52 protein-coding genes and 3 tRNA genes (2 of these 55 cut by a window edge) are annotated in these 56652 nt (G+C 69.3%); 26 read left to right on the top strand and 29 right to left on the bottom strand.

The genetic code is table 11. The annotated features are described in order from the left end of the window. Together DEJ01_RS02515 and DEJ01_RS02510 are read left to right on the top strand one after the other, a co-directional pair. Nucleotides 1-217, top strand: partial view of a PLP-dependent aminotransferase family protein gene (locus DEJ01_RS02515; protein ID WP_071404124.1) — the 3' portion only. Its footprint begins 1088 nt before the window's first position; the window shows 217 of its 1305 coding nt (coding positions 1089-1305); its start codon lies off the left edge, out of view; the stop codon is at nt 215-217. A gap of 60 nt (nt 218-277) precedes the next feature. Then, entirely contained in the window at nt 278-1240 is a 963-nt protein-coding gene (locus DEJ01_RS02510) for a D-alanine--D-alanine ligase (RefSeq protein ID WP_071404125.1), read from the top strand. 625 nt (nt 1241-1865) lie between these two features. Here DEJ01_RS02510 and DEJ01_RS02505 read toward each other — a convergent pair. The 8 genes from DEJ01_RS02505 to rpmH form a co-directional block, all read right to left on the bottom strand. Beyond that, nucleotides 1866-2834 carry a ParB/RepB/Spo0J family partition protein gene (locus DEJ01_RS02505; RefSeq protein ID WP_111092123.1) on the bottom strand — a complete coding sequence of 323 codons (969 nt, stop codon included), beginning with the start codon at nt 2832-2834 and terminating at the stop codon, nt 1866-1868. Next, nucleotides 2834-3727 carry a ParA family protein gene (locus DEJ01_RS02500; RefSeq protein ID WP_269149421.1) on the bottom strand — a complete coding sequence of 298 codons (894 nt, stop codon included), beginning with the start codon at nt 3725-3727 and terminating at the stop codon, nt 2834-2836. The genes DEJ01_RS02505 and DEJ01_RS02500 overlap by 1 nt, the downstream gene beginning before the upstream one ends. Before the next feature lie 81 nt (nt 3728-3808). Beyond that, on the bottom strand, nt 3809-4468 hold the full coding sequence (rsmG, locus tag DEJ01_RS02495) for a 16S rRNA (guanine(527)-N(7))-methyltransferase RsmG (protein WP_111092122.1): 660 nt from the start codon (nt 4466-4468) through the stop codon (nt 3809-3811). Beyond that, nucleotides 4465-4965 carry a R3H domain-containing nucleic acid-binding protein gene (locus DEJ01_RS02490; RefSeq protein WP_110863687.1) on the bottom strand — a complete coding sequence of 167 codons (501 nt, stop codon included), beginning with the start codon at nt 4963-4965 and terminating at the stop codon, nt 4465-4467. Before DEJ01_RS02490 ends, rsmG begins: the two co-directional genes overlap by 4 nt. Continuing rightward, on the bottom strand, nt 4966-5934 hold the full coding sequence (gene yidC / locus DEJ01_RS02485) for a membrane protein insertase YidC (RefSeq protein ID WP_111045691.1): 969 nt from the start codon (nt 5932-5934) through the stop codon (nt 4966-4968). Between the two features lie 8 nt (nt 5935-5942). Beyond that, nucleotides 5943-6323 (bottom strand): membrane protein insertion efficiency factor YidD, encoded by a 381-nt coding sequence (yidD, locus tag DEJ01_RS02480; RefSeq protein ID WP_017887819.1) that lies wholly within the window; start codon nt 6321-6323, stop codon nt 5943-5945. After that, nucleotides 6320-6670 (bottom strand): ribonuclease P protein component, encoded by a 351-nt coding sequence (gene rnpA / locus DEJ01_RS02475; RefSeq protein WP_111092121.1) that lies wholly within the window; start codon nt 6668-6670, stop codon nt 6320-6322. Before rnpA ends, yidD begins: the two co-directional genes overlap by 4 nt. Before the next feature lie 47 nt (nt 6671-6717). Beyond that, complete coding sequence (rpmH, locus tag DEJ01_RS02470) at nt 6718-6855, bottom strand: 50S ribosomal protein L34 (protein ID WP_022889115.1); 138 nt, start codon at nt 6853-6855, stop codon at nt 6718-6720. Between the two features lie 514 nt (nt 6856-7369). Here rpmH and dnaA point away from each other — a divergent pair. From dnaA to DEJ01_RS02420, 10 genes are all read left to right on the top strand, one after another. Further along, a complete protein-coding gene (dnaA, locus tag DEJ01_RS02465) occupies nt 7370-8824 on the top strand; it encodes a chromosomal replication initiator protein DnaA (RefSeq protein ID WP_111092250.1) in 1455 nt (484 codons plus the stop codon). A gap of 407 nt (nt 8825-9231) precedes the next feature. After that, nucleotides 9232-10377: a DNA polymerase III subunit beta gene (dnaN, locus tag DEJ01_RS02460; RefSeq protein WP_027466916.1), complete on the top strand. Its 1146-nt coding sequence runs from the start codon at nt 9232-9234 to the stop codon at nt 10375-10377. A 71-nt stretch (nt 10378-10448) separates the two neighbouring features. Further along, nucleotides 10449-11336 carry a phosphogluconate dehydrogenase (NAD(+)-dependent, decarboxylating) gene (gene gnd, locus DEJ01_RS02455; RefSeq protein ID WP_071404132.1) on the top strand — a complete coding sequence of 296 codons (888 nt, stop codon included), beginning with the start codon at nt 10449-10451 and terminating at the stop codon, nt 11334-11336. 31 nt (nt 11337-11367) lie between these two features. Then, on the top strand, nt 11368-12654 hold the full coding sequence (recF, locus tag DEJ01_RS02450; RefSeq protein ID WP_111092120.1) for a DNA replication/repair protein RecF: 1287 nt from the start codon (nt 11368-11370) through the stop codon (nt 12652-12654). Beyond that, nucleotides 12654-13154: a DUF721 domain-containing protein gene (locus DEJ01_RS02445; protein ID WP_027466919.1), complete on the top strand. Its 501-nt coding sequence runs from the start codon at nt 12654-12656 to the stop codon at nt 13152-13154. The genes recF and DEJ01_RS02445 overlap by 1 nt, the downstream gene beginning before the upstream one ends. A gap of 133 nt (nt 13155-13287) precedes the next feature. Further along, the gene (gene gyrB, locus DEJ01_RS02440) at nt 13288-15291 is read left to right on the top strand and encodes a DNA topoisomerase (ATP-hydrolyzing) subunit B (RefSeq protein ID WP_071404134.1); all 2004 of its coding nucleotides are present in this window, start codon (nt 13288-13290) and stop codon (nt 15289-15291) included. 114 nt (nt 15292-15405) lie between these two features. Then, the gene (gyrA, locus tag DEJ01_RS02435) at nt 15406-18063 is read left to right on the top strand and encodes a DNA gyrase subunit A (protein WP_111092119.1); all 2658 of its coding nucleotides are present in this window, start codon (nt 15406-15408) and stop codon (nt 18061-18063) included. Beyond that, a complete protein-coding gene (locus tag DEJ01_RS02430) occupies nt 18056-18463 on the top strand; it encodes a DUF3566 domain-containing protein (RefSeq protein ID WP_027466922.1) in 408 nt (135 codons plus the stop codon). The genes gyrA and DEJ01_RS02430 overlap by 8 nt, the downstream gene beginning before the upstream one ends. A 75-nt stretch (nt 18464-18538) precedes the next feature. Beyond that, nucleotides 18539-18615, top strand: a tRNA-Ile gene (locus DEJ01_RS02425). A 56-nt stretch (nt 18616-18671) separates the two neighbouring features. Next, nucleotides 18672-18744: transfer RNA gene (locus DEJ01_RS02420), tRNA-Ala, on the top strand. A 456-nt stretch (nt 18745-19200) separates the two neighbouring features. On the opposite strand, the gene DEJ01_RS02415 is transcribed toward DEJ01_RS02420, so the two are convergent. After that, nucleotides 19201-19776, bottom strand: a complete 576-nt coding sequence (locus tag DEJ01_RS02415) for a hypothetical protein (RefSeq protein ID WP_051597033.1) — start codon at nt 19774-19776, stop codon at nt 19201-19203. A 115-nt stretch (nt 19777-19891) separates the two neighbouring features. On the opposite strand from DEJ01_RS02415, the gene DEJ01_RS02410 reads away from it, so the two are divergent. Both DEJ01_RS02410 and DEJ01_RS02405 read left to right on the top strand, forming a co-directional pair. Continuing rightward, complete coding sequence (locus tag DEJ01_RS02410) at nt 19892-20431, top strand: peptidylprolyl isomerase (RefSeq protein ID WP_027466924.1); 540 nt, start codon at nt 19892-19894, stop codon at nt 20429-20431. A 7-nt stretch (nt 20432-20438) separates the two neighbouring features. Then, entirely contained in the window at nt 20439-21293 is an 855-nt protein-coding gene (locus DEJ01_RS02405) for a rhomboid family intramembrane serine protease (protein WP_111028834.1), read from the top strand. 349 nt (nt 21294-21642) lie between these two features. Here the strand turns inward: DEJ01_RS02405 and DEJ01_RS02400 are convergent, their stop codons facing one another. Further along, nucleotides 21643-21897, bottom strand: a complete 255-nt coding sequence (locus DEJ01_RS02400; RefSeq protein ID WP_071404137.1) for a cell division protein CrgA — start codon at nt 21895-21897, stop codon at nt 21643-21645. 81 nt (nt 21898-21978) lie between these two features. Between DEJ01_RS02400 and DEJ01_RS02395 the strand changes: the two genes are divergently transcribed. Then, the gene (locus DEJ01_RS02395) at nt 21979-22623 is read left to right on the top strand and encodes an aminodeoxychorismate/anthranilate synthase component II (RefSeq protein WP_111022494.1); all 645 of its coding nucleotides are present in this window, start codon (nt 21979-21981) and stop codon (nt 22621-22623) included. A gap of 270 nt (nt 22624-22893) precedes the next feature. Here DEJ01_RS02395 and pknB read toward each other — a convergent pair whose 3' ends face one another. The 7 genes from pknB to DEJ01_RS02360 all read right to left on the bottom strand — a co-directional run bounded on the left by pknB (nt 22894) and on the right by DEJ01_RS02360 (nt 32079). Continuing rightward, entirely contained in the window at nt 22894-24714 is a 1821-nt protein-coding gene (pknB, locus tag DEJ01_RS02390) for a Stk1 family PASTA domain-containing Ser/Thr kinase (RefSeq protein ID WP_258375625.1), read from the bottom strand. Nucleotides 24715-24835: 121 nt separating this feature from the next. Further along, nucleotides 24836-26602 (bottom strand): serine/threonine-protein kinase, encoded by a 1767-nt coding sequence (locus tag DEJ01_RS02385; RefSeq protein WP_111092117.1) that lies wholly within the window; start codon nt 26600-26602, stop codon nt 24836-24838. Continuing rightward, nucleotides 26599-28053: a penicillin-binding protein 2 gene (locus DEJ01_RS02380; RefSeq protein WP_071404141.1), complete on the bottom strand. Its 1455-nt coding sequence runs from the start codon at nt 28051-28053 to the stop codon at nt 26599-26601. Before DEJ01_RS02380 ends, DEJ01_RS02385 begins: the two co-directional genes overlap by 4 nt. Next, nucleotides 28050-29495, bottom strand: a complete 1446-nt coding sequence (locus DEJ01_RS02375; RefSeq protein WP_071404142.1) for an FtsW/RodA/SpoVE family cell cycle protein — start codon at nt 29493-29495, stop codon at nt 28050-28052. The genes DEJ01_RS02380 and DEJ01_RS02375 overlap by 4 nt, the downstream gene beginning before the upstream one ends. Next, the gene (locus tag DEJ01_RS02370) at nt 29492-30844 is read right to left on the bottom strand and encodes a Stp1/IreP family PP2C-type Ser/Thr phosphatase (protein ID WP_071404143.1); all 1353 of its coding nucleotides are present in this window, start codon (nt 30842-30844) and stop codon (nt 29492-29494) included. The genes DEJ01_RS02375 and DEJ01_RS02370 overlap by 4 nt, the downstream gene beginning before the upstream one ends. 6 nt (nt 30845-30850) lie before the next feature. Beyond that, entirely contained in the window at nt 30851-31402 is a 552-nt protein-coding gene (locus tag DEJ01_RS02365) for an FHA domain-containing protein (protein WP_111022491.1), read from the bottom strand. Next, nucleotides 31399-32079, bottom strand: a complete 681-nt coding sequence (locus DEJ01_RS02360; protein WP_110863674.1) for a DUF3662 and FHA domain-containing protein — start codon at nt 32077-32079, stop codon at nt 31399-31401. Before DEJ01_RS02360 ends, DEJ01_RS02365 begins: the two co-directional genes overlap by 4 nt. Before the next feature lie 86 nt (nt 32080-32165). Here DEJ01_RS02360 and DEJ01_RS02355 point away from each other — a divergent pair. Next, a tRNA-Leu gene (locus tag DEJ01_RS02355) sits at nt 32166-32252 on the top strand. An 86-nt stretch (nt 32253-32338) separates the two neighbouring features. Here the strand turns inward: DEJ01_RS02355 and DEJ01_RS02350 are convergent. Continuing rightward, nucleotides 32339-32818, bottom strand: a complete 480-nt coding sequence (locus DEJ01_RS02350) for a hypothetical protein (RefSeq protein ID WP_146247542.1) — start codon at nt 32816-32818, stop codon at nt 32339-32341. A 90-nt stretch (nt 32819-32908) separates the two neighbouring features. Here DEJ01_RS02350 and DEJ01_RS02345 point away from each other — a divergent pair, with 90 nt between their 5' ends. Next, the gene (locus DEJ01_RS02345) at nt 32909-33610 is read left to right on the top strand and encodes an NUDIX domain-containing protein (protein ID WP_111092249.1); all 702 of its coding nucleotides are present in this window, start codon (nt 32909-32911) and stop codon (nt 33608-33610) included. Here DEJ01_RS02345 and DEJ01_RS02340 read toward each other — a convergent pair. Then, nucleotides 33593-34210 carry a TetR/AcrR family transcriptional regulator gene (locus DEJ01_RS02340; protein WP_111092115.1) on the bottom strand — a complete coding sequence of 206 codons (618 nt, stop codon included), beginning with the start codon at nt 34208-34210 and terminating at the stop codon, nt 33593-33595. The genes DEJ01_RS02345 and DEJ01_RS02340 overlap by 18 nt on opposite strands. 20 nt (nt 34211-34230) lie before the next feature. Then, nucleotides 34231-35766: a PucR family transcriptional regulator gene (locus DEJ01_RS02335; RefSeq protein ID WP_111092114.1), complete on the bottom strand. Its 1536-nt coding sequence runs from the start codon at nt 35764-35766 to the stop codon at nt 34231-34233. Nucleotides 35767-35858: 92 nt separating this feature from the next. Here DEJ01_RS02335 and gabT point away from each other — a divergent pair, with 92 nt between their 5' ends. The 4 genes from gabT (at nt 35859) to DEJ01_RS18035 (ending at nt 40362) form a co-directional block, all read left to right on the top strand. Beyond that, nucleotides 35859-37220, top strand: coding sequence for a 4-aminobutyrate--2-oxoglutarate transaminase (gene gabT, locus DEJ01_RS02330; protein WP_111045681.1), 1362 nt, complete (start codon nt 35859-35861; stop codon nt 37218-37220). A 68-nt stretch (nt 37221-37288) separates the two neighbouring features. Beyond that, entirely contained in the window at nt 37289-38776 is a 1488-nt protein-coding gene (locus DEJ01_RS02325) for an NAD-dependent succinate-semialdehyde dehydrogenase (protein WP_111088842.1), read from the top strand. Beyond that, on the top strand, nt 38773-40143 hold the full coding sequence (locus tag DEJ01_RS02320; protein WP_111092113.1) for an NAD(P)/FAD-dependent oxidoreductase: 1371 nt from the start codon (nt 38773-38775) through the stop codon (nt 40141-40143). Before DEJ01_RS02325 ends, DEJ01_RS02320 begins: the two co-directional genes overlap by 4 nt. Nucleotides 40144-40203: 60 nt before the next feature. Further along, nucleotides 40204-40362, top strand: a complete 159-nt coding sequence (locus DEJ01_RS18035) for a hypothetical protein (protein WP_155896911.1) — start codon at nt 40204-40206, stop codon at nt 40360-40362. Nucleotides 40363-40699: 337 nt separating this feature from the next. On the opposite strand, the gene DEJ01_RS02315 is transcribed toward DEJ01_RS18035, so the two are convergent. The 9 genes from DEJ01_RS02315 to DEJ01_RS02275 all read right to left on the bottom strand — a co-directional run bounded on the left by DEJ01_RS02315 (nt 40700) and on the right by DEJ01_RS02275 (nt 51466). Continuing rightward, nucleotides 40700-42064, bottom strand: coding sequence for an NAD-dependent succinate-semialdehyde dehydrogenase (locus DEJ01_RS02315; protein WP_111092112.1), 1365 nt, complete (start codon nt 42062-42064; stop codon nt 40700-40702). 21 nt (nt 42065-42085) lie between these two features. Further along, complete coding sequence (locus DEJ01_RS02310; RefSeq protein WP_111028824.1) at nt 42086-43498, bottom strand: APC family permease; 1413 nt, start codon at nt 43496-43498, stop codon at nt 42086-42088. Between the two features lie 133 nt (nt 43499-43631). Further along, nucleotides 43632-44642 (bottom strand): agmatine/peptidylarginine deiminase, encoded by a 1011-nt coding sequence (locus tag DEJ01_RS02305; protein ID WP_111092111.1) that lies wholly within the window; start codon nt 44640-44642, stop codon nt 43632-43634. Continuing rightward, entirely contained in the window at nt 44639-45673 is a 1035-nt protein-coding gene (locus DEJ01_RS02300) for a nitrilase-related carbon-nitrogen hydrolase (RefSeq protein WP_111092110.1), read from the bottom strand. The genes DEJ01_RS02305 and DEJ01_RS02300 overlap by 4 nt, the downstream gene beginning before the upstream one ends. Nucleotides 45674-46122: 449 nt before the next feature. Continuing rightward, the gene (locus DEJ01_RS02295) at nt 46123-46776 is read right to left on the bottom strand and encodes a DUF1345 domain-containing protein (protein ID WP_111092109.1); all 654 of its coding nucleotides are present in this window, start codon (nt 46774-46776) and stop codon (nt 46123-46125) included. Nucleotides 46777-46819: 43 nt separating this feature from the next. Further along, nucleotides 46820-48163 (bottom strand): NAD(P)/FAD-dependent oxidoreductase, encoded by a 1344-nt coding sequence (locus tag DEJ01_RS02290; protein ID WP_111092108.1) that lies wholly within the window; start codon nt 48161-48163, stop codon nt 46820-46822. After that, the gene (locus DEJ01_RS02285; RefSeq protein ID WP_111092107.1) at nt 48163-49527 is read right to left on the bottom strand and encodes an FAD-binding oxidoreductase; all 1365 of its coding nucleotides are present in this window, start codon (nt 49525-49527) and stop codon (nt 48163-48165) included. The genes DEJ01_RS02290 and DEJ01_RS02285 overlap by 1 nt, the downstream gene beginning before the upstream one ends. A gap of 2 nt (nt 49528-49529) precedes the next feature. Beyond that, the gene (locus tag DEJ01_RS02280; protein ID WP_084740608.1) at nt 49530-50987 is read right to left on the bottom strand and encodes an aspartate aminotransferase family protein; all 1458 of its coding nucleotides are present in this window, start codon (nt 50985-50987) and stop codon (nt 49530-49532) included. Further along, the gene (locus DEJ01_RS02275; protein ID WP_035809531.1) at nt 50984-51466 is read right to left on the bottom strand and encodes an Lrp/AsnC family transcriptional regulator; all 483 of its coding nucleotides are present in this window, start codon (nt 51464-51466) and stop codon (nt 50984-50986) included. Before DEJ01_RS02275 ends, DEJ01_RS02280 begins: the two co-directional genes overlap by 4 nt. A gap of 133 nt (nt 51467-51599) precedes the next feature. Here DEJ01_RS02275 and DEJ01_RS02270 point away from each other — a divergent pair, with 133 nt between their 5' ends. The 5 genes from DEJ01_RS02270 to DEJ01_RS02250 form a co-directional block, all read left to right on the top strand. Beyond that, entirely contained in the window at nt 51600-53054 is a 1455-nt protein-coding gene (locus DEJ01_RS02270; RefSeq protein ID WP_111092106.1) for a gamma-aminobutyraldehyde dehydrogenase, read from the top strand. A gap of 30 nt (nt 53055-53084) precedes the next feature. Continuing rightward, nucleotides 53085-54266, top strand: a complete 1182-nt coding sequence (locus DEJ01_RS02265) for an ABC transporter ATP-binding protein (RefSeq protein ID WP_027466951.1) — start codon at nt 53085-53087, stop codon at nt 54264-54266. Then, nucleotides 54263-55483 (top strand): PotD/PotF family extracellular solute-binding protein, encoded by a 1221-nt coding sequence (locus DEJ01_RS02260; RefSeq protein ID WP_220038661.1) that lies wholly within the window; start codon nt 54263-54265, stop codon nt 55481-55483. The genes DEJ01_RS02265 and DEJ01_RS02260 overlap by 4 nt, the downstream gene beginning before the upstream one ends. A gap of 92 nt (nt 55484-55575) precedes the next feature. After that, nucleotides 55576-56448, top strand: coding sequence for an ABC transporter permease (locus DEJ01_RS02255; RefSeq protein ID WP_111092105.1), 873 nt, complete (start codon nt 55576-55578; stop codon nt 56446-56448). Next, nucleotides 56445-56652: the 5' end (the start) of an ABC transporter permease gene (locus DEJ01_RS02250; protein WP_111032498.1), read on the top strand. 671 nt of this gene lie beyond the right edge of the window; 208 of the gene's 879 nt are visible here — the first part of the coding sequence; its start codon is at nt 56445-56447; its stop codon lies off the right edge, out of view. The genes DEJ01_RS02255 and DEJ01_RS02250 overlap by 4 nt, the downstream gene beginning before the upstream one ends.

The raw sequence follows: 56652 nt of genomic DNA, 5'->3' as shown, positions 1-56652 counted from the left end.
CGGCACGGCCTTCTACGCGGACGGACGCGGTGGCGGACACATCCGCCTGTCGTTCTGCTACCCGACGCCGGAGCAGATCCGGGTGGGCGTCAAGCGTCTCGCCAACGTCGTCAACGACGAACTCGAACTCATCGAGACGTTCGGCCCGACGACCCGCCCGAACACCGTGGTCCGCGAGACGTCCTCCGTCAGCGCACCGCCCCCGAACATCTCCTGATCAGCGCTTTTCCTCAGTGCTGATCGCACAGCACCGCAGTTCCACACCGGAGGACCCCGCATGGCCGAGCTCACCCGTCGTCACGTCGTCGTCGTCGCCGGAGGCATCTCGCACGAACGCGATGTCTCCCTCCGCTCCGGTCGTCGGGTCGCCGACTCACTGACCGGCTACGGCTGGCAGGTCGACCTGCGCGACGCCGACGCGATGCTCCTGCCGGCTCTCACCGAATCACGCCCGGACGTCGTGTGGCCGGCCCTGCACGGCGCCTCCGGCGAGGACGGTGCCCTGCGGGGCATCCTGGAGGCCGTGGACATCCCGTTCGTCGGCTCACGTTCGACGTCGGCCCGGTTGGCATGGGACAAGCCCACGGCGTCAGCACTGGTCGCCCGCGCCGGCGTCCGTACCCCTCGTTCGGTGACGCTCTCCCACGACGTGTTCCGCGAGCTCGGCGCTGTCGGTGTCCTCGAGGCCATCGCGACCGAGCACCCGGTACCGCTCGCCGTGAAGCCGGCGCGCGGCGGAAGTGCGCAGGGCGTGACCCTCGTCGATGACGTCAAGGACCTGCCCCGGGCCATGGTGACGGCGTACACGTACTGCGACGACGTCGTGGTCGAGCAGCTCATCCGTGGCACCGAGGTCGCCGTGGGGATCATCGACACCGGCGACGGCCCCGTGGCGCTCTCCGCCGTGGAGATCGTGCCGCGCAACGGTATCTACGGCTTCGAAGCGCGCTACAACGCGGGGGAGACGACCTTCTACACCCCCGCACGACTGTCCGATGAGTTCGCCGGAGCAGCCGCGGAGGCTGCGGTGGCCGCGCACGTAGCTCTGGGACTCCGGCATCTGTCCCGCGTCGACCTGATCATCGACGGGGCCGGCACACCCTGGTTCCTTGAGGCGAACGTGCTCCCCGGGCTCACCGAGACGTCACTGCTGCCGCAGGCGCTGTCCGCGTCCGGGTTCGACCTCGGCTGGACCTACGCCGAGCTCGCCGAGCAGGCCATCCGGGACCACCGCGCCTGACCCTGCAGCCGATGTTCCACGTGGAACACCGGCACGTGCTCTTTACCTGCCCCTCGAACGGGCCGGGATGTTCCACGTGGAACGACGGCATTGAGTGACTTCCCTGCTTCGCGAGGCGAGGTGTTTCACGTGGAACATCTCGCCATGAGGATCCTCACTCAGCGCCGGTGTTGGCGCCCGGCGCGTTCGGCGGGCCCGGAGGCGCCCGAACCGCGTGAACAAACGATCGGAGAGGCCTTGACGTCAATCTCCACGTTTCGCTACCGCACGCCCTTGTTCGCAAGCATCGAAGCTTCGACTCCCTCAACTGGCAATCCGACGTAGCGCGTCGGATCGTCCGCTCTGCGGTAGCGGCTGGCGGAACGCGATCCCTCGAGAGCGAACTCACGGAACCTCGGGTCGACCGCTCGGAAGAACGTCCCTCGGATCGCTGGTATGAAGGGCGAGCCGATGGTGGTCACGTCGCCACCATCTCACCTGAGGACAACCACCCCCACTGCTGGAGCAGCCGCGTCGGTCACGCTGTGTTGCCACCAGAGCTGCCGGATTGAGTCGCAGGTGCGCCCACCCCAGCCCGACCGTCGCAGGGGCTCACAGCGCCGCACAACGCCGCGCACAGGCTGGTTCAGCCCTCGAGGTCCTCTACCCCGAGCTCACCGAGGATCCGGTTGAGGTCGTCGCCGTTCGCAAAGTCGATCGTGACGGAGCTCTTGCGAGCACCGACTGCGATCTTCACCCGCGTGTTCAAGCGATCACCGAGCCGTTCAGCGAGATCGTTGAAGTGTGCCTGGCGCTTGGACGGCTCGGTCTTCGGCTTCGCCGGCGGCGTCTTCGCGGAGAGTTGCTGCGCGATCGCCTCAGCAGCACGGACGGACAGGTCCTCGTTGACGATCTTCTCGGCCAGGTACTCCATCGCCTCGGCGTCCGGAGCGGCGAGGATGGCGCGAGCATGTCCGGCAGAGAGCACGCCTGCGGCCACTCGCCGCTGCACGGGGGAGGGGAGCCGCAGGAGTCGGATCGTGTTCGTGATCTGCGGGCGCGATCGACCGATGCGCTGTCCGAGCTGTTCCTGGGTGATCCCGAAGTCCGCGAGGAGCTGCTGGTACGCCGATGCCTCTTCCAAGGGGTTGAGCTGCGCCCGGTGGAGGTTCTCCAGCAGCGCGTCGCGCAGCATCGCGTCGTCGGGGGTGTCCTTCACGATCGCCGGGATCGTGCTCAGGCCGAGTTCCTTCGTGGCCCGCAGACGACGCTCACCCATGATGAGCTCGTACTGGGGCTCGGTCCCCGTCGCGCCGGGGATCGGCCGGACGACGATGGGCTGCAGGACCCCGATCTCGCGGATCGAGTGCACGAGTTCCTGGAGCTCCTCCTCGCGGAACTCCTTCCGCGGCTGTTGCGCGTTCGGGATCACGTCCAGCGGATTGAGGTTTACGAGTCGGGCTCCCGGCACGGCCACCAGCTCGTCTGCCGTCGGAGCGGATGCCGGTGATCCACCGGTCGGGAAGAACACGTCGACGGGACGGTCCTGCTGATCGGTCGCCGTCGGGATCAGGGCGCCGATGCCTCGGCCGAGTCCGGTTCGCTTCGGTGCCATCAGTGCTTCGCTCCTCGTGCTGCGATCTCGGCGGCCGCTTCCAGGTAGGACAGCGACCCGGTGGAGTTCACGTCATACGCGACGACGCTCTGGCCGTAGCTCGGTGCTTCGCTCACGCGGACGGAGCGGGGGATCATCGCCTTGAGGACCTGGTCACCGAAATGCTCCCGGACGTCGTTCGCCACCTGGTTCGCCAGGTTCGTGCGGCCGTCGTACATGGTCAGCAGGATCGTGGAGACCCGGAGGTTCGGGTTCAGGTGTCGCTCGATCAACTCGATGTTCCGCAGCAGCTGGCTCAGTCCTTCGAGCGCGTAGTACTCGCACTGGATCGGGATGAGTACCTCTTGTGCGGCAACGAAGGCGTTGATCGTCAACAGGCCCAGCGACGGCGGGCAGTCGATGAAGACGTAGTGGTACGGCTCGTCCAGCGACTGCAGGTACATGTCGAGCGCGGTCCGGAGACGCTGCTCACGTGCCACCAGTGACACGAGCTCGATCTCGGCGCCGGCGAGGTGAATGGTGGCCGGCACACACCACAGGGTGTCCGACTCGGGGGAAGCCTGCACGGTGTCGGCCATCGGTGCCTCATCGACGATCACGTCGTAGATGCTCGCGACCTCCGCCTGGTGATCGACGCCAAGCGCGGTTGACGCGTTGCCCTGCGGATCCAGGTCGATGACCAGGACACGAGCGCCGCCATGGGCGAGGCCCGCTGCCAGGTTGACGGTCGTCGTCGTCTTGCCGACGCCACCCTTCTGGTTCGAGACGGTGATGATCCGTGTCTCAGAAGGGAGCGGGAACTGCTGCGTGGCGATCGCGCGGCGGCGACGGTTCAGGTCGGCGATCTCGCGAGCGAGCGGTGTCGACGCGTCGTAGTCGGTCGATGAACTCAACGAGTGCCTCTTCCCCGGTTCGATGTTTCACGTGGAACGCGGAGCCACTGGCGGCCGGATGACCCGGCCCGAGCCGCAGCGTCAGTCAACTGTAGCCCGGAAGACGCGGGTGGTCTCGTCGACCACACCTTCTCCGAGCTCGAGCACCTCGACATCAGAGAGGCGCTTCCGAAGGATGACCTTGCGGGCCTTCTCGATCTCTTCGTCGACCCGCGCACCCTTCATCAGGATGAGCTGGCCGCCGGAGCGAACCAGCGGCACGGTGAGAGGGATGAGCTTCGACAGGGCGCTGACGGCGCGTGCGGTGACCTGGTCGACCACGACGTCGTCCGCTACGTCCTCAGCACGGCCACGGAGCACCGTGACGTTCTGCAGGCCGAGCCGATCGGACTCACTGCGAAGCCAATCCGTCCGGCGCTCCATCGGCTCGATGAGGACGAACTCGACGTCCGGACGGGCGATCGCGAGCACGAGACCCGGCAATCCTGCTCCTGAACCGACGTCGGCAACGCGACCCCGGGCCTCCAGGAGGGGTGCGAGCAACGCCGAATTGAGGATGTGTCGCGTCCACAGGCGGGGCAGCTCGAGCGGTCCGATCAGGCCCAGCTCCTCACCCCGCCGCGCGAGCTCGTTGGTGAACGAGCGCGCAACCTCGATCTGGTCACCGAAGAGTGCTGCAGCCGCCGCGGGCTCAGCATCGAGCACCGGTGCTGCGTCGTTCGGGACGGGTGCGTCCGTCATCGGGTGACGACCGTGTGGCGGTCCCGACCCTCACCCTCGGACTCCGAGTGGAAGCCCTTCTCAGCGACCAGGTCGTGGACGAGCTTGCGCTCGTACGACGACATCGGGGGGAGCGCAGCCGACGACGACCCGGCTTCGATGCGCTCGACAGCGGTGTCCACGAGCCGCTGCAGCTCGTCAGCACGGGCATCCCGCGAGCCACCGACGTCGAGGATGAGCCGGCTGAACTCGCCGGTCTCCGCCTGCACAGCGATCCGGGTGAGCTCCTGCAGCGCCGTCACGGTGTCGGGCTTCGACAGCACGCGGAGTGCCTCGCCGTCATCGGTGACGGACAGGTACACCCGACCGGCGCGTTCCTCGATCTCGATGTCGCCGTCGAGGTCGCAGATGTCGAGGAGTTCCTCGATGTAGTCCGCTGCGATGTCCGCTTCGTCGCGGGCGTCCTCGGTCTCGGTCTCCGTCGTCTCGACGGCGCCTGCGGTGTCCTGCTCGGTCACTTACTTCTTCCCGTTCTTCTTCTGGCGCTGCTTGCCGACCGGCTGCTGACGCTGGGTGGTGACGCGCACGGGCTCGATCTCCGTCGCACCGGCGCCGGCACCGGCCTCGGCCAGGACCGGGGTGGCGGTCCCGCGACGCTGTGCCTTCTTGGCCAGGCGGGCTTCACGAGCCAGAGCGGCTTCGGAACCGGGGGTCGGCATGCTGCGGATGACGAAGTACTGCTGCGCCATCGTCCAGAGGTTCGAGGCCAGCCAGTAGAACATGACGCCGAGGGGGAAGCTCAGACCCGAGATCACGAAGACCAGCGGGAGGATGTACAGCATCATCTTCTGCTGGCGGTACATCGGAGACTCCTTGGTCTCCGGCGACATGTTCTTGGCGACGAGCTGCAGCTGCGTGATGAACTGCGACGCCGTCATCACGACGATCATGAAGCCCGCGATCGCACGGACCTCCCACCCGGAGGCGTTCGTGAAGGTCTCGTGCAGCGGAGCACCGAACAGAGCCGCGTTGCCGAACGACCCCGCGAGGTCGTTCGTCAGCAGGCCGATGCCCGTCTTGTTGATCTGGGCCTCGTGGAGCACCGAGTACAGCGAGAAGAAGATCGGCATCTGCAGCAGCAGGGGCAGGCAGGAGCTGAGCGGGTTGGTCCCGGTCTCCTTGTAGAGCGCCATCGTCTCGCGGCTCATGGCCTCACGCGAGAACTGGTCCTTCTTGCCCTTGTACTTGTCCTGGATCTTCTTGAGCTGCGGCGCGACCTCGAGCATGCGGCGCTGCGACTTGATCTGCCGGACGAAGATCGGGATCAGCGCTGCGCGCACCACGAACGTCAGGAAGATGATCGAGAGCACCCATGTGATGCCCTCGTTCGGGTCCATGCCGATGCTCTCGAAGATCCAGTGGAAGCCGACGAGGATGGCCGAGACCACCCATTTGAGCGGCCAGAGGACGAATCCGATGATGTCCATGGGGACGGCTACGCCTTTCGAGTGCGCTGGGGGAGCAGGACCGGCCGGGCCGTTCCGACCGCGGGGTGCGGCTGCTGCGGGATCGGCGCGAGGACGAACCCGAACCGGTTGACGACGAACGGGTGACGGCGTTCCTTGACGTCGTCGATGCCACCAGCAGCCCAGGGGTTGCAACGGGCGATGCGCCAGGCGCCCATGGCGGATCCGCGGACGACCCCGTACTGCTGGATCGCGTCGAGGGCGTACCGGGAGCACGACGGGTGGTAGCGGCAGACGTTGCCGTACAGCGGGGAGATCACCGCACGGTAGGCCCGGAGCACGACGACGCACGCGTTGCGTGGGAGCAACGCGATGACCCAGGCAAGCCGGGTCCACAGAGTGCGGTTCATGCTGCCTTCTCCACCCCGCGCGCGAAGGAGCGCGTGACGTCTTCGAGCAGGGTAGGCCATCCGGCCTGCGATGCGGCTGGCAGTACACGGACCACCACGTCGAAGCCCTGGGGGGTCTCGGCGAGCAGGTCGTGCGCGATCGCCTTGAGCCGCCGCCTGATCAGGTTCCGGATCACGGCGTTCCCCACCGTCTTCGCGACGATGAAGCCGAACCGCGTCGGTCCGTTGCGGTCGACCGGCTGACGGACCACGGACACGACCACGTGCGCCGTGGCGCTCTTGCGACCACGACGCACGACGTTCCGGTAGTCATCCCCGCGCACGATGCGGTTGGCGCTGGCCAACACTGCGACGCCGGGGTCAGACCGAGGACCGGATCAGGCGATGAGCCTGATCAGGCCGAGAGCTCGGTACGGCCCTTGGCGCGACGCGCCGACAGGATGGCGCGGCCGGCACGCGTCCGCATGCGGAGGCGGAAGCCGTGCTTCTTGGCGCGGCGGCGGTTGTTCGGCTGGAAGGTGCGCTTGCTCATGATGTTCTCCACACGGCTGCTCGCGGCGAGCCGTCACGTATGTGTAGCCGTCCGGGTGTCGAACGACGCAGATGGGCGCGACCAAAGGGCCGCAGTCAACTGGTTAACGGTACGTGACAGCGGCGAGCAGGTCAAACCCCGCCCGGACCGCTTGCGTCGGTGCCGTCGGTTCTGCCGTCGCTCGAGCCCATTCTCCACATTGGGGACAACTTCCGTTCGGTGGGACTCGGTCCGGTCCTTTACAGTGGTGTGATCGATCGCCCCGATGGCCGGTACGACAGGGAAGTACTCCTGTCGGACGGCTCGAGGTGGTCGTGGACAACACTGTGGACAACCCTGTGGGAACCTCCGCGGCAACGAGGCGTCGACGAAGCCCCCGGAGCCACCGACGATCCGCCGGCGACGACCTGGTCCCGAGTGCGGTCGCCGAGGACGCCACGGCATGTCCGACCCCGCAGGACGCACCCTCGTCCGGCAGCGAACGCACGACACGACCCCTGGAGACGAGCGCGACATGACGATGCCGGCCGACCCCGTCGAGGACCTCTGGTCATCCGTACTCGGACTCCTCGCCGAGGACCCCCGCATCACGCCGCAGCTCCACGGGTTCCTGAACCTGGTCGAGCCGAAGGGCGTGCTCGCCGGCACCCTGTACCTCGAGGTCCCGAACGACCTGACCCGGGGCATGCTCGAACAGCGCATCCGCATCCCGATCACCGAGGCGGTCGGTCGCATCGGTGACGACTCGGTCGCGAACTTCGCCATCACCGTCAACCCGGACATGGCGTCGGAGCCGCGGGTGGACCCGAACGTCCCCGATTACGCCGAGCCCGTGCAGGAAGCCGTCGAGCAGAGTGCCGCTCCGCGCCAGTACATCGAGGCGCCGTTCGTCCCGAGCCAGATCGACTCTCCCGGCACCAGCGGTCGGCCCGAGTCGCGACTCAACCCGAAGTACAACTTCGACAACTTCGTCATCGGGTCGTCGAACCGGTTCGCCCACGCCGCAGCGGTGGCCGTGGCCGAGGCACCGGCCAAGGCCTACAACCCGCTCTTCATCTACGGGGACTCCGGGCTGGGCAAGACCCACCTGCTCCACGCCATCGGGCACTACGCCGAGAGCCTCTACCCGGGGATCCGCGTCCGGTACGTGTCGAGCGAGGAGTTCACCAATGACTTCATCAACTCGATCGCGAACAACCGCTCGAACCAGTTCCAGCAGCGGTACCGCGACATCGACATCCTGCTGATCGACGACATCCAGTTCCTGCAGGGGAAGGACTCCACGCAGGAGGCCTTCTTCCACACGTTCAACACGCTGCACGACCACAACAAGCAGGTCGTCATCACGTCCGACGTCGCGCCGAAGCACCTGACCGGGTTCGAGGACCGGATGCGATCGCGCTTCGAGTGGGGCCTGATCACCGACGTGCAGGCGCCCGAGCTCGAGACGCGCATCGCGATCCTCCGCAAGAAGGCACAGTCCGACCACCTGCAGGTGCCCGACGACATCCTCGAGTTCATGGCGTCGAAGGTGTCGAGCAACATCCGCGAGCTCGAGGGCACCCTGATCCGGGTCACGGCGTTCGCCAGCCTGAACCGGACGGCCGTGGACATGGCCCTGGTGCAGACGGTCCTCAAGGACCTGATCACCCTCGACGAGGACAACGTCGTCGCGCCGACGGACATCATCAACCACACCGCGGAGTACTTCAAGCTCTCCGTCGACGACCTGTACGGGTCGTCCCGCTCCCAGGCGATCGCCACGGCACGACAGATCGCGATGTACCTGTGCCGCGAGCTGACGAGTCTGTCCCTGCCCAAGATCGGGCAGCTGTTCGGCAACCGCGACCACACCACGGTGATGTACGCGAACAAGAAGATCACCGAGCTGATGAAGGAGCGTCGGTCGATCTACAACCAGGTCACCGAGCTCACCAGCCGCATCAAGCAGGACCGCCGTTACCGCTGAGATCGGCCCGTTCCCGGCCCCATCCACCATCTGAGACGGTTCCATGGGCCGGACTTCTCACAGTGTGGATAGCCTGTGGATAACTGTGGAGGACACGCCGCCCGGTTGTACACAGGTGGGGGGTCACCTGTGGAGACTGGGGATGGAAGTGGATAGATGAGATTCATTCATCCCGTTAACGCTCACACACCGCTCACAAGTCACAAGCGTGTAGTTCCCTACTGCCGAGCGGGATGCACAGGGTTATCCACAGTGTGCACAGGCGTTAACACCATTACTCCTGGTTAACGATCAATCTCTGCGGGACAACCCTGTGGACGGCGGGATGACAAGAAATCCGGCCCTCGTCCGCCTGTGCCAGAATGGGGCGGCCGGACAGTCCAAGCCGATCGACAGGGGTTCCAGCTGTGAAGTTCGAGGTCAACCGGGACGTCTTCTCCGAAGCCGTCTCCTTCGCAGTGAAGCTCCTCCCGCAGCGCACGACCCTCCCGATCCTGTCGGGCGTCCTCATCCACGCCGATGGCGATCGTCTGACGCTCTCCTCGTTCGACTACGAGGTGTCGGCGCAGACGTCCATCTCGGCCCAGATCGACGAGCCGGGCACGGTCCTGGTCTCCGGTCGACTGCTGAACGACATCGCGAGCCGGCTGCCGAACGCCCCGGTGTCGTTCACCACCGAGGACGCCAAGATCTCCGTCTCCTGCGGATCGGCGCACTTCACACTGCTGTCCATGCCGGTCGAGGAGTACCCGACGCTGCCGGAGATCGGCCCGCAGACCGGTGTGATCCCCGGCGACGCGTTCTCCGAAGCGGTGTCCCAGGTCGCCGTCGCCGCCAGCCGCGACGACGTCACCCCCGTCATCACGGGCGTGCAGCTCGAGGTCGGCGACAACGACCTCTCCCTCATCGCGACGGACCGCTACCGCGTCGCCGTCCGCACCATCGCGTGGGACTCCGGCCGAGTCGGCTCGGACCCCCTGCACGCACTGGTCCCGGCCCGCACCCTGCAGGAGGTCGGCCGCACGTTCGGTTCGGCGTCCACGGTGTCGGTGTCGATCAGCGGCAACTCCGACCGCGAGCTCATCGCGTTCCACGCCGACGACAAGACCGTGACGTCGTTGCTCATCAAGGGCAACTACCCGCCGGTCCGCCGGCTCTTCCCCGAGACCGTCAACGACCACGCGGTGATCAACACCGCGGAGCTCGTCGAAGCGGTCCGACGGGTCTCCCTCGTCCTGGAGCGCGAAGCGGCGCTCCGGTTCTCCTTCACGGTCGACGGGCTCACGCTCGAGGCGATCGGATCCGAACAAGCGCAGGCGTCAGAGTCGATCAGTGCGTTGTTGACCGGCGAGGAAACGGTGGTCTCGTTGAAGCCCGCCTTCCTCCTGGACGGACTGAACGCGGTGCACTCCGAGTTCGTCCGCATCTCCTTCACCAAGACGGAGAACCCCAACAAGCCGGGCCCGGTGCTGATCACCGGCCAGACTTCGCAAGAGGCCGCAGCGACCGATGGATACCGGTACCTGCTGCAGCCGAACCTGCTGCTGCGATAGGCGCAACAGGCAACCTGCGCTGGCGCACACCACCGGCAGCATCAGCGCGACGACGAACAGAAGAGGAAATCATGCACATCGGTCTTGTCGGCCTTGGTCGCATGGGCAACAACATGCGTGCCCGTCTCCGCAACGCAGGGATCGAGGTCACCGGGTACGACGCGAACCCCGCCGTCTCGGACGTCGCCGACCTCGGCGCCCTCGCCGCTGCCCTCCCGGAGGGCAAGCGTCTCGTGTGGGTCATGGTCCCGCACGGCAAGATCACCGACGACGTGATCACCGACCTGGCCGGCGTCCTCGGCGAGGGCGACCTGGTCATCGACGGTGGCAACTCGAAGTGGCTGGACGACACCACGCACGCCGAGCAGCTCGCTGCGCGCGGCATCCGCTACATGGACGTCGGCGTCTCCGGTGGCGTCTGGGGCAAGGACAACGGCTACGGCCTCATGGTCGGCGGTGACGCCGCGGACGTCGAGTTCGCGATGCCCGTGTTCGACGCGCTGCGCCCCGAGGGTCCCCGTGAAGAGGGCTTCTCGCACGCCGGCCCGATCGGCGCCGGCCACTACGCGAAGATGGTCCACAACGGCATCGAGTACGCGATCATGCAGGCGTACGGCGAGGGCTACGAGCTCCTCGAAGCCAAGGACCTGATCACCGACGTCCCCGCCGTGTTCGCCGGCTGGCAGCGCGGAACGGTCGTCCGTTCCTGGCTGCTCGACCTGATGGTGCTCGCGCTGAACGAGGACCCGAAGCTCGACGAGCTCGAGGGCTACGTCGAGGACTCGGGCGAGGGCCGCTGGACGCTCGAAGAGGGCATCGAGCTCGCCGTGCCGATGCCGGCGCTCTCGGCGTCGATCTTCGCGCGCTTCGTCTCGCGCCAGGGCAGCGCCTCGCCGACGATGAAGGCCGTCGCGGCGCTCCGCAACCAGTTCGGCGGTCACGCCGTCAAGAAGTCCTAGGACTTCCCGGGGGAACCCGGACTCGGCCCGCGTGCACGTCGACCATCTCCAACTGACCGACTTCCGGAACTACCGGGAGGCGGACGTCGACCTCGCACGCGGGCCGAACCTGTTCGTCGGGCGCAACGGACAGGGCAAGACCAACCTGGTCGAGGCGATCGGGTACCTCTCCACCCTCGGCTCGCACCGCGTCCCCACCGACGCAGCGCTCGTCCGCCAAGGATGCGACGCCGCGATCGTCCGGGCTCGACTCGCGCACGAGGACCGCAGCATCCTCGCCGAGGTGCAGATCAACCGCACCGGTGCGAACCGTGCGCAGGTGAACCGCTCCGCGATCAAACCGCGCGAGCTGCCGCGCTACTGCACGAGCGTGCTCTTCGCCCCGGAGGACCTCGCCCTCGTGCGGGGCGAGCCGGCCGGGCGACGCCGGATGCTCGACGAGCTCCTCGGCCAGATCGCACCGCGGATGCAGGGCGTGCTCGCCGACTACGACCGCACGCTCCGCCAGCGGAACACCCTGCTCAAGTCGGCCCGTGCCACCGGCGCGAAGGCGAACGCCCTGTCGACGCTCGACGTCTGGGACGACCGGCTCGTCGGACTCGGCGCCGAGATCGTCGCGGCGCGTGACCACCTGACCCGGCGGCTCGCACCCTTCGTGGCCGAGGCCTACGCGACCGTCGCCGGCGAGCACCACGACGCCTCGATCACCGGCGTCCTGTCCATCCGCGGTGGCGACCCCGAGTCCGCGACGGCGACCGACCCCGTGCTCGGGACCCCCGACGAGCCCGTCACGGTCGCGTCGGCTGCCGAAGCGTTCGCGGCCGCCCTCGAGCGCCGTCGCCGGGACGAACTCGACCGCGGGCTCACCCTCGTCGGACCGCACCGGGACGACGTTCTGTTCCAACTCAACGGGTTACCGGCCCGCGGGTACGCGAGTCACGGCGAATCCTGGTCCTTCGCGCTGGCCATCCAGCTCGCGAGCGCCTCGATCCTGCGCGCCGAGTCGAACCTGGGCGACCCGATCATCATCCTCGACGACGTCTTCGCCGAACTCGACGAATCGCGGCGGGAACGGTTGGCGAACGCCGTCGCCGACTACGAGCAGGTGCTCATCACGGCCGCGGTCTTCGGTGACGTGCCCGGGAAGCTAGCGGCGCACACCGTGCGGATCGAGGCGGGCACGATCGTGACCGACGAGGCGGACGCGACCCGGGCCTCCAGTCCGGCGACGGACGCGACGGACGGGACCGACGCGATCGACGCGGCGGACGCGACCGTCGCGGACAGCAAGACGGACCCGACCGAAGCCGACGCCTGATGCCGAAGCCCCGCAAGCCCACCGAACCCTCGCAGGTGTACCGCCACCTGCGCGCGGTGTTCGGCGACCCGTCCAAGCGCGGCACCGATGCCCGCCGCCGCCGTGCCCGCGAGTTCGACGCCGACACCGTGCCGTACGGGCGCGGCCGCGAGCCGAAGGGCCTCGCGGACATCGTCGGTTCGCTCGCTCAGGAACTCGGTTGGACCGAACCCCTCGCCCGCTCCGAGCTCTTCGTGGACTGGCCGAGCGTCGTCGGCGAGGAGCTGGCGAAGCACTCCCGACCGGTCACCATCGAGGACGGCGCACTCGTCATCCGGTGCGACTCGACGGCCTGGGCGACCCAGCTCCGACTGATGCGTGCGACGGTCACGACGACCATCGCGGAACGGCACCCCGAAGCCGGGGTCGAGTCGATCAGGGTTTCCGGCCCGGACGCCCCCACGTGGAAACGCGGCCCCAGAACGGTCCAGGGGCGCGGTCCTCGCGACACCTACGGTTGAGGCGACGAAATCATCCTGGAGTGCCAGAAAAGCCCGTCTGCGGGGCAGATGAGCCCTCGAAAGAGGGGGCTCTGCGGTAGACTGGGAGGTGCAGTGCGCGGGCGTTCCGCGCGCAGGCAGGAGCACGCTCGACATGGCAGCAGAATCTGAAGACGACCGGCAGAACCCGCTCGGCGCGGAGACCCCGCAGAGCGAACCGTCCTACGGCGCAGACCAGATTCAGGTGCTCGAGGGGCTCGAGGCCGTCCGCAAGCGCCCGGGTATGTACATCGGTTCGACCGGCCCTCGCGGCCTGCACCACCTGGTCCAGGAGATCGTCGACAACTCCGTCGACGAAGCCCTCGCCGGGTACTGCGACACCATCGACGTGAGCATCCGTGAAGACGGTGGCGTCCGCGTCGTCGACAACGGCCGTGGCATCCCGGTCGACGTCCACGCGGCCGAGGGGGTCTCGACCCTGCAGGTCGTCCTCACCGTCCTGCACGCCGGCGGCAAGTTCGGCGGTGGCGGCTACGCCGTCTCCGGCGGTCTGCACGGCGTCGGTTCGTCGGTCGTGAACGCGCTGAGCTCCGAGCTCGACGTCGAGGTCCGTCGCCAGGGCCACGTCTGGCGCCAGAGCTACACCGACGGTGTCCCCGTCGCGCCCGTCTCCAAGGACGAAGAGACCGACGAGACCGGCACGACGATCACGTTCTGGCCGAACGCCGAGATCTTCGAGTCCGTCGTCTTCGACTACGAGACCCTGCGCACGCGGTTCCAGCAGATGGCCTTCCTGAACAAGGGCCTGCGGATCAACCTCCGCGACGAGCGCGCCCCGGAAGAAGGGGAAGAGGCCCGCAACGACACCTTCATGTACGAGCGTGGTCTCGCCGACTACGTCGAGTACATCAACGCGCAGAAGAAGGCCGACCTCGTCCACCCGGACGTCATCGGCTTCGAGTCCGAGGACCCGGAGCGCAAGATCGCGCTCGAGGTCGCGATGCAGTGGAACACCTCGTACCAGGAGAGCGTCCACACCTTCGCGAACACGATCAACACGCACGAGGGCGGCACCCACGAAGAGGGCTTCCGTGCCGCACTGACGACCCTCGTCAACCGCTACGCGCGCGAGACGAAGATCATCAAGGAGAAGGACGACAACCTCACGGGTGACGACATCCGCGAAGGGCTGACGGCCGTCATCTCCGTGAAGCTCGGCGAGCCGCAGTTCGAGGGGCAGACGAAGACCAAGCTCGGCAACACCGAGGCGAAGTCGTTCGTGCAGCGCGTCGTCGGCACCGAGCTGACCCACTGGTTCGAGAGCAACCCGACGCAGGCACGCGACGTCGTCCGCAAGGCGATCCAGGCGTCGCAGGCGCGGCTCGCCGCCCGCAAGGCGCGCGAGACCACCCGCCGCAAGGGGCTGCTCGAGTCGGGCGGCATGCCCGGCAAGCTCAAGGACTGCCAGTCGAAGGACCCGACGGTGTCGGAGATCTTCATGGTCGAGGGTGACTCCGCCGGCGGTTCCGCCGTGCAGGGCCGCAACCCGATGACCCAGGCGATCCTGCCCCTGCGCGGCAAGATCCTGAACGTCGAGAAGGCCCGGCTCGACCGCGCCCTCGCCAACCAGGAGATCCAGTCGATGATCACGGCGTTCGGTGCCGGCATCGGTGAGGACTTCGACCCGGACAAGGCCCGGTACCACAAGATCGTGCTGATGGCCGATGCCGACGTCGACGGCCAGCACATCACCACACTGCTGCTCACGCTGCTGTTCCGCTACATGCGTCCGCTCATCGAGCACGGCTACGTGTACCTCGCGCAGCCGCCGCTCTACCGCCTGAAGTGGTCGAACTCGGCGCACGAGTACGTGTTCAGCGACCGGGAGCGCGACGCCCTGATGCAGGCCGGCCTCGCAGCCGGCAAGCGGATCCCGAAGGACAACGGGATCCAGCGCTACAAGGGCCTCGGCGAGATGGACTACAAGGAGCTCTGGGACACCACCATGAACCCGGACACCCGCACGCTCCTGCAGGTCACGCTCGAGGACGCGGCTGCGGTGGACAGCACCTTCTCGACGCTGATGGGTGAGGACGTCGACGCGCGTCGCCAGTTCATCCAGCAGAACGCCAAGGACGTCCGCTTCCTCGACATCTAACGGCCAGGAGGCGCGGCGTGAGCCGCGTCGACCAGTCCTGACCACCTGTGGTCGCGCCCGGCGCGACCAACGGAACCACAGCCTCCAGGCTGTCCAGAAAGGGAACGAAGCCACATGGCTGACGACAACGAGAACGGCGCCGACGAGCAGCCCGAGATCGTCCACGGCGACAGCGGGGACATCGTCGTCTCCGGTGACCGCATCTCGCAGGTCGACCTGCAGCTCGAGATGCAGCGCTCGTACCTCGACTACGCGATGTCGGTCATCGTCGGTCGTGCCCTGCCGGAGGTCCGAGACGGCCTCAAGCCGGTGCACCGCCGTGTGATCTACGCGATGTTCGACGGCGGCTACCGCCCGGACCGTGCGTTCTCGAAGTGCTCCCGCGTCGTCGGTGACGTCATGGGCCAGTTCCACCCGCACGGTGACTCGGCGATCTACGACGCCCTCGTCCGCCTGGTGCAGCCGTGGTCGCTCCGGTACCCGCTCGCGCTCGGCCAGGGCAACTTCGGTTCGCCGGGCAACGACGGCGCCGCCGCTCCGCGGTACACCGAGACGAAGATGGCGCCGCTCGCGCTCGAGATGGTCCGCGACATCGACGAGGACACCGTCGACTTCCAGGACAACTACGACGGCCGCACCCAGGAGCCGGCGATCCTGCCGGCCCGGTTCCCGAACCTGCTCGTCAACGGCTCGGTCGGCATCGCGGTCGGCATGGCCACGAACATCCCGCCGCACAACCTGCGCGAGGTCGCCGAGGGCGCCAAGTGGGCGCTCGACAACCCCGACGCCACCCGTGACGAGCTGCTCGCCGCGCTCATGCAGCGCATCAAGGGACCGGACTTCCCGACCGGTGCGCAGGTGCTCGGCACCAAGGGCATCCAGGACGCCTACCGCACCGGCCGTGGCTCGATCACGATGCGTGCCGTGGTGTCGGTGGAGGAGATCCAGGGTCGCACCTGCCTCGTCGTCACCGAGCTGCCGTACCAGGTCAACCCGGACAACCTGGCGATCAAGATCGCCGAGCTGGTCAAGGACGGCAAGCTCGCCGGTGTCGCCGACATCCGTGACGAGACCTCCGGCCGCACCGGGCAGCGCCTGGTCATCGTGCTGAAGCGTGACGCCGTCGCCAAGGTCGTGCTGAACAACCTGTACAAGCACACCCAGCTGCAGGAGAACTTCGGCGCGAACATGCTCGCGATCGTCGACGGGGTGCCCCGCACCCTGCCGCTCGACGGCTTCATCTCGGCGTGGGTCGCCCACCAGGTCGACGTCATCGTCCGCCGCACGCAGTTCCGGCTGCGCGAGGCCGAGAAGCGCGCCCACATCCTGCGTGGCTACCTGGCTGCGCTCGACGCCCTCGACGAGGTCATCGCGCTCATCCGTCGCTCGCCCGACGTCGAAGAGGCCCGCACCGGCCTGATGGACCTGCTGTCCGTCGACGAGATCCAGGCGCGCGCGATCCTCGAGCTGCAGCTCCGTCGTCTCGCCGCCCTCGAGCGTCAGAAGATCCACGACGAGGCCGAAGAGCTCGAGCGCAAGATCGCCGACTTCCAGGACATCCTCGGATCGGAGAGCCGCCAGCGCTCGATCATCCGCGACGAGTTGAGCGAGATCGTCGACCGCTTCGGCGACGACCGCCGTACCGAGATCATGTTCGGCTACGACGGCGACATGTCGATGGAAGACCTGATCCCCGAAGAGGAGATGGTCGTCACCATCACCCGCGGTGGCTACGTCAAGCGCACGCGCAGCGACCAGTACCGCTCGCAGCACCGTGGCGGTCGAGGTGTCCGTGGGGCCCAGCTCCGCGCCGACGACATCGTCGAGCACTTCTTCGTCACGACGACGCACCACTGGCTCCTGTTCCTCACCGACCAGGGCCGGGTCTACCGCGCCAAGGCGTACGAGCTGCAGGAGGCCGGCCGCGACGCGAAGGGCCAGCACGTCGCGAACCTGCTCGCGATGCAGCCCGACGAGCAGATCCAGCAGGTGCTCGACATCCGCGACTACGAGGTCGCGCAGTACCTCGTCCTCGCGACCGAGCACGGTCTGGTCAAGAAGACCGCGCTCACCGAGTACGACACGAACCGCACCGGCGGCATCATCGCGATCAACCTGCGCGACGGTGACAAGCTCCGCCAGGCGCTGCTCGTCGACGAGCACGACGACCTGCTCCTGGTGTCCCGCCAGGGCATGTCGCTCCGGTTCACGGCGACGAACGACACCCTGCGTCCGATGGGTCGCTCGACCTCGGGCGTGAAGGGCATGTCCTTCCGCGACGGCGACTCGCTGCTCGCGGCCCGGGTCGTCTCCGACGACGGCTTCGTCTGGGTGATGACCGAGGGCGGCTACGCCAAGCGCACCGCGGTCGACCAGTACCGGGTGCAGGGCCGCGGTGGTCTGGGCATCAAGGTGGCCAAGTTGGCGCTCGACCGAGGCGATCTTGTGGGCGCTCTCATCGTCGGCGAGGACGACGAGGTGCTCGTCGTGCTGCAATCGGGCAAGGTGGTAAGGTCTGCCGTGGCCGAGGTCCCTGCCAAGGGCCGTGACACGATGGGCGTCGTCTTCGCGAGGTTCGCGGAGAACGACCGGATCATCGCGGTGGCCCGGAACACCGAGCGGAACCTGGACGACCAGGACGACGCCGAGATCGAGCCCGCGGGCCCGGTGGAGACGGTCAGCCCTGCCGAAGCGGCCCCGGATTCCACTGATCCCATCGACACCGAGCCCGTCGCAGACGAGGCCGGAGAGGACCAGTCAAGCAATGAGTAGTGTCGCCGAGAAGCTCCAGAAGAAGGCGAAGCGACCCGTCGGCACCCGCCAGGTGCGGTTGCGACTGGTCTACGTCGACTTCTGGTCGATGGTGAAGCTGAGCTTCCTCATCGCCCTGGCCGGCAGCATCGTGATCGTGGTCGCCACGGCACTGGTGTGGGTCATCCTCAACCAGACGGGTGTGTTCACCCAGGTCGACGCCCTGTTGAAGGACGTCACCGGGCAGAACAGTTACTCGATCATGGACCAGTTCTCGCTGGGCCAGGTCCTCGGGTTCTCCATCGTCGTGGGCATCCTCAACGTGGTCGTCGGCACCGTGCTCGGCGCCATCGTGAGCGTGCTCTACAACCTCAGTGTTCGGATCACGGGCGGTCTGCTCGTGGGCTTCACGAACAACTGACACACCCGGGCCGGATGGGCCCACTGCTCGATTTCGTTCCGGCGGGATCGTACGGTAGGCTTTCATCCGGTCTGAGGGGCTATAGCTCAGGCGGTTAGAGCGCTTCGCTGATAACGAAGAGGTCCAAGGTTCAAGTCCTTGTAGCCCCACCAGTTCTCCGGAACAGCACGACAATTCCATCCCGTCGCCGATCACCTCGGTGGCACTCGGGGCCTTAGCTCAGTTGGTAGAGCGCCTGCTTTGCAAGCAGGATGTCGGGAGTTCGATTCTCCCAGGCTCCACTCGCATCAGCCCCTGGTTGCCGACTCCGTCGTCTGCCCAGGGGCTTCGTTCTGTGCCCATGCGCGTCGCCGCCCCTGCTGCGCGGTCGTCGCGGGCGGCTCGGTCGTCGTGTTGGTCTGCGCGCCTTCGGCGGCGCGCCGCTCCGCGATGGTCGGGTCCGCCAATCTGCCTGCGGCCGGCATCTTCTCGAGTGGTCGCGACATGCCGCGTGTGGTTCGCCGAGGTGGCTGGAACTGTCGTCTGCGCGTCCTCCAGACGACAGGTTGTGACCTTTCGGCGGCGTCCCCGGGGCGTTTCGCGTGAGCGCATGGCGGACGGGAGGCGCGGGGCCAGGCCGGCGCGGGCCTCCAGGTCGGTGGGTGGGTGCGTTCACACGCGGTGCGCAGGTTCATCGCGTGCCCGGGAACGACGAAGGGCCCCGGCAGCTGCCGGGGCCCTTCGTACGAACCGGGAGGTCAGGCGGCGGGCTTCTCCGCCGTGTCAGCGTCGTCGGCGACCCAGAGGTCGTCGTCGGCGCGGAGCGTCTGGTACGCGGCGTACGCAGCACCGGCGACGGCGACGACGCCGACGATGATGAGTGCGACTCCGCCGAAGCCGAGACCCTTCTTCTGCTGCGACGGGACGTACTTCGCGGCAGCCTTCTTCGCGCTCTTGCTCTTCTTCTGCGCGTTCTTCACGATCTTCTTGACCCGGGGGTCCTTCGCGAGGTCGGTCACGCTCAGCACCGAGCCAGCGGTCGAGACGAGTCCGGGGACCACCTCGGACTGGAACTTGTGCGAAGCGCTCTGCGCTGCCGAGGTGGCAGCGTGCACGCCGGTGGCGAACGCGGGACGGATCCCGTTGTCGATCGCGTTCTGCACGCGGGGTGCGATGTCCTTGCGAGCTGCGTCCGCGGCGTTCGACCGGGCCTCAGCCAGGATCGCGTTCGCGTGCTCGAGGACCTTGCGCTGCTCGCCGAGGAGCGAGGCGGTCTGGCCCTTGAGCTTCTTGATCTGCTTCCGACGCTTTCGCGGGATCTCGATCGTCGTCATCTGGTACCTCCATCGGATCGGCGTGACCCCATCCTGCCACCACACTGCCTGACAGGTCACGGAACCGCAGCTGTGCAATCCGTCCGCGGTCAGGAGTACATGCGAGAATCGGAACATGTCTCTGCACACCGCTGTCGCAACGATCCACACCAACAAGGGCGACATCCGCGTCAACCTGTTCGGCAACCACGCACCGAAGACCGTCAAGAACTTCGTCGACCTCGCCACGGGCCAGCAGGAGTGGACCCACCCCGGCACGGGCAAGGTCTCGACCGACAAGCTCTACGACGGCGTGATCTTCCACCGCATCATCAAGGACTTCATGATCCAGGGCGGCGACCCGCTCGGCCAGGGCATCGGTGGCCCCGGGTACCGATTCGACGACGAGATCTCCCCGGAGCTCACGTTCCAGAACCCCTACATCTTCGCCATGGCGAACGCCGGCATCCAGGGCGGCCGCGGCACCAACGGCTCGCAGTTCTTCATCACCACGGTGGCGACGCCGTGGCTGCAGGGCAAGCACACCATCTTCGGTGAGGTCGCCGACGACGAGTCCCGCGCGGTCGTCGACGCGATCGAGGGCGTCCCGACCGACGGTCGTGACAAGCCCGTCGAGGACGTCGTCATCCAGAGCATCGACGTCGAAGGCGTCTGACCAGCACGTGACCGACCAGGCGTACAACCCGAACAACACCTGCTACCGGCATCCGGACCGGCAGAGCTTCGTGCTCTGCCAGCGCTGTGGGCGGACGATCTGCCCGGAGTGCCAGACGCCGGCGGCAGTCGGGGTGCACTGCCCGGAGTGCGTGCGTGAACAGCGCGCACAGTTCGCAGCGAACCGCCGAGCGTCCGGAGCCCCCAGCGGGTTCACGGTCGCTCGGCGGCGCTTCGCCATGCTCGACCAGAAGGGCACGACCGTCATCGTGGCGATCACGGTGGCGATCTGGTTGCTCGACCAGGTCAGCGGGCGGTTCTTCACGAGCTTGCTCGCCTACAACTCGTTCCTGCTGCCGACGCAGCCCTGGCGTGTGGTGACCTCGCTGTTCGTGCACTCGGGCATCTTCCACATCCTGTTCAACATGTGGGCGCTCTGGATCTTCGGTCGGATGCTCGAGAACATGCTCGGCACCTGGCGGTTCGTGGCGCTGTACTTCATCACGGGGATCTTCGGGTCCATGCTCGTCACCTTCCTGGCGCCGGGGACGACCGTGCTGGGCGCTTCGGGTGCCATCTTCGGGCTGTTCGCCGCGTTCTTCGTGCTGCAGCGCAGCCTGGGGAACAACGCGGTGCAGCTCCTCGTGCTCATGGGACTGAACCTGGTCATCGGGTTCCTGCCCGGCGTCAACATCTCGTGGCAGGCGCACGTGGGCGGGATCATCGGCGGCTTCCTGATGGGCTTCGTCTTCGCACAGACGCGCAACATCCGGAAGCGTCCGCTGCAGATCGCGCTGATCATCGGCGCGGCGGTGCTCGGCATCGCGCTCACCGCTGTGGGGTACGCGGTCACGATCGGCTGACACCGCCACAACGCTCCCCGAACGCCCCGTCGCACTGCGGCGGGGCGTTCGTCGTTCCCAGGGCTGCCCGCGTCCTGCTCATCCACAGCTGTCCACAGCAGCACTGGGAGTTATCCACAGGTGTGGAGAAGTCGGTGAGTTACACCAGTGTGATTATCCCCACTGTGGAATCGGTTGTGGATAACTCCGGGGTCGGGGTGTGGATGACGGTGTGGAGAGTGGGGAAAAGTGTGGAGAACGGCGGGATCCTCGAGGATGTGCGTTCCCGGAGCGCTCGAGCTTGTGGAGAACGACGACGCCCGCCGCACCTTGCGGTGCGACGGGCGTCGGGAGAACAGTGGGCTGGGGGTCAGCGCCACCGGGTGGTCATGAGGAAGCCGACGAACATGATGCCGAAGCCGACGACGATGTTCCACGAGCCGAGGCTCGGAACCGGCAGCGTGGCGTTCGAGATGTAGAAGACGATCACCCACACCAGACCGATGAGCATGAAGCCGAACATGACCGGCTTGAACCACACCGGGTTGGGGGCGTCCCCCGCGGTGTCGACCGAGTCAGCTCGGGTCGTCCGGGCGGGCTTGGTGCGGTCCTTGTCCTTGGCCATGGCCGGTATCCTACCGTGACCACGTGTGTGGATCGGCCCGCGGACCGCCGCACACATCCCCCACGAGTACGGTGAACCGCCATGACCAGGATCCTCGTCGTCGACAACTACGACAGCTTCGTCTACACGCTCAACGGGTACGTGCAGCAGCTCGGCGCTGAGACCGACGTCGTGCGCAACGATGCCTTCCCCGAGTCCGAGATCGCCGACCGCATCGCCGAGTACGACGGCGTGCTCCTGTCGCCCGGTCCGGGAACACCGGCGGCTGCCGGCGTCTCGATCCCCACGGTGCACGCGGCCATCGCCGCCGAGACCCCGCTGCTCGGTGTCTGCCTGGGGCACCAGGCCATCGCGGAGGCGCTCGGCGCCACGGTCACGCACGCCGAGGAGCTCATGCACGGCAAGACCTCCGAGGTCGACCACGACGACAGCGCGCTCTTCGCCGGCGTCCCGCACCCCTTCACGGCCACGCGGTACCACTCGCTCGCGATCGTCGACGGCACCGTCCCCGACGAGCTCACCGTGACCGCGCGGACCGAGGGCGGGGTCATCATGGGCGTCCAGCACCGCGCGCACCCCGTGTTCGGCGTGCAGTTCCACCCCGAGTCGGTCCTGACCGAGGGTGGGTACCGCATGGTCGGCAACTGGCTCGAGACCACCGGGCTGTCGGGAGCCGCCGAACGCGCCGCCGACCTCGGGCCGCTCATCGCGACGCACCGCGCCTGACGAACTCCCGCGGCGGCAGACGCCGTCGTGTCATCGAGACGCCGCCGGATCCGGCGGCGTCTCGTGCGTTCCGGGGCGTCGTGCCGACACGACGGCGTCTTCCGGCACTGGACCGAACCGTCTGCGTGACGTGCGGTCGGTTGCGGGCGGGCACCGTGCCTCCAGGCCGTCAGGAGCGGAGGCGACGAGCAGGCGTGCCTGTGGGCACGGAGGACGGACTGGAGGCCCGTCACCCGTCCGTCAGGACGGTCGCGTCACGAGACGGTCGGCTCAGCGGCCGTCGTCACCCTGGTCGTCGCCGCGATCGTTCTTCCCGCTGTCGCCGCTGTCGTTGTTGTTGCTGGACGAGGGTGCCTTCGGCGGCGCCGCAGCTCGTGCGCAGTAGGTGAGCGTGACAGTGCTGCCCTGGGCGACGTCTCCGGCAGGGGTGTCCTGCTGGGTCACGAGTCCGCCGGTGCACGAGTAGGACGGCGCCGGGTTCACGGTGAGCCCGAGCTGCTCGACGGTGGCCTTCGCCGCCGAGTACTGCTGCTGCGTGACGTCGGGCAGCTGCACCTTGCCGTTGGAGATCGTGAGGTTGATCACGATGCCCTTGGTGTGCAGGGAACCCGACTCGGGGTCGGAGCTCAGCACGGTGCCCTCGGGGACGTCGGCCGAGTAGTCGCTCGAGATCGCGCCGAGACGGAATCCGGCGTCGTCGAGGGACTGTTGCGCAGCCGCTTGCGACTGCCCGTTGAGCTCGGGCACGGGGACGCGTTCCGGCCCGAGGGAGACCACGACGTTGACGTTCTGGTTGCGACCGACGTTCACGCCGGAGCCCGGGTCCGTCCGGATGACCGTGCCCTTGTCGACGCTGTCGGAGTTCTCCTCGACCTTGACGGGCTTGAGGTCCTTCTTGTCGAGGGCGCTGGCCGCGGCGCTGTAGGTCGACCCCGCCACGTTGGGCACGCTGACCGAGGAAGACACCGGCGGCTTGCCCGGCTGCAGGTTGGCGACGAAGAACACCACGGCGACGATGACCGCGACGGTGAGCAGGATGCCGACCCAGATCCACGCGACCGGAGGACGGTTCTGCGTGCGCTGCGGTCGGTGCTCGGCGGTGTCGTCGTCGAGTTCGCGGAACGCCGATGCGGCGTTGGTCGTCGTGCGGGGGTCGACGCCGAAGAGCACGGTCGAGGCGTCGTTCGCCGCGTTCTGCTGCTGCTTCTTCGTCGACGCGGGCACCCGGCCGGCTGCGGCCTGCTGCAGGTCCGAGCGGAACTCGGCCGCGTTCTGGAACCGGCGCGTGCGGTCCTTGACCAGGGCGTGGAGAGTCACGGCGTCGAGGGCCGGTGACACGTCGGGCGAGATCGTCGACGGTGCGACCGGCTGCTCGCTGACGTGCTGGTACGCGACCGCCACCGGGGTGTCCCCGAGGAACGGAGCGCGACCGGTGAGGAGCTCGAAGAGCACGACGCCGGTGGAGTAGAGGTCGGTGCGGGCGTCGACGGTCTCGCCGCGGGCCTGCTCCGGTGAGAAGTACGAGGCGGTGCCGAGGATCGACGTGGTCTGCGCGACCGTCGCCGAGGTGTCGGTGATGGCCCGGGCGATGCCGAAGTCCATGACCTTGACCTGGCCGGTGTGGGTGACCATGACGTTGGCGGGCTTGATGTCGCGGTGGACAACGCCCGCACGGTGCGAGTACTCGAGCGCGGTGAGGATGCCCTCGGTGATGCGCACGGCTTCGTCCGGGGCGACGGCGCCCTCCGCGATGATGTCGGAGAGCGGACGGCCCTCGACGTACTCCATGACGATGAAGGGGACCTGCACCTCGGCGCCCGACGGCTCGGAAACCGTCTCTTCGCCGGCGTCGTACACGCGGACGACGGTGGGGTGCGCCATGCGTGCAGCGGCCTGGGCTTCCTGCCGGAACCGCGTGCGGAAGGCCGGGTCGTTGGCGAGGCTCGGCTTGAGGAGCTTCACCGCGACCTTGCGGCCGAGGCGGGTGTCGTTGCCGAGGTGCACGGTCGCCATGCCGCCCCGACCGATGACGTCACCGATCTCGTAGCGATTGGCGAGGAGCGTGATCCCCGCGGTCACACCTTCTGGCACGTACTCCTCCGTCTGTTCGTCCGGGCTAGTGTACGGCAGCACCACCTGGTGAGACGCTGGTCAGGGAGGGGTCGACCGAACCGTTACCGAACGGTGTCGACAGTCCCCGTCCGGGGGTCGTTCACAGGTCGTCTTGCGGGGTCTCGGTCGGGTTGATCCCGTCGTCCGGGTTGGTCGTCTCCTGGTCCGTGGGCTCGGTCCACTCGACCTGGGCGCCCGGCGAGGACGCGGAGACCACCGAGGAATCGGACTGCGGAGACTTGCAGGTCACCTTGTACGACAGGGTCACCTTGCCGTACTGGGCGCCGGCGACGGTCACCGCGGTACCGGAGGTGGAGCCGGAGCTGCTGCCGTTCGAGGGGACGGTGCCGTTGTCGATCGTGTACGTGTAGCTGACGTCCGAGTACCCGGCGGGGCAGCTCGTGTACGCGGGCCAGCTGAAGGTCACGCGACCGGACTCGCTGACGGTCCCGCCGGTGGCACGCTCGGGCGCCGCTGCGGTCAGCACGTCGCCGAACGCCTTGACGGTGACGAGGGTGCCGGGGGCCAGGCTGCCCTCGGGGCTGAGCGACTCGACGGTGCCGACCTGGTCGGACGACGTCGCGTTCGACCCGGCGACGACCTCGGCCTGCAGGCCTCGGGCACGGAGCTGGTTCGCGACCTGCTCCGCGTTCTGCCCCTGGTAGTCCGCCGCCGAGACCGTGACGCGGGTCTCGGTCGGTTCGGGGGACGGGGTCTGCGTGGGCGTGCGGGTCGCCTTCGGCGTGCTCGAGGACTTCGTGGGCTCGGGTTCCGGGGCGTTGTTCGCGTTCAGGGCGTACGCGGCACCGGCGGCGATGGCGAGCACGACGATGATGCCGACGACCCACCAGATCCAGGCGCGCTTCTTCTTCGGTTCCTCGGGCTCGTCGGAGACGGGCGAGCGGGGGGTGCCCGGTCCGCCGGCCATCGCTCCGGACTGGGTACCGAGGAGTGCGGTCGCGGCGTCGTTCCCCTGGCCCTGGGGCGGGTTGAACGCGACGGTGCCGTTCTGCGCGATCGCGGGGACGGCCACGGTGGCCGCGGCGACGTCACCACGACGGAGCGCCTGTGCGGCGCGTGCGAGGTTCGCGGCCGTCGCGGGACGGTCGGCCGGCTTCTTCGCGATGCACGAGATGACCAGGGCCGAGACGGGCTCGGGGATGTCCCCGGGCAGCGGCGGCGGCTGCTCGTTGATGTGCGCCATCGCGATCGCGACCTGCGACTCACCGGTGAACGGACGACGACCCGCCAGGGCCTCGTACGCGACGATGCCGAGCGAGTAGATGTCGGTCGACGGCGAGGCGGGGTGGCCGCTCGCCTGCTCGGGCGACAGGTACTGCACCGTGCCCATCACCTGACCGGTCGCGGTGAGCGGGACCTGGTCGGCGATGCGGGCGATGCCGAAGTCGGTGATCTTGACGCGGCCGTCGGGCGTGATGAGCAGGTTGCCGGGCTTGATGTCGCGGTGCACCAGGCCGACCGCGTGTGCGGCCTGCAGGGCGTTCGCGGTCTGCGCGACGATGTCGAGCACCTTGTCGACCGGGAGCGTGTGCTCGCGCTCGATCATGGTCGACAGGGCTTCGCCGGGGACGAGCTCCATCACGAGGTAGGCGCTGCCGTCCTCCTCGCCGTAGTCGAAGACGTTGGCGATGCCCTCGTGGTTGACGAGGGCGGCGTGCCGGGCCTCGGCGCGGAAGCGCTCGAGGAAGCCGGGGTCACCGAGGTACTCGTCCTTGAGGATCTTGAGTGCGACGGTTCGGCCGATGACGAGGTCGGTCGCCTGCCACACCTCGCCCATGCCGCCGATGGCGACCCGGGAGGAGAGCTGGTACCGCCCACCGAAGGTGAGTCCGCTGGTGGGTCTCATTTGTTCAGCACCGCCTCCATGACTTTCTTCGCGACCGGGGCCGCGACCGTGTTGCCGACTCCGGACTGCCCGAGCCCGCCGCCGTTGCCGACGACGACCGCGACGGCCACCTCCGGGTCCTTGGCGGGGGCGAACCCCGTGAACCAGAGCGTGTAGGGATCGCCGGTGCCACCTTCGGCCGTGCCGGTCTTGCCGGCGACGTCGACACCGTCGATCTTGGCATTGGTACCGGTCCCCGCGCTCACGACGCTCTGCATGGCCTCGGTGAGGTCAGCGGACTCGGAGGACGACAGCGGATCACTGTACTGCTTCGGGGAGAAGGACTCGACCGTCTTCAGGTCGCTCGTGGTGATCGAGTCGACGAGTGAGGGCTGCATGACCTTGCCGCCGTTCGCGATCCCGGCCGACACCATCGCCATCTGCAGCGGGGAGACCCGGACGCTCGCCTGGCCGAAGGCGCTCAGCATGAGCTGGGCCGTCGAGTCGACGTCGGGGTACTGGCTGGCGGTCGCCGCCATCGGGATCTCGATCGCGTCGCCGAAGCCGTACTTGTCGGCCATGCTCTTGATCGCGTCGTACCCGAGCTTCTGGCCGAGTTCGGCGAAGGGGATGTTGCACGAGTACTGGATGGCCGTGCGCAGCTTGACCTTGTCGCCGCCGCCGCAGGTGCCGCCCTCGGCGTTGTTGATGTACGAGCTCGTGCCCGGCAGCTGCAGTCGCGACGGGTTCGGGAACGTGGAGTCGAGGTTGTACTTGCCGCCCTCGAGTGCCGCCGAGGCCACCACGAGCTTGAACACCGATCCGGGGGTGTACAGGTCGCCGCCGATGGCACGGTTCTGCAGCGGAGCGGTGTCGGCCCCGAGCAGCGCGTCGTACTGCCGCTTGACCTCGGCCGTGTCGTGCGAGGTGAGCGAGTTCGGGTCGTAGCTCGGCTTCGACACCATCGCGAGGATCTTGCCGGTCTTCGGCTGGATCGCGACGACGGCGCCGCTGTTGGTGCCGAGCGCGTCGTACGCGGCCTGCTGCACGTCCGGGTCGATGGTCAGGTTGACGTTGTCGCCCTGGACGTCCTGGCCGGTGAGGATCGAGTTGAGGTTCTGGAAGAACGAGGCGTCCGAGTTGCCCGAGAGGACGGTGTTCTCCGCGCTCTCGATGCCGGTGTTGCCCTGCCCGATCGTGAAGTACCCGGTGACCGCGGAGTACAGGTCACCGTTCGTGTACTTGCGCTGGTACTCGTACTGGTCGTCCACCGGGGTCGACTCGGCGATCGGGCTGCCGTCGACGAGGATCGCGCCGCGCTTGGTGGAGTAACTGTCCAAGATGGTTCGGGAGTTCCGGGAGTCGGCGCGCAACGAGTCGGCCGCGAAGAACTGGATCGACGTCGTCGACACGAAGAGTGCGACGAACATGAGCACGATGACGGTCGAGACACCGCGGAGCTGTCGGTTCATCGACGACGCTCCTTCCTGGTCGCGCGCGCAGACCGCCCGCTCGCGGCGGGGATTGCGCCCTGCTGGACGCGTTGTTCGGCTGGGATGGAATCGGTGAGTCGCAGCAGCATCGCGGCGATGATCCAGTTGGCGATGAGCGAGGAACCACCGGCGGCCATGAACGGCGTCGTCAGACCGGTCACCGGGATGATCCGGGTGATGCCACCGACGACGACGAACACCTGCAGGGCGATGATGAAGCCGAAGCCGACGCCGAGCAGCTTGCCGAAGTCGTCCTGCGCCATGAACCCGACGCGGATGCCACGCGAGGCGAACACGATGAAGAGGGCGAGGATCGCGAAGACGCCGATCAGGCCGAGCTCTTCACCGAGCGACGCGACGATGTAGTCGGCGTTGGCGACCGGTGTGATGTACGGCCGTCCCTGCCCGAGCCCCGTGCCGGTGATCCCGCCGTTCGCGAAGCCGAACAGGCCCTGCACCAGCTGGTAGCTCGCCTGGGTGTCGCGGCTGAAGACCTCTTGGTTGAACGGGTCGAGCCACTGTTCGAAGCGACCGCGGACGTACTCCAGGACGCTCTGCGCGACGAGGGCACCACCGATGAACAGCGTGAGACCGATCGCGACCCAGCTGATGCGCGCCGTGGCCACGTAGATCATCACGAGGAACAGGCCGAAGTAGAGCAGGGCGGTGCCGAGGTCGCGCTGGAACACCAGGACGGCCATCGCGGCGCCCCACATGACCAGGATCGGCCCGAGGTCACGGGCACGCGGGAACGTCATGCCGAGGAACTTCTTGCCGACGATCGACAGCGAGTCGCGGGCGGTGACGAGGTACCCGGCGAAGAACAGCGCCATGGTGATCTTCGCGAGCTCGCCGGGCTGGAACGAGAACGGGCCGATCTTGATCCAGACCCGCGCGCCACCGATGTTCGTGCCGATCCCCGGCAGCATCGGCAGGAGCAGCAGGACGATCGTCAGCGCCATGAAGATGTACCGGTACCGCTGCAGGAAGCGGTGGTTGCGGACGGCGACGAGCGTGATGATCGCCAGGACCATCGCGAGCATCGTCCAGACGATCTGCTTCACGCCGATGGCGTCCCAGCCGGACAGGCCGTTGTGGACGTCGATGCGGTAGATCTCGGCGATGCCGATGCCGTTCAGGACGAGCGCGATCGGCAGGATGAACGGGTCGGCGTTCTTGGCCACGACCCGCAGCACCACGTGCATGACCAGCGCGAGGCCGAGGATGCCGCCGCCGACCCAGAGCACCGACTGGTCGAACAGCCGGCCCTTGGTGCCGAGCTGCACGAGCACCATCGCACCCGCGCAGATGCCGCACGCGATGACGAGCAGGAAGAGCTCGAGGTTCCGCGCGCGGGCGGGCTCCCGGAGCTTGATCGTGATCGCCTGGGTGAAGGACTGGGCGGCCGTGGCGTTGCTCATCGCGGGCTCCGCGTGGGGCTCGGCGACGGCGATCGGGTCGGCGAGGGCGACGGGGACGAGCTGGCGTCACCGTCCCCACCGGTGCCGGCCTGGTCCTCACCGGTCGCGGCGGCCTTGCGCAGGCGCTCGACGATGTCCCGTGCGTCGGAGAGCGACTGCGCGTTGATCGTGGAGCGGACGTTCTCGCGGGTGTAGTCCGGCAGCGACGAGACCGTGATGTCGCTGTCCTCGTACACGTCCGACAGGGCCAACGGCCCGATCGACTGCTGCACGCCCTTGTAGATCGCGACGGTGCCCCGGTCGGTACCGACGTAGTAGTGGTCCTGCGTGATCCGCCAGCCGACGAACACCGCGCCGACGAGCACGGCGACGGCGACCACGAGCGCGACGGTCCAGGACACCCGACGACGGATGCGGCGTCGGCGGTCCTCGGCGATGAGCTCGGCGAAGAACTGGTCGGACTCGGGTTCGAAGTGCGAGTCCTCGGGGGCGGTGGTGACCTTGAGCGGGTGCAGCAGGATCGTGGGGAGGCGGATCGGCTTGCGGCCGGTCGACGCCTCGAAGGTGAGCGGTGCCGCGGCGGAACCGACCGTGGTGGCCGCGTCGTCGTCGTCCTCGGGTTCGGTGTCCGTGACGTCCATCACCACGACGGTGACGTTGTCGGGGGCGCCGTGGTCGAGCGTCTCCTTCACCAGGCGCTGCGTGACCTGGTTGGCGTCCATGTTCGAGGCCAGGGCGTGGCGGATGCGCTCTTCGGCCAGGTACGAGGACAGGCCGTCGGAACAGAGCAGCCAGCGGTCGCCCGGCTGGATGTCCATGATGGCCGTGTCGACCTCGGGTGCCGCATCGACGTCACCCAGAACGCGCATCAGCACGGAGCGACGCGGGTGGACCGCGGCTTCCTCCGGCGTGATCCGGCCGCTGTCGACCAGCCGCTGGACGAAGGTGTGGTCGGACGTGATCTGCTGCAGCTCGCCGTCGCGGTGACGGTAGATGCGGGAGTCGCCGATGTGCGCAATCGCGATCTGCTCGCCGACGCGGATCATCGCGGACACCGTGGTGCCCATGCCGGTGAGCTCCTGGTGCTCGAACACGGTCTCGGTGATCAGCTGGTTCGCCGCGATGAGCGCCGACTGCAGCGCGAACTCGGCGTCGTGCGCCGACGGGAACTCGCGGTCGACCTCGCGGATGCGTCGGATCGCGATCGCCGAGGCGACGTCACCGCCGGCGTGGCCGCCCATGCCGTCCGCCACCGCGAACAGGTGCGCCCCGGCGTAGCCGGAGTCCTGGTTGTTCGCGCGGATGCGCCCCACGTGGGACACAGCGGCGCTCAGCGTGCGAGCGGTCATGCCGGGTTACCGCCGCAGCTCGAACGTCGTCGTCCCGATCGTGATGGGCGTGCCCTCTGCCACGAGGACGGGAGCGCTCACCTTCTGACCGTTGACGAAGGTGCCGTTCGTGGACTCGAGGTCGGTGAGGAGCCAGCCGTCGGCGCGGAGGTCGAGGCGGGCGTGGTTGGTCGAGGTGTAGTCGTCACGGATCACGACGTTCGACTCGCTCGAACGCCCGATCGTGATGGGGCCGCCACCCAGCGGCATCTCCATGCCCTCGCGCGCACCCTCGGTGATGACGAGTCGGGCCGCGGCCGGCGAGGCGGGCCGCTGCCCACCACCCGGCTGACCGATCACGTCGGTGAAGGCACCGCTCGAGGCGGGCCCGGGGGCCGCCGCAGCGGGGACGGTGGGGGTGCTGGGCCCGGATGGCGCCGACTTGGGATCGGTCGGGATCGTGCGGACGCGCTGGCCGAAGAGATCGCTGCGCAGGGCGAACACGATCACGAAGACGAACAGCCAGAGCACGGCGAGGAACGCGAAGCGCAGGACGAGCAGGGTCAGGCCTGTGGTCATCGAGCACCTCCGTCGTTCTCCGGGATCACCCGGAACACCATACGGGTACGACCGATCTCGATGGTGGAGTCCGGCTCAACGATCGCCTGCTGGAAGTGCTGACCGTTCAGTTTCGAGCCGTTCGTGGAGCCGAGATCGGTGGCCTGGGCGTGCTTGCCGTCCCACAGCACCTCGACGTGCTTCCGGCTCGTCCCGGTGTCCGCGATGGTGATGTCCGCGTCGCTGCCGCGCCCGATCACCGTGCGCCCACGGTGCAGTCGGTGTCGCTGCGAGCCGATGTCGAGCACCGGGATCCAGGCCACGTCGCGCTGCACGGTGGTGGAGTCGACCTGCAGGATGCCCGTCGAGAGCGTGCCGTCCTGCTGGAGCCGGATGGTGACCGGGCCGGAGAACGAGTAGTTCTGCGCGACGGCGTGTTGGTGCACCATCTGGGTCAGTTCGTCGATGAGCGGGCGACCGACGTCGTTCATGCGCGTGAAGTCGGGCGGTGCCAGGCGCACGGTGAACTCGTTCGGCACGAGGATGCGTTCACGGGAGACCACCGCGGCCTTCGTGTCGAGCTCGCGCCGCAGGGCGCTCGAGATCTCGACGGGCTGCACCCCGGAGCGGAAGGTCTTCGCGAACGCGCCGTTGACGGCGCGTTCCAACCCTCGCTCGAAGTTGTCCAGCAGGCCCATGCGTCTCCCGTGTCGTCGGTCGTCAACCACTGCATGGTAGTGGTTGGCGTTGACACCCGTCTGTGCGTGGTAGTGTTTCGGGGCTGGCGCGAGTGGCGGAATTGGTAGACGCGCACGGTTCAGGTCCGTGTGCTGGAAACGGCGTGGGGGTTCAAGTCCCCCCTCGCGCACCAGGCGAAAACAGGAAAGGCCCCGGAGGAATCCGGGGCCTTTCCTGTTTCTCGGCGCGGGCCGGGGACGGCCGTCGACGCGTCCGGCCTCAGGCCCGGTCGGCGTCCGTCGTGTGGTCGGCATCCGGCCTGGAGGCACGGCTCGGCCCCGACACGCCGGTTCCGTCGAACCCGTGGTCGGCTCTCCGGGCCTGCTGCGGGGCGAAGAACGGGCGCGCGCTGGGCAGGAAGAGCAGGACCGCGGCGACGACCGACAGCGCGATCGTCAGGACCGCGAGTTCGCCGCCGGTGACGCTCAGGAGCGCGCGGAAGGCCGCGACGACGACGAGCACGATGCGCGCGACGCGGGAGCCCGCGGCCATCCGGAACACCGCCCACGTCACCAGGGCCCAGAGCACCAGGGCGACGATCCCGGCGAGGACCGGCGCCTGGCCGACCGCCGCGTCCGTCGCGAAGAACTGGAGCACCGTGGCGGCGACGCAGGCTGCCACCCACACCAACCACAGCACGAAGGACACGGTGACCACCTGCGGTCGGTCCGGTCGTCGGAGGATGAACGTCCTGGTCATGCTGCACCGCCCTCTGCCGCTCCCTGGTGCGGCACGTCGAGCGTACCGAGCGGACGGAGACCTGCCGAGGTGCCCCGCTACGGTGACCGGGTGACCGACGAACGCACCACCGTCCAGCGTCCCGGAGTGGACGTCCCCGACGACCGTGGTCGGACGGGCCTCGACGCCGTGGGCCGTGCCCTCGACCGCAACCCCGACGTCGTCGTGCGGGACGTCGAGGTGGTGTCGAACGGCTGGCACGTGCTCCGCCGCACGACCCTCGACGTCCGGCGCCGTGACGGTCGGTGGGACCGGCAGCAGCGCGAGACCTACGACCGCGGGAACGGCGCGACGGTGCTGCCGTACGACGCCGAGCGCGGCACCGTCCTGCTCACGCGGCAGTTCCGGTGGCCCGCGTACGTGAACGGACACCGGGACGGCATGCTGATCGAGGCCGCGGCGGGACTGCTCGACGAGGACGACCCCGAGACCGCGGTGCGGCGTGAAGCGGTCGAGGAGCTCGGCATCCGGCTCGGCGCGCTCGAGCACCTGGGTGACGTGTTCATGAGCCCCGGTTCGGTCACCGAGCGGGTCCACTTCTACCTCGGCGCGTACACCCCGGCCGACCGAGTCGAGGCCGGCGGCGGCATCGAGGACGAGGGTGAGGACATCGAGGTGCTCGAGGTGCAGCTCGACGAGGCGCTCGCGATGGTGGCGGACGGTCGGATCGCCGACGGCAAGACGATCATGCTGCTGCAGTGGGTGGCAATGCGGTCAGTGGCACTGCGGCGGGGGTCACCCCGACAGGGCTGACCCGTCCAGGCCCACCGCTCGTGCGATCGTCGTGCGGACCAGGCCCTCGCGGGTAGGGCGGTCGAGGTAGTCGACCAGGGCGTACCCGTTGATGGCGTCGACGAGCGCGAAGAGCAGGCGTCCGACGCCGTCCGGGTCGTCGGTGTGCAGCACATCCGCGCGCACCCCGTCGGCGACGACCGTGGTGGCGAGGAGCTGCCAGTCGTCCATGACGTCCCGTGCCGCGGTCGCCAGTGCCGCGTTCGTGCGGCCGATGCTCCACGCGTCCGCCCACAGGGTGGCGACGTCGTCGCGGGCGGGATCGGCGATGCAACCGAGCAGGGTGCGGAGGCCGGAGACGGGGTCGGGTGCAGCGGCGACGATCGCGCGGACCTCGGCGACCTCGGCGTCCGCGACGGTGCGGAACGTCTCGCCGACCAGGTCCTCCATGCTCGGGCGGTAGTGGGCGACGAGCGAGGGTGCGACCCCGATCACGGCGGCGACCCCGCGGAGCGTCACCGCCGCGAGGCCCTCGGCACGCGCCAGTTCGACGGCGGCCGCCGTGATCTGGGATCCGCGTTCGGCCGGGCTCAGGCGCCGGCGGGCCGGTGTCGACGGCATCGTCCCACCGTATCCGCGCGTCACGCGCCCTCGACCACGAAGGCTGCCCAGAGGTCGGCCCGGGTCGAGAAGACGGAGAGGTCACGGTCGAGGAGCCGACCGGCGTGCTCCACCCGGGCGCGGGCGGTGTGCCGGTGGATGCCGAGGACCCGTGCGGTGCGGTCGTACTCGCAGTTCTCCTGCAGCCAGGTCCGGACGGTGCCCGTGAGCTCGGTGCCGGCGGTGCGGTCGTGGTCGAGCAGTGGCGCGAGGAAGGCGCGGGCGACGGCACCGGCGTCCACGTCGACGTGGGCGAGGTGGGCGAGCACCCCCTCTCGGGCGAGGTCGCCGAACTCGGTGGTGCCCGGGCGTCCTTCACGGCGTCGGTCGAGTGCTTGCACGGCCTCGGTGCGGGCGCGTCCGAACGACCGGTACGCGGCACCGTCGGACAGGCCGGCGCGCAGGTCGAAGCGGTCGACGAGTTCGCCGACGATCCCGGTGTCGTCCGCGTTCACGCAGAGGAACACGGCGTCGTCGACCGCGAAGAACAGGTGCCCCGGACGCTCCTGCACCCACAGTTCGAGCAGGTCCACCACGGTGTCGAGGTCGTGGTCGGGGACGTCGACGGCCGCGATCCGGACGGGTTCGGCGGGCAGCGGCCCCCACACCTCGCGGGACGTCGCCTGCACCACCTCGGGTTCGCCGACGGACAGCATGGTGAGGAGTCCGGTCCGCAGGAGTCCCCGGGCGCGGGCGAGCTCCCGGTTCTGCTGCAGGGCGAGGCCGGCCAGGGCGATCACGGCCGTGACGACCTCGCGTCCGGCCCGGTCGAGGGCTCCGCCGTTCGCGATCGCGAGCACGCCGCTCAGGTGCCCGCCGCTGCCGAGCGTCTGCAGGGTGTACCCGACGCCCCGGTCCGTGGCGACCGGCAGGCTCGCCCGCTGCCCGGAGCGCAGCAGCCGCAGCGCCTCGGTGCGCAGGAGGTCGAGGTCGGCGGCGGGCAGCCCGGCGGCGGGGTGTCCGCGGTCGAGCCGCCCGGAGACGTCGAACAGGCCGACCCACCCGTCGAGCTGCCGGGACAGCTCGGCGATGGTCGCGCCGAGTCCGTCCGGTCGCATCGCGGCGAGCGAGATGGCCCGCTGCGCGGCGAGGGCCCAGGCACCGCGTGCGTTGGCGTCCCGTGCGACCGCTTCGGCGTTGGCCTGCGCGACCGCGATGAAGGAGGTCTCGTAGGGCACCTCGAACAGCGGCAGTCCGTGCCGGGTGCAGGCGGTGACCAGGGCGTCGGGGGTGCCGGCGCGGACCACCTCGGTGCCGAACCCGAGCGCCACGACACCGCGGTCCACGAGCCGGCGGACGTAGGCCTCGGCGACGTCGTCGCGCACGTCGACCTCGGCACCGAACTGCGTGCCGGTCGTGAGCAGCCCCTGGCCCTCGGCGAGGAACGGCGTCGGGTCCTCGAGGTCCGAGCTGTGCAGCCAGGACAGCGGGGCATCGAGGGCGTGCTCGTCCGCGTCGGTGAGCGGGCGCAGGTGGAGTTCACGCCGGTGCAGCAGGGAGCGCAGCGTTGCGGGCATGCCGTCACCCTATCCACCGGGTCGATCCGCCCGGGTGTCGATGTACGCCGTGGACAGTACGAGTGTGCGGTGGTGGCTCCTACCATCGCGGCATGTCCTCCACCGCAGCGTCCGCGACCCGAGCGACCACCGGCGGCCCGTCGCTGCCCCAGGAACGACGGCTCGTCACCGCCGTCCCGGGTCCACGATCGCAGGAGCTGCTCGCCCGGAAGGCCGGCGCCGTCGCGGCCGGGGTCGGCGTCGCCGTGCCCATCGCGGTCGTCGCGGCCGGTGGCGGCGTGGTGGTCGACGCCGACGGCAACTCGTTCGTCGACCTCGGGTCCGGGATCGCCGTGACGTCGGTGGGCAACGCCCACCCCGGCGTGGTCGCCGCCGTCACCGAGCAGGTCGCGGCCTTCACGCACACGTGCTTCACCATCGCCGCCTACGACGGGTACGTCGCCGTCGCCGAGGCGCTCAACCGTCTGACCCCCGGCGACCACGAGAAGCGGACGGCGCTGTTCAACTCCGGGGCCGAGGCCGTCGAGAACGCCGTCAAGATCGCCCGGAAGCACACCGGTCGGCAGGCCGTCGTCGTCTTCGACCACGCCTACCACGGCCGCACGAACCTGACGATGGCGCTGACCGCGAAGAACCAGCCCTACAAGAACGGCTTCGGGCCGTTCGCACCCGAGGTCTACCGCGTCCCGATGTCGTACCCGTTCCACGACGGGCTGTCGGGCCCCGAGGCGGCGAAGCGTGCGATCAGCCAGATCGAGAAGCAGGTCGGCGCCGAGAACACCGCCGCGGTCCTGATCGAACCGATCCAGGGCGAGGGCGGCTTCGTCGTCCCGGCACCGGGGTTCCTCACCGCGCTGTCCGAGTGGGCCACCGCCAACGGCGTCGTGTTCATCGCCGACGAGGTGCAGACCGGGTTCGCCCGCACCGGCGCGATGTTCGCCAGCGAGCACGAGGGGATCGTGCCCGACGTCGTCACGACCGCGAAGGGCATGGCCGGCGGACTCCCGCTGTCCGGCGTGACCGGGCGTGCGGCGATCATGGACTCCGCCCACGTCGGTGGCCTCGGCGGGACCTACGGCGGCAACCCGATCGCCTGCGCCGCAGCCCTCGCGGCCATCGACGCCTTCGAGCACGACGGACTCGTCGAGCGCGCCGGGGCGATCGGCACGGTCCTGCTCGACGCCCTGCGCAGCGCCCAGGCCGACGACCCCCGCATCGGCGACGTCCGCGGCCGCGGTGCCATGGTCGCGATGGAGCTCGTCGACCCCGCCACCGGCGATCCCGACCCCGGGCTCACGGGACGGGTGGTGCGGTACGCGTTCGAGCACGGCGTCATCGCCCTCACGGCCGGCACGTACGGCAACGTCGTGCGCTTCCTGCCGCCGCTGTCGATCGACGACGACCTGCTCCGCGACGGCCTGACCGTCGTCCTCGACGGGCTGGCCGCGTCGTGAGCGCGACCATCCCCACGACAGCCTGGCCCAGCGTCCCCGACGCCACCGGACCAGCCGCCGAACAGGCGGTGCTCGACCGCGTCCCCACGGGCCTCCTGGTCGACGGTGTCTGGCAGCCGGCGGCCGACGACGCGACCTTCGCCGTCGTCGACCCTGCGACCGGCGAAACACTCCTGCACATCGCCGACGCCTCACCCGAGGACGGCCGGAAGGCGCTCGACGCCGCCGTCGCCGCACGGCACGGCTGGGCGACCACGCCCCCGCGGCAGCGCGCCGAGGTGCTGCGCCGCGCGTTCGACCTGCTGCAGGAGCGACGCGAGGAGTTCGCGCTCCTGATGACGCTGGAGATGGGCAAGCCCCTGGCCGAGGCCCGCGGCGAGGTCACGTACGGCGGCGAGTTCCTCCGTTGGTTCTCGGAGGAAGCGGTCCGCATCGGTGGTTCGTACGGCACCAACCCCGAGGGGACCGGCCGCGCCACCGTCTCGCACAAGCCCGTCGGGCCCGCGTTCCTGATCACGCCGTGGAACTTCCCGTTGGCGATGGCGACCCGCAAGATCGCTCCGGCGCTCGCCGCCGGCTGCACCGTCGTCGTGAAGCCTGCCGAACTGACGCCGCTGACCACCCTGCTGTTCGCCGACCTGCTCGTCGAGGCCGGCGTGCCCGCCGGGGTGGTCAACGTCGTCCCGACCACGCACGCCGCCGACGTCTCCGCGCCCGTGATCGCCGACCCCCGCCTGCGGAAGCTGTCGTTCACCGGTTCGACGCCGGTCGGACGGACGCTGCTCGGCCAGGCGGCGCAGAACGTGCTCCGGACGAGCATGGAGCTCGGGGGCAACGCCCCGTTCCTGGTGTTCGCCGACGCCGACCTCGACCTGGCGGTGGAGGGCGCGCTCGCCGCGAAGTTCCGGAACACCGGCCAGGCCTGCACCGCCGCGAACCGGTTCCTGGTGCACGAGGACGTCGCCGACGAGTTCACCCGCCGGGTCACCGAACGGGTCGCCGCGATGCGGGTCGGCCGGGGGACCGAGGACGGCGTCGCCATCGGGCCGCTCATCGACGCCCGCGCCGTGGACAAGGCGCACCGCCTGGTCACCGACGCGGTCGAGCGCGGGGCGACGGTCCGGACCGGCGGGCACCCGGTCGACGGGCCTGGCACCTTCTACGCGCCGACCGTCCTGACCGACGTGCAGCCCGGCAGCGCGATCCTCGACGACGAGATCTTCGGGCCGGTGCTCGCGATCCGCACGTTCCGCTCCGAGGACGAGGCCGTGGCCGCCGCGAACGACACCGAGTACGGTCTGGTCGGCTACGCGTTCACCGAGGACCCGGCACGCGGGCAGCGCCTGATGGAGCGGCTCGAGACCGGCATGCTGGGGCTGAACACCGGGGTCGTGTCGAACGCCTCGGCACCGTTCGGCGGCGTGAAGCAGTCCGGCCTCGGTCGCGAGGGCGGCGGCGAGGGCATCGCCGAGTACCTCGAGACCATGTACACGCTCACCCCGGACCCGTTCCGGCACACCGACAGCACCACGACCGCACAAGGAGCAGCTCGATGATCGAGAAGGACGTCGTCGTCATCGGAGCCGGTGTCGCCGGTCTCACCGCCGCGAATCGCCTGCGGGCCGCCGGCCTGCGGGTCGCCGTGCTCGAGGCCCGCGACCGCGTGGGGGGCCGCACCTGGACGAACGACATCGACGGGGTGACCCTGGAGATCGGCGGGCAGTGGGTCTCGCCCGACCAGACCGCACTGCTCGAGACCCTCGACGAGCTCGGCCTGCAGACGTACGACCGGTACCGCGAGGGCTCCAGCGTCTACATCGACGCCGACGGCACCCGGACCGAGTACACCGGCGACATCTTCCCCCTGCCCGAGGCCACGGCGAACGAGATCGAACGGCTCGTCGCCGTCGTCGACGAGTACGTCGCGGAGGTCGACCCGGCGCGCCCCTGGGAGACGCCGGACGCGGCCGCCCTCGACGAGGTCTCGTTCCGCGCCTGGCTGCAGGACCTGAGCTCCGACCGGGTCGCGACCGACAACGTCGAGCTGTTCATCGCCGGCGCGATGCTCACGAAGCCCGCGCACGCGTTCTCGGCGCTGCAGGCCCTGCTGATGGCGGCCTCCGCCGGGAGCTTCAGCAACCTGGTCGACGCCGACTTCATCCTCGACAAGCGGGTCGTCGGCGGCATGCAGCAGGTGTCCGAGCGGCTCGCCGAGCGCCTCGGCGACGACGTGCACCTGAACGCGCCGGTCCGGACGCTGCGGTGGAGCGACGACGGGGTCGTCGCGCTCGCCGACGGTGGGATCGAGGTGCACGCCCGACAGGCCCTCGTCGCGGTCCCGCCGCCCCTGTACTCGCGGATCTCGTACGAGCCGCCGCTGCCCCGACGCCAGCACCAGCTGCACCAGCACCTGTCGATGGGCTTCGTGATCAAGGTGCACGCCGTCTACGACCGTCCCTTCTGGCGTGCGGCGGGCCTGTCCGGCACCGCGTTCAGCCCGTACGAGGTCGTGCACGAGGCGTACGACAACACCTCGCACGGTTCCGAGCAGGGGACCCTGGTCGGGTTCGTCTCCGACCAGCACGCCGACGACCTGTTCGCGCTGTCGACCGAGGAACGGCGGGCCCGGGTGCTCGCCTCGCTGGCGCACTACTACGGCGACGAGGCCCTGTCGCCGGTCGTCTACTACGAGAGCGACTGGGGCACCGAGGAGTGGACGCGCGGCGCCTACGCGGCGAGCTTCGACCTGGGCGGGCTCGTCCGCTACGGCGCCGACCAGCGTGCCGCGGTCGGTCCGATCCGGTTCGCGTCGAGCGACCTGGCCGGGCAGGGGTACCAGCACGTCGACGGTGCCGTGCGCATCGGTCGCGAGGTCGCCGAGGAGATCCTGGCGGTCGTTCCGCAGAACGCTGCGACGCGGTAACCGCCTCGGTGGGTCACGGCTGGGTGGCCTGTCCAGGCGCACGCGCGTACCGTCCGGGCCATGAGTGACGCAGCGAACGGGTCCAGCGACCCCACCAAGGACCAGGAGCAGTACACCGAGGACCTGCCGGACGGGTCGCCCACGGGCGACGCGACGGAGGACCCGCAGCAGGACAGCGACACGGACTCCGGCGGCGAGCCCGCCGACCCGCAGCAGTAGCGGCGACCGCACGGCGGCGCGGTGGTGCGGCGGCGCGGCGGCGCGGCGGCGCGGCGGCGTGCGACGCCGGCGTGTTCGCTCGACGCCTCCACGTCAGCGAGACGCCGCCGGATCCGGCGGCGTCTCGCGCGTTCCGCGGCGTCGAAGCGTGACGACGGCGTCTTCCGGTGGCGACGTGGGAGGGGCGACCGACGCGCGGACGGGAGGCGCGGTGCCAGCTTGCACCGCGCCTCCCGTCCGTCGTAACACACCGGCGTCTTGATCGGACGCCGTCCCGTCGGCGAGACGCCGCCATGTTCGGCGGCGTCTCGCGCAGACGCCGGCGTCTCCGCGTCGGTCAGCCGATGCGGATCAGCTTCTTGTTCACGAACTCGTCGGCCCCCAGGGGGCCGAGCTCGCGGCCGAAGCCGCTGCCCTTGACGCCACCGAACGGCAGCTCCGGGCTGTCCGCGCCGACGATGTTCACGTAGACCATGCCGGCCTCGATCCGGTCGGCGACCCGGAGTGCCTGGTCGGAGTCGGTGGTGAACAGGTACGAGCCGAGGCCGTACGGGGTGTCGTTGGCCAGGGCGATCGCCGCGTCCTCGTCGGCGACCCGGTACACGGCGGCGACGGGGCCGAAGAACTCCTCGCGGTAGGCGTCGTTGTCCGGCGTGACGTCGGTCAGGATCGTCGGCAGGAAGGCGTTGCCCTGGCGGTCGCCGCCCGTGACCACCGTCGCACCCTGCGCGACGGCGGACGCGAGCTGTTCCTGCAGCCGATCGGCTGCGGCCGGGGACGACAACGGACCGAGTTCGGCACCGGGCACGCTCGGATCCGTCGGTGCGACCGCCGACATCGCCGCGGTGAACTTCGTCAGGAAGTCGTCGTACAGGCCGTCGACCACCAGGAACCGCTTCGGGGCGTTGCAGACCTGGCCGTTGCCCTCGAGCCGGGTGGTGACGGCAGACTCGACGACGGCGTCCAGGTCGTCGGTGGACAGCACGATGAAGGGGTCCGAGCCGCCCAGTTCGAGCACCACCTTCGTCAGGTTCCGGCCGGCGATCTCGGCGACCGCGGCACCGGCGCGCGCCGAACCGGTGAGCGAGACGCCCTGCACGCGGGGGTCGGCGATGACCTCGGCGACCTGGTCGTTCGTCGCGAACACGTTCGTGTAGGCCCCGGCCGGGAAGCCGGCGTCGTGGAAGATCCGCTCGATGGCCAGGGCGGACTCCGGGCACTGCGGTGCGTGCTTCAGCAGGACGGTGTTGCCGATGACCAGGTTCGGGCCGGCGAACCGGGCGATCTGGTAGGCGGGGAAGTTCCACGGCATGATGCCGAGCACGACGCCGATGGAGGCCTTGCGGATGAACGCGGACCCCTCGGACCCGTCCGCCAGGGTGATTGGCTGGTCCGCCAGGAACTCCGACGCGTGGTCCGCGTAGTAGTCGTAGATGTCGGCGCAGAAGTCGACCTCGCCCTCGGCCTGGTCGATCGGCTTCGCCATCTCGCGCACGATCGTGGCGGCGAGCTCGGCGTGCCGCTCCCGGTACAGGTCCGCGACCCGGTGGAGCAGGGCTGCACGGTCGGCGACCGTCGTCGTCCGTGACCACTCGGTGTGCGTGCGGTCGGCGGCTGCGACGGCGTCGCGCAGCTCGGCGTCCGTGATGGTCGGGTAGGTCTCGAGGGTCGTGCCCGTGGTGGGGTCGGTGACGGCGTACATGGCGTCCTCTCGTGGTGGCGGTCAGGCCTGGTCGGTCAGCTGCTTGTTCACACCGGTGACGGGCTGGTTCTCGTCGAAGCCCTTCGGTGCGACCCGGAAGCCCTTGGTGATGACGAGCAGGTAGACGAACCCGATCGCCGCCCACACTCCTCCTGCGATCAGGGCGTCGGCATGGAGCTGCGACCAGAGCACCCCGGTCAGGAGCATCGCGACCCCCGGCAGCACGATGTAGCGCCAGCGGTCGCCCGCCGTGTGACGGCGTCCGTTCCGGATCGCGAAGTGCACGATCACGGTGGCGTTGACGAAGGTGAACGCGATGAGCGCGCCGAAGTTGATGTAGGCCGCGATCGTGTCGAGCGAGAAGCTCATCGCCAGCAGGGTGACCGCGCCGACGAAGACGACGTTGAACACCGGGGTGTGCGTGCGGGGGTGCACGTAGCCGAAGACCCGCTTCGGCAGCACGTTGTTCCGGCCCATCACCATGAGCATGCGGGCGACACTGGCGTGCGACGCGAGACCCGAGGCGAGCGCGGCGACGAACCCGGCCGACACCAGGACCGCCTGGAACACCGGACCGCCGACGAGCAGGCCGATCTGGGGGAGCGGGTCGTCGGTGAACTCGCCGAACGGTGCGTTGGTGGGGAAGCGGAGCTGGGCGAAGTAGGCGGAGACCAGGAAGATCGCGCCGCCGAGCAGGACGGTGAGCATGATCGCCTTCGGCATGATGCGGATCGACTTCGCCTCTTCCGTGTACATCGTCACGGCGTCGAAGCCGATGAACGAGAAGCACACCACCGTCGCCCCGGTGAGCAGGGCCGACATCGTCACGCCGTCGTGCACGAAGGGTTCGGCGCTGACGATCGTGCCCGCACCGGCACCGTGGGTGAGCTCGATGACGGTGAAGACCACGAACGCGATCATCGCCAGGACCGCACCGATGAGCAGCACCATGTTCAGGTTCGACGTGCCGCGCATCGACAGGCAGATCACCGTCGTCACGAACACCGTGTACACGACGACGGTCACCCACGGCGGCAGCCCCGGGAACACCTGCTCCAGGTAGAGCCGGATGATCAGGGCGTTCACCATGGGCAGCAGCAGGTAGTCGAGCAGTGACGCCCAGCCCACCATGAAGCCGAGGTTCGGGTGCATCGACTCCCGGACGTACGTGTACGCGGAACCGGCGGCGGGGTAGACGCGCACCATCTTCCCGTAGCTGATGGCGGTGAGCGCCATGATGACGAGGGCGATGAGGTACGCGCTCGGCACCGCGCCGTCGGTCTGCTCGGAGACGATCCCGAAGGTGTCGAACACGACCGTCGGGGTCATGTAGCCGAGGCCGAGTCCGACGATCGCCCAGAGCCCGAGGCTCCGCTTCAGCGACCCGCCGCGCACCGGTGCTGCCGGCGCGGTGACCGCGATCGGTGATGCCATGTGACTTCCCTGCTCTTCGGGGCCGGGCAGCGTCGCCCGGATCAGTTCGGAGCACCATACCGACGGGTCGGCAGTGGGCGGACCGGCCGCGGTGTACAGGTGAGCGGCACCCGCTGTACACCGCGGCGGTGGTTCAGGCCACCGGTTGCTGCTGCGTGATGCAGTGCAGCCCACCACCCCGCGCGAACACCTGTCTCGCGTCGATCGAGCGCACCCGTCGGCCCGGGTACGCCTCGGCGAGGATGCCCCTGGCACGGTCGTCAGCGACCGGGTCGCCGAAGGCGCAAGCGATCACGGCGCCGTTCACCACGACGTGGTTCACGTAGTTCCAGTCCACCGGTCCACCGTCGTCCGACAGCGTCGACGGGGCCGGCAACTCGATGATCGTCGCGTCGGTCGCCTGCTCGAGCGCTCGCCGGATCTGGGGCATCACCAGGTGGTCCGGGTGGCCGGCATCCGGCTGGGCGTGCAGCAGGACCGTGCCCGGATCCGCGAAGGTCGCCACCATGTCGACGTGGCCCCGGGTGCCGAAGCCGTCGTAGTCGCGCGTCAGACCACGGGGCAGCCAGACCACCCGTGTGGCGCCGATCGTGCGCGCCAGCTCCAGCTCGACGCGCTCCCGGTCGGCGTACGGGTTCCGTCGCGGGTCGAGCTGCACCGTCTCCGTCACGAGCACGGTGCCGGCGCCGTCGACGTGGATTGCCCCGCCCTCGTTCACGAGCAGCGACGGGATCCGGCTGGCTCCCGCAGCATCGGTGACCGTGGCGGCGACCGCGGCGTCACGCGTCCAGGTCGACCACGGGTTCGCGCCCCAGCCGTTGAAGACCCAGTCGACGGCGCCGAGCGCACCCGTCACGTCGTCGACGACGAACGTCGGGCCGATGTCGCGCATCCAGAAGTCGTCGAGCGGCGCCTCGAGCACGTCCACGCCGGACGACAGCAGGCGACCGGCATCCGCCCGTGCGACCGGGTCCACGACGACGGTCACCGGCTGGTGCTCACTGATCGTGTTCGCCGTGGTCGCCCATGCCAGACGCGCGGCCTCGGCACTCGCCGCGTCGTCGCCGAGCGTCAGGCCGGGGCGCGGGAACGCCATCCACGTGCGTTCCTGCGGAGCCGTCTCGGGAGGCATCACCCAGGTCATGCGCGCGCCTCGCGCCCGGCGGTGGCCGGTTCCACGGCCAGGGCAGCGTCGATCGCGTCGCGTGCGCCGTACGCGTGGCGTTCCTCGTCGACGGGGTCGACGAGCCCGGCGTACAGGTCGGGGCGCCTGGTCACGTAGAAGGGGAACAGCCGGAGCCACTCCGTCCGGGCGTCGAGGTCGAGGTCGGCGACGAGCACCACGCTCGCGTCACGGGGAGCCTCGACGAGCACCCGGCCGAACGGGTCCGAGATGAACGACGAGCCGTAGAACGTGATGTCGCCCTCGTCACCCCACCGGTTCGGCACGACCATGAACTGCCCGGCGGTGATGCCGTTCGCCACGATCACCCGCTGCCAGATCGGCGCGGTGTCGAAGTCGGGGAAGGTCGGTTCGGAGCCGATCGCCGTCGGGTACACGAGCACCTCGGACCCGGCGAGGCCGTAGGACCGGGCCACCTCGGGGAACCACTCGTCCCAGCAGGTCGGCAGCCCGAGGCGCGCGCCGAGTGCGGCCGGCTCGTACACCGGGAAGGCATCGTCGTCGGTCCCCGGGCGGAAGTACGTGTCCTCGTGGTAGCCGGCGCTGATCGGGATGTGGGTCTTCCGGGTCCGGCCGACCAGGGTGCCGTCGGGGGCGACGAGGACGGCGGTGTTGTAGCCGCGGGGGTCGTCGGGCTGGTCGTCGTCGCCCGGCCGCTCGTACAGCGAGGCGTGCACGAACACCGCGTGCTCGATCGCCTGGGCACGGGCGAAGGCGACGGTCGGGCCGTCCTGCAGCGACTCGGCGAGGTCCTTCGGGGTCCCGCTCGCCGGGGTGTCGCCCGGGTAGCGGCGCAGCGTGAGTTCGGGCAGGAACACCGCGGTGGCACCGTGCGCTGCGGCGGTCGCGATGCCGTCGGCGAGCTGGGCCAGGTGCTCGTCCGGGTCGGGGAGCCACCGCATCTGGACGAGGGCGACGCGGAGCGATCGGCGGGGTGCGCCGGTGTCGGCCTGCAGCGGCGACGGGAGCGAGGGTGCGGTGACGACGTCCATGCCGCCATTGTTGATCACGCGGTCAATTGAAGCAAGACCCCCGGCTCGGTCGTCGAATATCAGTGTGCTGGTTCCGGGTTCGTGTCGTCGCCGGGACGTGGGCCCGGGCAGAGAAGAAGCCCACCACTGCAGCAACAGTGGTGGGCTTCGATTTGTCCTCCGAGTGGAGAACGAGGGACGAACTGGGTCCCGAGCCTGAAACTCGGAGCCAGTGTAACGCGCTCGTCGAGCGAGTTGCATCCCTCGGCCTGCACTTCTCGTGTCCGCCGGCGCTGACACGAAGGTGGTCCGATGTCGAACGACACCGAACCGCGTCGCGGCCGTCCGGTGCCGTGGCTGGGGATCGCGAGCTTGCTCGTGACCGTGGCCCGGTTCCTGGTCGAGCTGTGGCGCAAGGGCTGAGCCCCAGGGCACCCCGCGCATCTCGCGCGGGGTGCCCGTCGGGTGGGTCAGCTGATGATGTTGACCGCGCGCGAGATGACCAGCGCCAGCAGGATGAACCCACTCAGTGCCTGGTACGCCATGATCATCTTCGCCCGGACGGTCATCGGCATCGTGTCCGTCGGGCTGAACGCCATCATGTTCGTCATCGCCACGTAGAGGTAGTCGAGGTAGACCGGCCGCCAGTCCGCGGTCTTCGGGTCGGTCTCCTGCGGGAACTGGAAGTCCGCTTCGGCAGTCGCCCACAGCTCGGGGCGACGCCGTGCCACCGGACCCCCGCGGTCGAGCTCCCAGTAGACGAGCCCGAACACGATGATCGTGCTCACCCAGACCTGCAGCGCGGTGAGCAGCACCGCCGCACCGTCCGCGTGGCCGCCGAGCAGCTCGGTGATGGTCCGGATGACGGTGAGCTGGCTGGCGACGGTGAGCAGGGCCGCCAGTGCGAACGACAGCCACCGTGACCACGTGGTCTCGCGCGTCAGACGCCGCGGGTTGAAGACGATGAGCGGGGCGAGCAGCAGGACGCCCAGGACGGGCACCACCCACGACGGGAAGAACAGCACCTCGTCGGGCAGGAACAGGCTCAGCGCCAGGTTCACCAGGACCGCGACGGCGACCGGTCCCCGGTGTTCGTGTCGCGGTCGGGTCCTCGTCGGGGTCACGGAGCGAGTGTCGCACGGGCCGACACCCGCGGGGGTGTGGCGCTCAGGGCGTGGAGAGCGGGTCGGCGAGCGAGAGCGGCTCGACCTCGGTGCCGAGCAACCGCCCGGCCGCCCGCAGCCCGGACAGCAGCGCACCGTGCACCGTCGCCGGGTCGTCGCTCCACGTGGCCTCGCCGGCGAGCTGCACCCGGCCGGACGGGGTGCCGAGCAGGTCGTGGTCGTCGGGTGACGCCCCGACGTGCAGGTACGAGTACGAGCCCCGTGAGAACGGGTCCTCGGCCCACCGGGTGATCCGGAACGCCTCGGGCTGGGGGACGGACGGGCCGAACATCCTCCGCAGCGCCGCCACCCCCTCGTCGACGACCATGGCGTCCGGCAGGGTCTCGAGCCGACGGGCTCCGGCACCACCGACCAGGGCGGCGAGCACCGGCGCACCGGTCACCCGGGACATGTCGTACCAGGAGTGCCAGTCGACGCCGGCGGACCCCTGCTGCCGGATCACCCACGAGTCGCCCCAGAACCGTGTGGGGAACCGCAGGAACACCTTGTCGTAGGTGCCCATCCCGAGCCGGTCGAGGGCTCCGGTCACCGGCGTGGACAGGGGCGGGTCGAAGACCACGTCGCCGGCCTGCAGCACCCCGAGCGGCACGGTGACGACCACCTGCGGGGCGGCGACGGTGGTGCCGTCGGCGAGCGCCACGGTCACCGAGTCGCCGGCCTGGGTCACCGACCGCACGACCGACGACAGCCGGACGTCGAGACCCTCGGCCAGCGCGCGGGCGTACTGGGCGTAGCCACCGGGGAACACCACCTCGTCACCGGGGACGTGCTCCTCGTCGAGACCGTGCGCGTCGAGGACGGTCACGGGGGCACCGCAGAGGTCCTCGGAGCGGTGGGCCGTGTACTCGCGGACGCGTGCCGCTCGGTCGCCCTGCCACCGCAGCGAGCGGAGCACGGTGTCGACGGCGGCCGCGTAGGTCGAGGGCGGGGGAGCGTGCGCGACGACGGCGTCGAGGGCCGCGTCGACGGTGTGCAGGTCCGCCACGAACGCCGACGTGTCCTCGGCGGAGAGAGCGGCGCCGGACGGGTCGTGCCACGCGATCGGCCGGCCGTCGAACTGGAAGCTGCCGACCGTGAACTCGACGGTCTCGATGCCGAACCGGGGTGCCAGGGTCCAGAGCGGGTTGCCGTCGACCCCGTGGATCCACGAGGCACCGAGGTCGACCGGCACCCCGAGTGACGCATCGGTCCAGGTGCGCCCGCCGATCCGGTCGCGGGCCTCGAGCACGACGACCCGCTGCCCGCCCAGTGCGAGCGCCCGGGCGGCGGCGAGCCCGGCGACCCCCGCCCCGACGACCACGACGTCGGCGTCGAGACCGGCAGCCATCAGTGCCCTCCGGTCAGTGGTGCCATGAGCCGAGCGGCCAGACTCGGCCGCCCGGTCAGTGCTTCCTCGCGGTCGGCCAGGTCGGTCGCGACGAGTCCCGCGTTCGCGCCGAGGAACCGCAGCGGCTCGGGCTCCCAGTCGGGCGACCGGTGGTGCACCCACGGCAGCGCGGTCAGGGCCGTCGACTCCCCGCGCACGAGGTCGGCGAGGGTCCGTCCGGCCAGGTTCGTCGTCGACAGGCCGTCCCCGACGTACCCGCCGGCGCTGCCGACGTGTCCGTCCCAGGTCACCGAGGCGCACCAGTCGCGCGGCACCCCGAGCGGGCCGCCCCACGTGTGGGTGACCGGGGCGTCCGCGACGACGGGGAACAGGTCGACCAGGGCCCTCCGCAGGTGCTCGAACACCCGCGGCACCCGGTCGTACCCGGGCGTGATCGAGGACCCCCAGTGGTAGCGGGCTCCGCGGCCGCCGAACGCCAACCGGTCGTCGGCCGTGCGCTGCCCGTACACGAGCAGGTGCCGGTAGTCGGAGAACGTCTGCCCGTGCTCGAGCCCGATGCGCTCCCACGCGGACGCCGGCAGCGGGGCCGTCGCGATCATGAGCGAGTACAGCGGCAGGATCCGCCGCTTCGTCTGCTCCAGCTGGGCACCGTAGCCCTCGACCGCGATCACCACGGCGCCCGCCGTGACGGTGCCGTGCGACGTGACCACACGCCCGCGATCCCAGGACGAGACGGGCGTGTGCTCCGCGATCCGGACGCCACGGGCCTCCAGGGCGGCCGCGAGGCCACGCACCAACGCGGCGGGCTGCACGCGCGCGCAGTCCGGGGTCCACGCGACCCCCGCCGATCCGGCGGCGTCACCCGGTCGAGCGGCCCGCCACGTCATGTCGTCGCCCCAAGTCGCGGAGGACGCGACCTCGTCGTGGGCGGCGCGCTCCTGCACGGCGGAGCGTGCGTAGAGGACGGTCCCGCCCTTCACGTAGTCGCAGTCGACCTCGGCTTCGGACGCTGCTCGGCCGACCTCGTCGACGGTGTCGCGCATGGCGGCCCGCAACGCGAGCGCGGCGTCGCGCCCGTGCTCTTCGGCGATCGCCGAGGCGGACCGCGGGAACAGCGCCGAGCACCAGCCGCCGTTCCGACCGGACGCGCCGAAGCCGGCGATCTCGCGTTCCAGGACGACGATCTGGAGGCCCGGGTCGGCCTGGTGCAGGTACCACGCGGTCCAGAGACCCGTCAGTCCACCGCCCACGATCGCGACGTCGGCCGTCGTGTCGCCGTCGAGCGGCGGCCGGGGCTTCAGGTCGTCGCGTCCGGTGGACGCGAGCTGGTCGAGCCAGAACGAGACGCCCCGGTAGCCGCTCACGGTCAGATCTTCGTCCAGGCCTCGGACAGGACACTGCGCAGGATCGACGTCATCTCGCGGAACTCCGGCTGCCCGATCGTCAGCGGCGGTGCGAGCTGCACGACGGGGTCACCGCGGTCGTCGGCCCGGCAGTACAGCCCCGCGTCGAACAGCGCCTTCGACAGGAACCCGCGCAGCAGCCGCTCGGACTCGTCGTCGTCGAAGGTCGTCTTGGTGGCCTTGTCCTTGACGAGCTCGATGCCGTAGAAGTAGCCGTCACCGCGGACGTCCCCGACGATCGGCAGGTCGAGCAGGGTGTCGAGCTCGGCGCGGAAGAGCGGGGCGTTCTGCTGCACGTTGGCGAGCAGCCCCTCTTCCTCGAAGATGTCGAGGTTCTCCATCGCGACGGCGGCCGACACCGGGTGCCCGCCGAACGTGTAGCCGTGGTAGAAGGTCGTGTCCCCCTTGGAGAACGGCTCGAACAGGCGATCGCTGATGATCGTCGCGCCGATCGGCGAGTACCCGGAGGTCATCGCCTTGGCGCACGTGATCATGTCCGGCACGAAGCCGTAGGTGTCGCAGGCGAACATGGTGCCGATCCGGCCGAAGGCGCAGATGACCTCGTCCGAGACGAGCAGCACGTCGTACTCGTCGCAGATCTCGCGCACCCGCTGGAAGTACCCGGGCGGCGGGGTGAAGCAGCCGCCGGAGTTCTGCACCGGCTCGAGGAACACCGCGGCGACGGTGTCGGGGCCCTCGAACTCGATCATCTCGCGGATCCGCTCCGCCGCCCAGAAGCCGAACTGCTCCTCGGTGCCCCCGGGGAAGCCCATCTCCTCGGCGCGGTACGAGTTCGTGTTCGGCACCCGGAAGCCGCCGGGGGTCAGGGGCTCGAACATCTCCTTCATCGCCGGGATGCCGGTGATCGCCAGGGCGCCCTGCGGGGTGCCGTGGTAGGCGACCGCACGGGAGATCACCTTGTGCTTCATCGGCTTGCCCTGGAGCTTCCAGTAGTACTTCGCGAGCTTGAAGGCGGTCTCCACCGCCTCGCCGCCGCCGGTGGAGTAGAAGACCTTGTTGAGGTCACCGGGGGCGTGCTCGGCCAGCCGGTCGGCGAGCTCGATCGCCGCGGGGTGCGCGTACGACCAGATCGGGAAGAAGCTCAGCGTCTCCGCCTGCTTCGCGGCCATCTCGGCCAGGCGCTTCCGCCCGTGCCCGGCGGCGACGACGAACAGGCCGGACAGCCCGTCGATGTACTCCTTGCCGTGGCTGTCGTAGACGTGGTGGCCCTCGCCGCGCACCATGATCGGCACGTCGGCGCCGGCCTGGTTCGCGCCGTGCCGGGCGAAGTGCATCCACAGGTGGTCCCGGGACTTCCGCTGCAGGTCGGCGTCGTCGACCGGTGCGAACGGGTCGTAGGAGTGGAGGCGGGCGGCCGGGCCCGTCGTGGTCCGGCCTGTGGCCTGTTCGGAGATGGTCATCGCGTTCCCCAGTCGTAGAGCTGTTTGCGGAGTTGCAGGTAGACGAAGGTCTCGGTGCCGGCGACGCCCGGGATGGCCCGGATGGTGCCGTTGAGCAGTTCGATCAGGTCGTCGTCGTCCTCGCACACGACCTCGACCATCAGGTCGAAGCTGCCGGCGGTCATCACGAGGTAGTCGACCGCCGGCAGCTGCTCCAGGGCATCGGCGACGGTTCGGGTGTCGCCGCTGACCCGGATGCCGATCATCGCCTGGCGGTGGAAGCCCAGTTGCATCGGGTCGGTGACCGCGACGATCTGCATGACGCCGGTCTCGGTCAGCTTCTGCACACGCTGCCGGACCGCCGCTTCACTGAGACCGACGGCCTTGCCGATCTCGCCGTACGGGCGGCGCCCGTCCGCCTGGAGTTGTTCGATGATCCGCTTCGAGGTGTCGTCGATCGGTCCCGGACGTCGTGGTGCTGCCGCCATGCCGGACAGCATGGCAGCGCGGTTCGGGGTGCGCAAGGGATTCCGTTGTGAACTCCGTGTTTCGCGACGATTTCCGTTGTTACAGTTCTCCACAACCTCCGGATCCTTCTTCCGCACCGCCGGAATCCGTGTCAGTATCACCGCCATGCTGGACGCACAGAGCACGGCGACGGCGGACACCGACACCCGGGTCCTGCGGAACTTCGTCGGGGGCGCCTCCGTCGAGTCGACCGCCGACACCACGTTCGACCTGGTCGACCCGACCGACGAGCACGTCTACGGCACGTCCCCGGTGTCCACCCCCGCCGACGTCGACGCCGCCTTCGGTGCGGCCGCGACCGCGTTCGAGACCTGGCGCCGCACCACCCCCGGCGAACGGCAGCTCGCCCTGTTCCGGATCGCCGACGCGATGGAGCAGCGGGCGTCGGAGTTCGCCGACCTCGAGTCGCTCGACACCGGGAAGCCCCGCGCCACCCTGGTCGAGGACGAGATCCTGCTCTCCGTCGACCAGATCCGCTTCTTCGCCGGGGCCGCCCGGAACCTCGAGGGCCGGAGCGCGGGCGAGTACATGACCGACCACACCTCGTTCGTCCGGCGTGAGCCCATCGGTGTCGTCGCCCAGGTCACCCCGTGGAACTACCCGCTCAACATGGCGGTGTGGAAGTTCGCGCCGGCGCTCGCCGCGGGGAACACCACCGTGCTCAAGCCGAGCGACACGACGCCCCTGTCGACCCTGCTGCTCGCCGAGGTCGCCGCCGAGTTCCTGCCGCCGGGGGTCCTGAACGTCGTCGTGGGGGACCGCACCACCGGCGCCGCGATGATCGACCACCCCACCCCGCAGCTCGTGTCCATCACCGGCTCCGTCCGCGCCGGCATGGAAGTCGCCCGTGCCGCCGCAGGTGACCTCAAGCGCACCCACCTGGAGCTCGGCGGCAAGGCACCCGTGATCGTGTTCGACGACGCGGACATCCCCTCGGCGGTGGCCGGGATCGTCGCCGCCGGGTTCTTCAACGCCGGACAGGACTGCACCGCGGCCACCCGGCTGCTCGTGCAGGACGGCATCCACGACGAGTTCGTGGCGGCGCTCGCCGCAGAGGCACGGCTCAACGCGCGAACCGGGTCGGACGGCTACTTCGGCCCCGTCAACAACGCGAACCAGCTCGCGCACGTGCAGTCGTTCCTGGACACGCTGCCCGACCACGCGACGATCGAGCTCGGCGGCGCACGACAGGGTGACCGCGGGTACTTCCACGAGGCCACGATCGTCGCCGGTCTGCGCCAGGACGACCGTGCCGTGCAGCAGGAGATCTTCGGCCCGGTGCAGACCGTGCAGCGGTTCTCGACGGAACAGCAGGCCCTGACGTGGGCGAACGGCGTCGAGTACGGCCTGGCGAGTTCGGTGTGGACGACCGATCACGCGCGGGCGATGCGCTTCGCCCGCGACCTGGACTTCGGCTGCGTGTGGATCAACACGCACATCCCGATCGTCGCCGAGATGCCGCACGGCGGGTTCAAGCACTCCGGCTACGGCAAGGACCTGTCCCAGTACGGCTTCGACGACTACACCCGCATCAAGCACGTCATGTCCTACATCGGCTGAGGCCGACCACCCCCTGGAGGCACCATGGCAATGACCGGAACGTTCGCGGAATCGGGAGCCGATCTCCGGCTCGACCAGATCACGAAGTCCTTCCCCGGCCACACCGCGGTGGACAGCCTCGACCTGACGGTGCCCGCTGGCTCGTTCTTCGCGTTGCTCGGCCCGTCGGGCTGCGGCAAGACGACGACCCTGCGGCTCGTCGCCGGGCTCGAGGAACCCACGAGCGGCACCATCACCATCGGCGGCCAGGACGTCACCGACACGAAGCCGTACCAGCGGCCCGTCAACACGGTGTTCCAGAACTACGCGCTCTTCCCGCACATGAGCGTGCTCGACAACGTCGCGTTCGGGCTGAAGCGGCGCCGGATCCCGGACCCGATGACGAAGGCCACGGAAGCGCTGCGGCTCGTCGAGCTCGAGGGGTCGGCGTCGAAGCGGCCCGCCCAGCTCTCCGGTGGCATGCAGCAGCGCGTCGCCCTGGCCCGCGCGATCGTGAACCGGCCGGCCCTGCTGCTGCTCGACGAGCCCCTCGGCGCCCTCGACCTGAAGCTCCGCCACCAGATGCAGCTCGAGCTGAAGACGATCCAGGCCGAGGTCGGGCTCACGTTCCTGCACGTCACCCACGACCAGGAAGAGGCGATGACGATGGCCGACACGGTCGCCGTCATGAACGGCGGTCGGATCGAGCAGATGGGCAGCCCGCAGGACCTGTACGAGCTGCCGCGCACGGCGTTCGTCGCGAACTTCCTCGGCCAGTCGAACCTGCTCGAGGGCGAGGTCCGCGGCACCGATGCCGGCCTGCTCGTCGTCGCGACCGCGGCCGGTTCGATCGCGGTCCCGGCCGACCGAGCCGTCGCGACGACCGGTCGCGTCGTCGTCGGCGTCCGGCCCGAGAAGCTCAAGATCCGCACCGCCGAACCGACCCCCGAGGCCGGACGGAACATCCTCGGCCCGGGTCGCGTCGTGGACGTCTCGTTCTCCGGCGTCAGCACCCAGTACCTGGTCGATGTGCCGGGCGCCGGTCGCGTTTCGGTGTTCGCGCAGAACTCGAAGGGCGGGCCGCGGATCGCGACCGGCACCGAGGTCTGGCTCACGTGGGGCGTCGACCACGGTTTCGGTCTGGAGGCGCACCCCGCGTCCGACGCGACCGTCACCACCCAGGACGACCCGGGCCTCCAGGCCGTCCCCGCCACGGCAGGATCGCTCGCGTGACCGGCGCGGTGCCCGGTCCGGACCTGCTGCGTGGGCTGAAGTCGGCCCGCGTCAGCCGACGCGGCCTGCTGGCCGGCGGCGGGGCCGCCGCGCTGGCCGCCCTGCTCACCGGGTGCAGCATCAAGGGCTCCGCCGCCGCCGGTGCCGAGGACACCGTCGACTGGGCGGCGTTCTGGAAGGACGCGAAGGCGACCGGCACCCTGAACTTCGCGAACTGGCCGCTGTACATCGACTCCGACCACGGCAAGTCCGAGTCCCTGGCGCTGTTCAAGAAAGAGACCGGCATCGCGGTCGACTACCAGGCGGTGATCCAGGACAACGCGACCTTCTACGCGACCGTCTCACCGATCCTGCGGGCGCACGGTGCGACCGGCTACGACCTCGTCGTCATGACGAACGGGTTCGAGCTGACCCAGATGATCAAGAACGGGTTCGTGTGCGAGCTCGACCACTCGCGGTTGCCGAACTTCGCCGCGAACGCCTCGGACTCCGTGAAGGACCCCATCTACGACCCGGGCAACAAGCACTCCGTCGTGTGGCAGACCGGGTTCACCGGGCTCGCCTACAACCCGAAGTACACCGGGCGGAAGATCACCTCACTCAAGGACCTGCAGGACCCGGCGTTCAGGGGCCGCATCGGGCTGATGAGCGACAACACCGAACTCGGGTCGCTCGGACTGCTCGCGCTCGGCATCGACCCGGAGACCTCGACGCCCGCCGACTGGCGGAAGGCCCAGGCCTGGCTGCGCGAACTGCGGCCGAGCGTCACCGGTTTCTACGACCAGAGCTACATCAACCGGTTGGAGAACGGCGACACCTGGATCACCCAGGCGTGGTCGGGCGACGTGTTCCAGGCGCAGCAGTCCGGGTTCCCCGACCTGGAGTTCGTCACGCCGGAAGAGGGGCAGATGACCTGGCACGACAACATGCTCATCCCACGGCAGGCCGCGAACCCGGTGTCGGCGCTCGAGTGGATGAACTTCTACTACACGCCGAAGGTCGCCGGGATCGTCGAGGACTGGGTCAACTACGTCTGCCCGGTGCCCGCGGCCGAGGACTACGTGCGGGACGAACTCGACGACGCCACCGTGGCGGACAGCCCGCTCGTGTTCCCCTCTGCCGACGTGCTGGAGCAGTCGCACGAGTTCCGGGTGTTCGAGAACTACGACGAGTACTCGGAGTGGAACGGCATCTTCAACGCGGTGGTGCAGTCGTGAGCGCGGTCGGGGTGGCGCCGGGGCTCGGTCCCGCTGGTCCTGGTGGTCCCGGTGGTCCCGGTGGTTCCGCCGGTCCTTCCGGTTCCGCGCCGGTGCGGCGGGGACGCCGTCGGAGCACACCGTTCTTCCTGGCGCTCGTCGGCACCGCGTACCTCTGCGTGTTCTTCGTCATCCCGCTGGTGTCCGGGCTGATCGTCTCGCTCATGACCGGCAACCCGGACGACGGCTACACGTTCACCTGGAACTTCGGGATCTACGGCTCGCTGTTCGTCGACCCGCAGGTGCCCTACCTGACGTTCCTGCTCCGGTCGCTCTGGTACGGCGCCGCCGCCACGATCGCCTGCATCGCCGTCGGGTACCCGGTGGCGTACTTCATCGCGTTCCGAGTGTCCCCGCGGTGGAAGAACCCGCTGCTCATGCTCGTGTTCATCAGCTTCCTGGTGTCGTTCATCATCCGGACCGACATGTGGGCGTTCGTGCTCGCGTCGCAGGGGCCGGTCGTCACGACGCTGCAGGCGCTCGGGTTGGCCGGCAAGGACTTCCACATCCTCGGTACCGGGGGCGCGGTGATCTTCGGTGACGCCTACAACGACCTGGCCTTCATGGTGCTGCCGATCTACGCCGCCCTCGAGCGCATCGACCCACGACTCGGCGAGGCCGCCAACGACCTGTACGCCGGCAAGTTCCGGGCGTTCTGGCACACCACGCTGCCGCTGTCCCGCTCGGGCATCTTCGCCGGGGTGCTGCTCGTCTTCATCGACAGCGTCGGCGACCCGGTGAACTCGGCCCTGCTCGGCGGCACGAACACGTACACGATCGGTCAGGCGATCCAGGACGCCTACTCCGGCAACCAGCAGTACAACGTCGCCGCAGCCCTGTCGACCGTGCTCATGGTCGTGCTCGGCATCATCCTGTTCATCTACGCCCGCGTCTCCGGCACCGACGACCTCGAGGACCTCGTATGACCGCCGTCGCACCGTCCCGATCCGCCGCCGCTCCGGCCTCGCCCGTGACCGGTTCCGTCGCCGGCCGTCCGCGTCGTCACGGCGTGAACCGTCGTGGGCCCTGGCTCGCCATCGTGTACTGGGTGACGATCGCGATCACCCTGGTGCCGATCGTCTACATGATCGTGTACTCGTTCAACGACGCCCCCACCAACCGGCTGTCGT

Source organism: Curtobacterium sp. MCLR17_040 (assembly GCF_003234735.1).
Taxonomy (GTDB): Bacteria; Actinomycetota; Actinomycetes; order Actinomycetales; family Microbacteriaceae; genus Curtobacterium; species Curtobacterium flaccumfaciens.
This window is presented reverse-complemented; position numbering and strand designations above follow the sequence as displayed.

Excerpts from the sequence above, each read along its gene's own strand:
- DEJ01_RS02265 (WP_027466951.1), top strand. The coding sequence starts at position 53,085 with ATGACCGGAACGTTCGCGGAATCGGGAGCCGATCTCCGGCTCGACCAG.
- DEJ01_RS02380 (WP_071404141.1), bottom strand. The coding sequence starts at position 28,053 with ATGAACCGACAGCTCCGCGGTGTCTCGACCGTCATCGTGCTCATGTTC.
- DEJ01_RS02280 (WP_084740608.1), bottom strand. The coding sequence starts at position 50,987 with ATGACCATCTCCGAACAGGCCACAGGCCGGACCACGACGGGCCCGGCC.
- DEJ01_RS02290 (WP_111092108.1), bottom strand. The coding sequence starts at position 48,163 with ATGGCTGCCGGTCTCGACGCCGACGTCGTGGTCGTCGGGGCGGGGGTC.
- DEJ01_RS02505 (WP_111092123.1), bottom strand. The coding sequence starts at position 2,834 with ATGGCACCGAAGCGAACCGGACTCGGCCGAGGCATCGGCGCCCTGATC.
- DEJ01_RS02395 (WP_111022494.1), top strand. The coding sequence starts at position 21,979 with ATGACCAGGATCCTCGTCGTCGACAACTACGACAGCTTCGTCTACACG.
- yidD (WP_017887819.1), bottom strand. The coding sequence starts at position 6,323 with ATGAACCGCACTCTGTGGACCCGGCTTGCCTGGGTCATCGCGTTGCTC.
- DEJ01_RS02430 (WP_027466922.1), top strand. The coding sequence starts at position 18,056 with ATGAGTAGTGTCGCCGAGAAGCTCCAGAAGAAGGCGAAGCGACCCGTC.
- DEJ01_RS02375 (WP_071404142.1), bottom strand. The coding sequence starts at position 29,495 with ATGAGCAACGCCACGGCCGCCCAGTCCTTCACCCAGGCGATCACGATC.
- DEJ01_RS02370 (WP_071404143.1), bottom strand. The coding sequence starts at position 30,844 with ATGACCGCTCGCACGCTGAGCGCCGCTGTGTCCCACGTGGGGCGCATC.
- DEJ01_RS02300 (WP_111092110.1), bottom strand. The coding sequence starts at position 45,673 with ATGGACGTCGTCACCGCACCCTCGCTCCCGTCGCCGCTGCAGGCCGAC.
- DEJ01_RS02415 (WP_051597033.1), bottom strand. The coding sequence starts at position 19,776 with ATGACGACGATCGAGATCCCGCGAAAGCGTCGGAAGCAGATCAAGAAG.
- gyrA (WP_111092119.1), top strand. The coding sequence starts at position 15,406 with ATGGCTGACGACAACGAGAACGGCGCCGACGAGCAGCCCGAGATCGTC.
- DEJ01_RS02360 (WP_110863674.1), bottom strand. The coding sequence starts at position 32,079 with ATGGGCCTGCTGGACAACTTCGAGCGAGGGTTGGAACGCGCCGTCAAC.
- DEJ01_RS02315 (WP_111092112.1), bottom strand. The coding sequence starts at position 42,064 with ATGTACGCCGTCACCGACCCCACCACGGGCACGACCCTCGAGACCTAC.
- DEJ01_RS02510 (WP_071404125.1), top strand. The coding sequence starts at position 278 with ATGGCCGAGCTCACCCGTCGTCACGTCGTCGTCGTCGCCGGAGGCATC.
- gabT (WP_111045681.1), top strand. The coding sequence starts at position 35,859 with ATGTCCTCCACCGCAGCGTCCGCGACCCGAGCGACCACCGGCGGCCCG.
- rsmG (WP_111092122.1), bottom strand. The coding sequence starts at position 4,468 with ATGACGGACGCACCCGTCCCGAACGACGCAGCACCGGTGCTCGATGCT.
- DEJ01_RS02335 (WP_111092114.1), bottom strand. The coding sequence starts at position 35,766 with ATGCCCGCAACGCTGCGCTCCCTGCTGCACCGGCGTGAACTCCACCTG.
- DEJ01_RS02305 (WP_111092111.1), bottom strand. The coding sequence starts at position 44,642 with ATGACCTGGGTGATGCCTCCCGAGACGGCTCCGCAGGAACGCACGTGG.
- DEJ01_RS02350 (WP_146247542.1), bottom strand. The coding sequence starts at position 32,818 with ATGACCAGGACGTTCATCCTCCGACGACCGGACCGACCGCAGGTGGTC.
- DEJ01_RS02400 (WP_071404137.1), bottom strand. The coding sequence starts at position 21,897 with ATGGCCAAGGACAAGGACCGCACCAAGCCCGCCCGGACGACCCGAGCT.
- gyrB (WP_071404134.1), top strand. The coding sequence starts at position 13,288 with ATGGCAGCAGAATCTGAAGACGACCGGCAGAACCCGCTCGGCGCGGAG.
- dnaA (WP_111092250.1), top strand. The coding sequence starts at position 7,370 with ATGACGATGCCGGCCGACCCCGTCGAGGACCTCTGGTCATCCGTACTC.
- gnd (WP_071404132.1), top strand. The coding sequence starts at position 10,449 with ATGCACATCGGTCTTGTCGGCCTTGGTCGCATGGGCAACAACATGCGT.
- DEJ01_RS02365 (WP_111022491.1), bottom strand. The coding sequence starts at position 31,402 with ATGACCACAGGCCTGACCCTGCTCGTCCTGCGCTTCGCGTTCCTCGCC.
- DEJ01_RS02340 (WP_111092115.1), bottom strand. The coding sequence starts at position 34,210 with ATGCCGTCGACACCGGCCCGCCGGCGCCTGAGCCCGGCCGAACGCGGA.
- DEJ01_RS02385 (WP_111092117.1), bottom strand. The coding sequence starts at position 26,602 with ATGAGACCCACCAGCGGACTCACCTTCGGTGGGCGGTACCAGCTCTCC.
- DEJ01_RS02310 (WP_111028824.1), bottom strand. The coding sequence starts at position 43,498 with ATGGCATCACCGATCGCGGTCACCGCGCCGGCAGCACCGGTGCGCGGC.
- yidC (WP_111045691.1), bottom strand. The coding sequence starts at position 5,934 with ATGGACATCATCGGATTCGTCCTCTGGCCGCTCAAATGGGTGGTCTCG.
- DEJ01_RS18035 (WP_155896911.1), top strand. The coding sequence starts at position 40,204 with ATGAGTGACGCAGCGAACGGGTCCAGCGACCCCACCAAGGACCAGGAG.
- DEJ01_RS02270 (WP_111092106.1), top strand. The coding sequence starts at position 51,600 with ATGCTGGACGCACAGAGCACGGCGACGGCGGACACCGACACCCGGGTC.
- DEJ01_RS02445 (WP_027466919.1), top strand. The coding sequence starts at position 12,654 with ATGCCGAAGCCCCGCAAGCCCACCGAACCCTCGCAGGTGTACCGCCAC.
- rpmH (WP_022889115.1), bottom strand. The coding sequence starts at position 6,855 with ATGAGCAAGCGCACCTTCCAGCCGAACAACCGCCGCCGCGCCAAGAAG.
- DEJ01_RS02275 (WP_035809531.1), bottom strand. The coding sequence starts at position 51,466 with ATGCTGTCCGGCATGGCGGCAGCACCACGACGTCCGGGACCGATCGAC.
- DEJ01_RS02410 (WP_027466924.1), top strand. The coding sequence starts at position 19,892 with ATGTCTCTGCACACCGCTGTCGCAACGATCCACACCAACAAGGGCGAC.
- DEJ01_RS02320 (WP_111092113.1), top strand. The coding sequence starts at position 38,773 with ATGATCGAGAAGGACGTCGTCGTCATCGGAGCCGGTGTCGCCGGTCTC.